General features: G+C 51.2%; 56 protein-coding genes, 1 tRNA gene and 1 pseudogene (1 of these 58 cut by a window edge). 27 read left to right on the top strand and 31 right to left on the bottom strand.

What is annotated here, in order from left to right:
* Nucleotides 1-419, bottom strand: the 5' end (the start) of a protein-coding gene (gene pyrC, locus BLV87_RS07585; protein ID WP_217629958.1) for a dihydroorotase. 616 nt of this gene lie to the left of the window's left edge; the window shows 419 of its 1,035 coding nt (coding positions 1-419); its start codon is at nucleotides 417-419; the stop codon falls past the left edge of the window.
* Nucleotides 420-593: 174 nt separating this feature from the next.
* Here pyrC and BLV87_RS07580 point away from each other — a divergent pair, with 174 nt between their 5' ends.
* Nucleotides 594-845, top strand: a complete 252-nt coding sequence (locus tag BLV87_RS07580) for a DUF6290 family protein (protein ID WP_093067044.1) — start codon at nucleotides 594-596, stop codon at nucleotides 843-845.
* Nucleotides 826-1,239, top strand: a complete 414-nt coding sequence (locus BLV87_RS07575; RefSeq protein WP_093067042.1) for a type II toxin-antitoxin system VapC family toxin — start codon at nucleotides 826-828, stop codon at nucleotides 1,237-1,239. The genes BLV87_RS07580 and BLV87_RS07575 overlap by 20 nt, the downstream gene beginning before the upstream one ends.
* Here BLV87_RS07575 and BLV87_RS07570 read toward each other — a convergent pair.
* The 3 genes from BLV87_RS07570 to hslV are packed head-to-tail and all read right to left on the bottom strand — an operon-like array spanning nucleotide 1,236 to nucleotide 3,514.
* Nucleotides 1,236-1,601: a gamma-butyrobetaine hydroxylase family protein gene (locus tag BLV87_RS07570; protein WP_093067040.1), complete on the bottom strand. Its 366-nt coding sequence runs from the start codon at nucleotides 1,599-1,601 to the stop codon at nucleotides 1,236-1,238. The two genes, BLV87_RS07575 and BLV87_RS07570, sit on opposite strands and share 4 nt — an antisense overlap.
* Before the next feature lie 12 nt (nucleotides 1,602-1,613).
* Nucleotides 1,614-2,981 (bottom strand): ATP-dependent protease ATPase subunit HslU, encoded by a 1,368-nt coding sequence (gene hslU / locus BLV87_RS07565; RefSeq protein WP_093067038.1) that lies wholly within the window; start codon nucleotides 2,979-2,981, stop codon nucleotides 1,614-1,616.
* Nucleotides 2,981-3,514, bottom strand: coding sequence for an ATP-dependent protease subunit HslV (hslV, locus tag BLV87_RS07560; RefSeq protein WP_093067036.1), 534 nt, complete (start codon nucleotides 3,512-3,514; stop codon nucleotides 2,981-2,983). Before hslV ends, hslU begins: the two co-directional genes overlap by 1 nt.
* Nucleotides 3,515-3,752: 238 nt before the next feature.
* On the opposite strand from hslV, the gene BLV87_RS19950 reads away from it, so the two are divergent.
* The 3 genes and pseudogenes from BLV87_RS19950 to BLV87_RS07550 all read left to right on the top strand — a co-directional run.
* Complete coding sequence (locus BLV87_RS19950; RefSeq protein WP_281241309.1) at nucleotides 3,753-3,875, top strand: hypothetical protein; 123 nt, start codon at nucleotides 3,753-3,755, stop codon at nucleotides 3,873-3,875.
* Nucleotides 3,876-4,117: 242 nt separating this feature from the next.
* Nucleotides 4,118-4,597 (top strand): RNA-guided endonuclease InsQ/TnpB family protein, encoded by a 480-nt coding sequence (locus BLV87_RS07555; RefSeq protein ID WP_425441541.1) that lies wholly within the window; start codon nucleotides 4,118-4,120, stop codon nucleotides 4,595-4,597.
* Between the two features lie 34 nt (nucleotides 4,598-4,631).
* Nucleotides 4,632-4,772 (top strand): annotated as a pseudogene (locus BLV87_RS07550) (response regulator); the annotation flags it as partial.
* Here BLV87_RS07550 and BLV87_RS07545 read toward each other — a convergent pair.
* Nucleotides 4,759-5,298, bottom strand: coding sequence for a methylglyoxal synthase (locus BLV87_RS07545; RefSeq protein ID WP_093067032.1), 540 nt, complete (start codon nucleotides 5,296-5,298; stop codon nucleotides 4,759-4,761). The pseudogene BLV87_RS07550 and the gene BLV87_RS07545 sit on opposite strands and share 14 nt — an antisense overlap.
* A gap of 171 nt (nucleotides 5,299-5,469) precedes the next feature.
* On the opposite strand from BLV87_RS07545, the gene glnE reads away from it, so the two are divergent.
* Complete coding sequence (glnE, locus tag BLV87_RS07540; RefSeq protein ID WP_245706949.1) at nucleotides 5,470-8,136, top strand: bifunctional [glutamate--ammonia ligase]-adenylyl-L-tyrosine phosphorylase/[glutamate--ammonia-ligase] adenylyltransferase; 2,667 nt, start codon at nucleotides 5,470-5,472, stop codon at nucleotides 8,134-8,136.
* Nucleotides 8,133-10,244 (top strand): response regulator, encoded by a 2,112-nt coding sequence (locus BLV87_RS07535; RefSeq protein ID WP_175517875.1) that lies wholly within the window; start codon nucleotides 8,133-8,135, stop codon nucleotides 10,242-10,244. Before glnE ends, BLV87_RS07535 begins: the two co-directional genes overlap by 4 nt.
* On the opposite strand, the gene BLV87_RS07530 is transcribed toward BLV87_RS07535, so the two are convergent.
* From BLV87_RS07530 to BLV87_RS07520, 4 genes are all read right to left on the bottom strand, one after another.
* Entirely contained in the window at nucleotides 10,235-10,924 is a 690-nt protein-coding gene (locus tag BLV87_RS07530) for an ATP-binding protein (protein WP_245706948.1), read from the bottom strand. The genes BLV87_RS07535 and BLV87_RS07530 overlap by 10 nt on opposite strands.
* On the bottom strand, nucleotides 10,911-11,168 hold the full coding sequence (locus tag BLV87_RS19800; RefSeq protein WP_245706947.1) for an AAA family ATPase: 258 nt from the start codon (nucleotides 11,166-11,168) through the stop codon (nucleotides 10,911-10,913). Before BLV87_RS19800 ends, BLV87_RS07530 begins: the two co-directional genes overlap by 14 nt.
* Nucleotides 11,169-11,208: 40 nt before the next feature.
* The gene (locus tag BLV87_RS07525) at nucleotides 11,209-11,760 is read right to left on the bottom strand and encodes a Uma2 family endonuclease (protein WP_245706955.1); all 552 of its coding nucleotides are present in this window, start codon (nucleotides 11,758-11,760) and stop codon (nucleotides 11,209-11,211) included.
* Between the two features lie 138 nt (nucleotides 11,761-11,898).
* Nucleotides 11,899-12,390, bottom strand: a complete 492-nt coding sequence (locus BLV87_RS07520; RefSeq protein ID WP_093067024.1) for a CBS domain-containing protein — start codon at nucleotides 12,388-12,390, stop codon at nucleotides 11,899-11,901.
* An 85-nt stretch (nucleotides 12,391-12,475) separates the two neighbouring features.
* Between BLV87_RS07520 and BLV87_RS07515 the strand changes: the two genes are divergently transcribed.
* Nucleotides 12,476-13,078, top strand: a complete 603-nt coding sequence (locus BLV87_RS07515) for an EndoU domain-containing protein (RefSeq protein ID WP_093067022.1) — start codon at nucleotides 12,476-12,478, stop codon at nucleotides 13,076-13,078.
* Between the two features lie 24 nt (nucleotides 13,079-13,102).
* The gene (locus tag BLV87_RS07510; protein ID WP_093067020.1) at nucleotides 13,103-13,411 is read left to right on the top strand and encodes a hypothetical protein; all 309 of its coding nucleotides are present in this window, start codon (nucleotides 13,103-13,105) and stop codon (nucleotides 13,409-13,411) included.
* Here the strand turns inward: BLV87_RS07510 and BLV87_RS07505 are convergent.
* From BLV87_RS07505 to BLV87_RS07490, 4 genes are all read right to left on the bottom strand, one after another.
* Complete coding sequence (locus tag BLV87_RS07505) at nucleotides 13,408-13,899, bottom strand: universal stress protein (protein WP_093067018.1); 492 nt, start codon at nucleotides 13,897-13,899, stop codon at nucleotides 13,408-13,410. The genes BLV87_RS07510 and BLV87_RS07505 overlap by 4 nt on opposite strands.
* A gap of 12 nt (nucleotides 13,900-13,911) precedes the next feature.
* Nucleotides 13,912-15,195 carry a TRAP transporter large permease gene (locus BLV87_RS07500; RefSeq protein WP_093067016.1) on the bottom strand — a complete coding sequence of 428 codons (1,284 nt, stop codon included), beginning with the start codon at nucleotides 15,193-15,195 and terminating at the stop codon, nucleotides 13,912-13,914.
* Complete coding sequence (locus tag BLV87_RS07495) at nucleotides 15,192-15,812, bottom strand: TRAP transporter small permease (RefSeq protein WP_093067014.1); 621 nt, start codon at nucleotides 15,810-15,812, stop codon at nucleotides 15,192-15,194. Before BLV87_RS07495 ends, BLV87_RS07500 begins: the two co-directional genes overlap by 4 nt.
* A 142-nt stretch (nucleotides 15,813-15,954) precedes the next feature.
* A complete protein-coding gene (locus BLV87_RS07490) occupies nucleotides 15,955-16,962 on the bottom strand; it encodes a TRAP transporter substrate-binding protein (protein WP_093067012.1) in 1,008 nt (335 codons plus the stop codon).
* 368 nt (nucleotides 16,963-17,330) lie between these two features.
* Here BLV87_RS07490 and BLV87_RS07485 point away from each other — a divergent pair, with 368 nt between their 5' ends.
* Both BLV87_RS07485 and BLV87_RS07480 read left to right on the top strand, forming a co-directional pair.
* Nucleotides 17,331-19,604 (top strand): NADP-dependent malic enzyme, encoded by a 2,274-nt coding sequence (locus BLV87_RS07485; protein ID WP_093067010.1) that lies wholly within the window; start codon nucleotides 17,331-17,333, stop codon nucleotides 19,602-19,604.
* 67 nt (nucleotides 19,605-19,671) lie between these two features.
* On the top strand, nucleotides 19,672-19,932 hold the full coding sequence (locus tag BLV87_RS07480; protein WP_093067008.1) for a hypothetical protein: 261 nt from the start codon (nucleotides 19,672-19,674) through the stop codon (nucleotides 19,930-19,932).
* 2 nt (nucleotides 19,933-19,934) lie between these two features.
* Here the strand turns inward: BLV87_RS07480 and rtcR are convergent, their stop codons facing one another.
* A complete protein-coding gene (gene rtcR, locus BLV87_RS07475) occupies nucleotides 19,935-21,527 on the bottom strand; it encodes an RNA repair transcriptional activator RtcR (protein ID WP_093067006.1) in 1,593 nt (530 codons plus the stop codon).
* A complete protein-coding gene (locus tag BLV87_RS07470) occupies nucleotides 21,524-22,927 on the bottom strand; it encodes an ATP-binding protein (protein WP_093067003.1) in 1,404 nt (467 codons plus the stop codon). The genes rtcR and BLV87_RS07470 overlap by 4 nt, the downstream gene beginning before the upstream one ends.
* 154 nt (nucleotides 22,928-23,081) lie before the next feature.
* On the opposite strand from BLV87_RS07470, the gene BLV87_RS07465 reads away from it, so the two are divergent.
* The gene (locus tag BLV87_RS07465; RefSeq protein WP_093067001.1) at nucleotides 23,082-24,272 is read left to right on the top strand and encodes an AAA family ATPase; all 1,191 of its coding nucleotides are present in this window, start codon (nucleotides 23,082-23,084) and stop codon (nucleotides 24,270-24,272) included.
* 50 nt (nucleotides 24,273-24,322) lie between these two features.
* On the opposite strand, the gene BLV87_RS07460 is transcribed toward BLV87_RS07465, so the two are convergent.
* Both BLV87_RS07460 and BLV87_RS07455 read right to left on the bottom strand, forming a co-directional pair.
* A complete protein-coding gene (locus tag BLV87_RS07460; RefSeq protein ID WP_093066999.1) occupies nucleotides 24,323-24,553 on the bottom strand; it encodes a FitA-like ribbon-helix-helix domain-containing protein in 231 nt (76 codons plus the stop codon).
* Nucleotides 24,553-24,987 carry a putative toxin-antitoxin system toxin component, PIN family gene (locus tag BLV87_RS07455; protein WP_093066997.1) on the bottom strand — a complete coding sequence of 145 codons (435 nt, stop codon included), beginning with the start codon at nucleotides 24,985-24,987 and terminating at the stop codon, nucleotides 24,553-24,555. Before BLV87_RS07455 ends, BLV87_RS07460 begins: the two co-directional genes overlap by 1 nt.
* 112 nt (nucleotides 24,988-25,099) lie before the next feature.
* Here BLV87_RS07455 and BLV87_RS07450 point away from each other — a divergent pair, with 112 nt between their 5' ends.
* On the top strand, nucleotides 25,100-27,673 hold the full coding sequence (locus tag BLV87_RS07450) for a COR domain-containing protein (RefSeq protein WP_093066994.1): 2,574 nt from the start codon (nucleotides 25,100-25,102) through the stop codon (nucleotides 27,671-27,673).
* 16 nt (nucleotides 27,674-27,689) lie between these two features.
* Nucleotides 27,690-28,382, top strand: a complete 693-nt coding sequence (locus tag BLV87_RS07445; protein WP_093066992.1) for a Fic family protein — start codon at nucleotides 27,690-27,692, stop codon at nucleotides 28,380-28,382.
* Here the strand turns inward: BLV87_RS07445 and BLV87_RS07440 are convergent.
* The gene (locus BLV87_RS07440; RefSeq protein WP_093066990.1) at nucleotides 28,366-28,863 is read right to left on the bottom strand and encodes an Lrp/AsnC family transcriptional regulator; all 498 of its coding nucleotides are present in this window, start codon (nucleotides 28,861-28,863) and stop codon (nucleotides 28,366-28,368) included. The two genes, BLV87_RS07445 and BLV87_RS07440, sit on opposite strands and share 17 nt — an antisense overlap.
* A 129-nt stretch (nucleotides 28,864-28,992) precedes the next feature.
* On the opposite strand from BLV87_RS07440, the gene leuA reads away from it, so the two are divergent.
* On the top strand, nucleotides 28,993-30,666 hold the full coding sequence (gene leuA, locus BLV87_RS07435) for a 2-isopropylmalate synthase (RefSeq protein ID WP_093066988.1): 1,674 nt from the start codon (nucleotides 28,993-28,995) through the stop codon (nucleotides 30,664-30,666).
* 5 nt (nucleotides 30,667-30,671) lie between these two features.
* Here the strand turns inward: leuA and BLV87_RS07430 are convergent, their stop codons facing one another.
* The gene (locus BLV87_RS07430) at nucleotides 30,672-31,148 is read right to left on the bottom strand and encodes a septal ring lytic transglycosylase RlpA family protein (RefSeq protein ID WP_175517874.1); all 477 of its coding nucleotides are present in this window, start codon (nucleotides 31,146-31,148) and stop codon (nucleotides 30,672-30,674) included.
* Between the two features lie 327 nt (nucleotides 31,149-31,475).
* Between BLV87_RS07430 and BLV87_RS07425 the strand changes: the two genes are divergently transcribed.
* On the top strand, nucleotides 31,476-32,099 hold the full coding sequence (locus BLV87_RS07425) for a LysM peptidoglycan-binding domain-containing protein (RefSeq protein ID WP_093066984.1): 624 nt from the start codon (nucleotides 31,476-31,478) through the stop codon (nucleotides 32,097-32,099).
* 19 nt (nucleotides 32,100-32,118) lie between these two features.
* Here BLV87_RS07425 and BLV87_RS07420 read toward each other — a convergent pair whose 3' ends face one another.
* Nucleotides 32,119-32,829: a TIGR00266 family protein gene (locus tag BLV87_RS07420; RefSeq protein ID WP_093066982.1), complete on the bottom strand. Its 711-nt coding sequence runs from the start codon at nucleotides 32,827-32,829 to the stop codon at nucleotides 32,119-32,121.
* Nucleotides 32,830-32,856: 27 nt separating this feature from the next.
* A complete protein-coding gene (locus tag BLV87_RS07415) occupies nucleotides 32,857-33,579 on the bottom strand; it encodes a MipA/OmpV family protein (protein ID WP_093066980.1) in 723 nt (240 codons plus the stop codon).
* A gap of 24 nt (nucleotides 33,580-33,603) precedes the next feature.
* Here BLV87_RS07415 and BLV87_RS07410 point away from each other — a divergent pair, with 24 nt between their 5' ends.
* Together BLV87_RS07410 and BLV87_RS07405 are read left to right on the top strand one after the other, a co-directional pair.
* Entirely contained in the window at nucleotides 33,604-34,491 is an 888-nt protein-coding gene (locus BLV87_RS07410; protein ID WP_093066978.1) for a fructosamine kinase family protein, read from the top strand.
* A gap of 57 nt (nucleotides 34,492-34,548) precedes the next feature.
* A complete protein-coding gene (locus BLV87_RS07405) occupies nucleotides 34,549-35,793 on the top strand; it encodes an ATP-binding protein (protein WP_093066976.1) in 1,245 nt (414 codons plus the stop codon).
* 5 nt (nucleotides 35,794-35,798) lie between these two features.
* Here the strand turns inward: BLV87_RS07405 and BLV87_RS07400 are convergent, their stop codons facing one another.
* Nucleotides 35,799-37,094: a HipA domain-containing protein gene (locus tag BLV87_RS07400; protein ID WP_093066974.1), complete on the bottom strand. Its 1,296-nt coding sequence runs from the start codon at nucleotides 37,092-37,094 to the stop codon at nucleotides 35,799-35,801.
* On the bottom strand, nucleotides 37,081-37,356 hold the full coding sequence (locus tag BLV87_RS07395; protein ID WP_093066972.1) for a helix-turn-helix domain-containing protein: 276 nt from the start codon (nucleotides 37,354-37,356) through the stop codon (nucleotides 37,081-37,083). The genes BLV87_RS07400 and BLV87_RS07395 overlap by 14 nt, the downstream gene beginning before the upstream one ends.
* A 263-nt stretch (nucleotides 37,357-37,619) precedes the next feature.
* Between BLV87_RS07395 and BLV87_RS07390 the strand changes: the two genes are divergently transcribed.
* Nucleotides 37,620-38,852 (top strand): RtcB family protein, encoded by a 1,233-nt coding sequence (locus tag BLV87_RS07390; protein WP_093066970.1) that lies wholly within the window; start codon nucleotides 37,620-37,622, stop codon nucleotides 38,850-38,852.
* Nucleotides 38,853-38,956: 104 nt separating this feature from the next.
* The gene (locus tag BLV87_RS07385; protein WP_217629955.1) at nucleotides 38,957-39,688 is read left to right on the top strand and encodes a DUF4145 domain-containing protein; all 732 of its coding nucleotides are present in this window, start codon (nucleotides 38,957-38,959) and stop codon (nucleotides 39,686-39,688) included.
* Between the two features lie 338 nt (nucleotides 39,689-40,026).
* Here the strand turns inward: BLV87_RS07385 and BLV87_RS07380 are convergent, their stop codons facing one another.
* The gene (locus tag BLV87_RS07380; protein ID WP_093066968.1) at nucleotides 40,027-40,275 is read right to left on the bottom strand and encodes a UPF0175 family protein; all 249 of its coding nucleotides are present in this window, start codon (nucleotides 40,273-40,275) and stop codon (nucleotides 40,027-40,029) included.
* A gap of 183 nt (nucleotides 40,276-40,458) precedes the next feature.
* Here BLV87_RS07380 and BLV87_RS07375 point away from each other — a divergent pair, with 183 nt between their 5' ends.
* Nucleotides 40,459-40,725, top strand: coding sequence for a type II toxin-antitoxin system RelB/DinJ family antitoxin (locus BLV87_RS07375; protein ID WP_093066966.1), 267 nt, complete (start codon nucleotides 40,459-40,461; stop codon nucleotides 40,723-40,725).
* Nucleotides 40,726-40,829: 104 nt separating this feature from the next.
* On the top strand, nucleotides 40,830-41,006 hold the full coding sequence (locus tag BLV87_RS19290; protein ID WP_175517873.1) for a hypothetical protein: 177 nt from the start codon (nucleotides 40,830-40,832) through the stop codon (nucleotides 41,004-41,006).
* A 291-nt stretch (nucleotides 41,007-41,297) separates the two neighbouring features.
* Here the strand turns inward: BLV87_RS19290 and BLV87_RS07370 are convergent, their stop codons facing one another.
* Nucleotides 41,298-41,828, bottom strand: coding sequence for an META domain-containing protein (locus BLV87_RS07370; protein ID WP_093066964.1), 531 nt, complete (start codon nucleotides 41,826-41,828; stop codon nucleotides 41,298-41,300).
* 43 nt (nucleotides 41,829-41,871) lie between these two features.
* Nucleotides 41,872-43,143: a hypothetical protein gene (locus BLV87_RS07365; protein ID WP_093066962.1), complete on the bottom strand. Its 1,272-nt coding sequence runs from the start codon at nucleotides 43,141-43,143 to the stop codon at nucleotides 41,872-41,874.
* A gap of 406 nt (nucleotides 43,144-43,549) precedes the next feature.
* On the opposite strand from BLV87_RS07365, the gene BLV87_RS07360 reads away from it, so the two are divergent.
* Entirely contained in the window at nucleotides 43,550-45,133 is a 1,584-nt protein-coding gene (locus tag BLV87_RS07360; protein ID WP_139282136.1) for a tetratricopeptide repeat protein, read from the top strand.
* A 79-nt stretch (nucleotides 45,134-45,212) separates the two neighbouring features.
* Nucleotides 45,213-46,325 (top strand): glycine oxidase ThiO, encoded by a 1,113-nt coding sequence (thiO, locus tag BLV87_RS07355; protein WP_093066958.1) that lies wholly within the window; start codon nucleotides 45,213-45,215, stop codon nucleotides 46,323-46,325.
* Between the two features lie 103 nt (nucleotides 46,326-46,428).
* On the opposite strand, the gene glyS is transcribed toward thiO, so the two are convergent.
* Both glyS and glyQ read right to left on the bottom strand, forming a co-directional pair.
* Nucleotides 46,429-48,489, bottom strand: coding sequence for a glycine--tRNA ligase subunit beta (glyS, locus tag BLV87_RS07350; RefSeq protein WP_093066956.1), 2,061 nt, complete (start codon nucleotides 48,487-48,489; stop codon nucleotides 46,429-46,431).
* Nucleotides 48,489-49,397 (bottom strand): glycine--tRNA ligase subunit alpha, encoded by a 909-nt coding sequence (gene glyQ, locus BLV87_RS07345; RefSeq protein WP_093066954.1) that lies wholly within the window; start codon nucleotides 49,395-49,397, stop codon nucleotides 48,489-48,491. The genes glyS and glyQ overlap by 1 nt, the downstream gene beginning before the upstream one ends.
* A 141-nt stretch (nucleotides 49,398-49,538) precedes the next feature.
* Here glyQ and BLV87_RS07340 point away from each other — a divergent pair, with 141 nt between their 5' ends.
* A complete protein-coding gene (locus BLV87_RS07340; protein ID WP_093066952.1) occupies nucleotides 49,539-50,582 on the top strand; it encodes a tRNA (5-methylaminomethyl-2-thiouridylate)-methyltransferase in 1,044 nt (347 codons plus the stop codon).
* Nucleotides 50,583-50,602: 20 nt separating this feature from the next.
* On the opposite strand, the gene BLV87_RS07335 is transcribed toward BLV87_RS07340, so the two are convergent.
* Both BLV87_RS07335 and BLV87_RS07330 read right to left on the bottom strand, forming a co-directional pair.
* On the bottom strand, nucleotides 50,603-52,387 hold the full coding sequence (locus BLV87_RS07335; RefSeq protein WP_093066950.1) for an ABC transporter ATP-binding protein: 1,785 nt from the start codon (nucleotides 52,385-52,387) through the stop codon (nucleotides 50,603-50,605).
* A gap of 89 nt (nucleotides 52,388-52,476) precedes the next feature.
* Nucleotides 52,477-53,433, bottom strand: a complete 957-nt coding sequence (locus BLV87_RS07330; RefSeq protein ID WP_245706946.1) for a c-type cytochrome — start codon at nucleotides 53,431-53,433, stop codon at nucleotides 52,477-52,479.
* Between the two features lie 217 nt (nucleotides 53,434-53,650).
* Here BLV87_RS07330 and BLV87_RS07325 point away from each other — a divergent pair.
* Nucleotides 53,651-53,726: transfer RNA gene (locus BLV87_RS07325), tRNA-Arg, on the top strand.
* A gap of 87 nt (nucleotides 53,727-53,813) precedes the next feature.
* On the opposite strand, the gene BLV87_RS07320 is transcribed toward BLV87_RS07325, so the two are convergent.
* Complete coding sequence (locus BLV87_RS07320; RefSeq protein ID WP_093066946.1) at nucleotides 53,814-54,194, bottom strand: hypothetical protein; 381 nt, start codon at nucleotides 54,192-54,194, stop codon at nucleotides 53,814-53,816.
* A gap of 241 nt (nucleotides 54,195-54,435) precedes the next feature.
* Here BLV87_RS07320 and BLV87_RS07315 point away from each other — a divergent pair, with 241 nt between their 5' ends.
* Nucleotides 54,436-55,944: a YifB family Mg chelatase-like AAA ATPase gene (locus BLV87_RS07315; RefSeq protein WP_093066944.1), complete on the top strand. Its 1,509-nt coding sequence runs from the start codon at nucleotides 54,436-54,438 to the stop codon at nucleotides 55,942-55,944.
* Nucleotides 55,945-56,177 lie beyond the last annotated feature (233 nt).

Here is a 56,177-nt window from a genome sequence, read left to right as displayed (position 1 = left end):
ACTTCACCGTGTATGAGCAGCGGCAAATCGACTTCCTGCATGGTTTCCAGAACTGCGGCTACCTGGCGAATATCGGTGACACCGGAATCAGAATGGGTGGTTGCCCCCGCAGGGTAATACTTCACCGCGTGGATGAAGCCGCTAGACTTAGCCTGACGGATGTCTTCCGGCGACGTATTGTCGGTCAGGTACAAGGTCATCAGTGGCTCAAAGCGCATGTTGGCAGGCAATGCCGACAGAATGCGCTCTCGGTAAGCGCCTGCATCTGCCACCGTGCGCACGGGCGGTTTTAGGTTGGGCATGACAATAGCGCGGGCAAAACGCTGGGCGGTATCCGGTAGCACTGTCGCTAACATGTCGCCATCACGCAGGTGTACGTGCCAATCATCCGGCCGTGTCATAGTCAATTGCATTGTCATGTTTCCAGACGGTCAGTGGGATCACGATATTCACGTTTTCCTTGCTAGTTTGCAACTTGTCCTGCCCGTTCAGCTCCTCGCGTCTCCCGTAACGGCGGCATATCACTTTTACTTGATTGTCGGTGTTTCAGCGCACTACACTTGTAGTACATCTGTATTACAGGAGTTGTTGCCATGAGCATTTCGATTCGTCTGGATAAATCGTTAGAAGAAAGCCTGCGGCAGCGTTTGCAGTCTGAAGGCATTTCGTTGTCGAATTTTATCCGTGAAGCTGTCTGCGAGAAACTTTCCCGTTACGAAAACCGCCCGACACCCTACGAACTGGGTGAGCATGTGTTCGGGCGTTATAGCAGTGGGCGTGACGATCTCAGCATCAATCGCAAAGCCCTATTACGGGAGAAGCTGAATGCTAAACATCGTCGTTGATAGTGGGGTCTTTATTGCGTTGTTTGACGGTAGCGACCGTTACCATGCACAGGCAAAGCACTTCATTAAGCATGTTCGAGGCAGATTGCACACCAATTTGCCGGTCATTACGGAAGTTGTCCACATGCTGGATTTTTCGCAGCAAGCACAACAGGATTTTCTGCTGTGGGTGAATCAAGCCGTGCAAATCGACGCAAGCACGGTAGGCGATTGGGAGCGCATTCTGGCGTTACTGAAGAAATACGCTGATTTGCCTGCTGACTTTGCCGATGCTTCCCTGATTGGCTTGTGTGAGCGTATCAACACCCGCACGGTGGCAAGTGTTGACAGCGATTTTACGGTTTACCGCGACTATGCACGCAACCACTTTACCAATGTGTTTTGGGAAGCTTAAATTACCTGACCCGGCAATTTGCGCGTATACCCCGCAGCATCCAGCTTTGCCAGATACTCCGCCCAGTTTTGCTCCATGTTCTTGCCAAGCTCGTACAGCAAGTTCCAGTCGTAAATCCCGCTGTCGTGGTTGTCATCGAAGGTTAACTGAATAGCGTAATGTCCCACTGGTTCAATGCCTTTGATATTCACGTTTTCCTTGCCGATTTGCAGCTTTTCCTGCCCTGGGCCATGCCCGCGCACTTCGGCTGACGGCGAATTCACCCGCAAGTATTCGCAACTCAGCGCGTGGACTTCATCGCCCGGCCAAGTAATCAGCAGTTCGCGGGTTTTCTGGTTTAAGGTAATATCCAGTGGTGTCATGTTCGGTTCTCTTTACAAAATATAACGGCTAAGGTCTTCGTCTTTGACCAATTCGCCCAAAATCTGGTTAACGTAAGCTGCGTCTACCGTCATTTGGTCGTCGCAATCGGGCGCTTCAAACAGCACGTTTTCCAGCAAACGCTCGACCACCGTGTGCAGGCGGCGTGCGCCGATGTTTTCGGTGCGCTCGTTGACTTCAAAGGCAATTTCGGCAATCCGGCGAATCGCATCGGGGGCAAACGTCAGCGCAACACCTTCGGTTGCCAGCAACCCTTGGTACTGTTCGGTGAGGGATGCATTCGGTTCGGTGAGGATGCGTTCAAAGTCATTCGCGCTCAAGGCATCCATTTCTACACGAATTGGCAGCCGACCCTGTAATTCCGGTATTAAGTCGGAGGGTTTAGCCACGTGGAATGCGCCGGACGCAATGAACAAAATATGGTCGGTTTTCACCATGCCGTATTTGGTATTGACGGTACAACCTTCGATCAATGGCAGCAAATCGCGTTGCACGCCTTCGCGGGACACATCTGCGCCGCTGGTTTGCCCACTGCGTGCCACTTTGTCGATTTCATCAAGGAACACAATGCCGGTTTGTTCAACCGCAAACAACGCACGTTGCTTTAGCTCTTCCTCATTGACCATTTTATGGGCTTCTTCTTCGGTCAACACTTTGAGCGCGTCTTTGATCTTCATCTTGCGCTTGCGCTTTTTGTTGCTGCCGATGTTTTGGAACATGCTTTGCAACTGGCTTGCCATTTCTTCCATGCCCGGTGGGGTCATGATTTCCACGCTTGCGCCACTGACAGCCACATCCAGCTCGATTTCTTTGGCATCGAGTTCGCCTTCGCGCAATTTTTTGCGGAATTTTTGGCGGGTGGCATTATCTTCACGCACGGGTTTGCCTAATTCGTCATCGCTGATTGAAGACCATTCACTAACCGGTGTTTCTTTGCGTGGCGCAGGTAACAGGATGTCGAGGATGCGTTCTTCGGCGGCTTCCTGAGCGCGGTAGTTGACCTTAGCAACTTCTTGCTCGCGCATCATTTTCATCGCCATGTCAGCAAGGTCGCGGATGATGGAATCGACTTCCTTGCCCACGTAACCGACTTCGGTGAATTTGGTGGCTTCGACCTTAATGAACGGTGCATTGGCTAATTTGGCTAAGCGGCGGGCAATTTCGGTTTTACCGACACCCGTGGGGCCAATCATTAGAATGTTTTTCGGGGTCACTTCGGGGCGCAGCGCGTCATCAAGCTGCTGCCGCCGCCAGCGGTTACGCAGTGCAATGGCGACGGAACGCTTGGCCTTGTCCTGACCAATAACGTGTTTGTCGAGTTCTTGGACAATTTCGCGGGGGGTCATCGTGCCGACGCTCATTAAAGTTCCTCAATGGTCAGGTTGTGGTTGCTGTAAATGCAAATGTCGGCGGCAATGTGCAGCCCTTTTTCGACAATTTCGCGGGCGGAAAGCTCGGTGTTTTCCAGTAAGGCACGGGCGGCGGATTGCGCAAATGCACCACCGGAACCAATGGCGATTAAATCATTTTCTTGCTCTACCACGTCGCCGTTGCCGGTAATCAGCAGGGATGCGGTGGCATCAGCAACAATCAGCAGCGCTTCAAGGCGGCGTAACATGCGGTCGGTACGCCAGTCTTTGGCGAGTTCCACGGCGGCACGGGTGAGGTTGCCATTGTGCGCTTGCAGCTTGCTTTCAAAGCGTTCAAACAGGGTGAAGGCATCGGCTGTCCCACCGGCAAAGCCTGCAATGACTTTATCGTTGTACAAGCGGCGTACCTTGCGGGCATTGCCTTTCATGACGGTATTGCCCAGCGTGACTTGACCATCGCCGCCGACAACGACTTTGCCGTCGCGACGCACGCTCAGGATGGTGGTTCCTCGGTATTGTTCCAAAATGCGCTCCAGATGCTTTTGTGTAGGCTATAGCGTGTGGGTGTTGTGAGTAAATTTCAAGGGCTAGGGCGAACCCGTATGCGCATAAAAAAATATTGTTTAAGAAACAATCGTGAAGCATGTATTATGCTGGCTGATTCGTGGTGTTTTTCCTTTAAACTTCAATGAGTTGTTCTTGCAACATTGTTGTTTTGACACCACAGTAGTTTCTGCTCTTTTGGCCTTAAGGAGGTGCATCATGAGTATTCTTGGTTTAGTTGTTTTCGCCGCCATTGTTCTGGCTGCTTGTTACACGAGTCGTTGTTTACAACGTGGTGCACGGCGTGAAAATTTGCCCCGTGAAATTGAGAAACTATTGTAACATAAGCGTTATTATAATTAATTCCATAAGAACCATCCACCTACCTATATATGACCTGCCCGCTTATTGCGGGCAGTGTTTTATTACACAGTTTTAAATATACCATTTATGTAGCACTGTGCTTAATTACGCTATGCGAATCGGTTTGCCTACAACTGGGCATTGGCAGAATGGCAAACCCAATACGCGGCGTGGAAAGACGATAACAGCCAGTCCAAACCCAACCAAATGAGCTTGCTGCACTGGCAACCCTGTCAACGGGGGGAAAAGTGGTCGGGGCGAAACCGCATAAAGCCTTGCTTTCGCGCCTAAAACGGCTATCCCGCAGCTTGTCACGCAAGGTCAAAGGCAGTGCTAACCGCCACAAGGCGAAGCAGAAGCTGGCAAAACTTCACGCACGTATTGCCAACATCCGCCAAAACAGTTTGCACCAACTCACCACGGATTTGATCCGCCGTTTCCACACCATCGGCATTGAAGATTTGAACGTGTCGGGTATGGTGAAAAACCGCCATTTATCCCGCGCGATCAGTGACATGGGTTTCTTCGAGTTCCGCCGTCAGTTGGAATACAAGGCAGGAATGCGGGGTGCGGTGGTCGTAGTGGCTGATCGGTTTTTTGCCTCCAGCAAGACCTGTTCTGCCCCCGGTTGTGGGCATAAACCGAAGGTGAAACCAGCCCCAATGAAGCAGGAATTTAACCGCAAACTTGACCTTGGTTAAGTTTGTATAAGTTTAAAAGAACGGTACACACACGCCGATTATTGCCTTGACCGCGAATACCTTGGCAAGTGACCGCGCACAGTGCCTGCAAGCGGGGATGAATGATTTCCTCAGCAAGCCATTTGACACACAAGTGTTATTGGATGTGCTGGAGCGGGTTGCTAAGCTAAATTGACAGGCATTGTGGGAGTGTACCGATACTTCATGCGTGTGGTTAGTGGCAACTGATTCCCACGGTTAGGTAATTGTTTGAGTGTGCCGGAGTAATTGAAGGGTTGCGGCGCTTTGAAATTGACAACCCAAGGTTGGGTTTCGGCTTTACTCAGCCGCAACATTGCTAACACACAATCGGCAGTACTTTGATTATTGGCTACGGGAATGTTTAAAAGTGTTGCGATGCGTAATAAGGCTTTAACATCTGCATCGTGTGGTACCTGCGCCATCGGATCCCAAAAGAAAATCAAAATGTCGATTAACCCTTCTGAGATACGTGCACCAATTTGCTGGTCGCCACCGAGCGGACCGCTCAAGAGACAGGTTATTTCCAAACCGGTTTGCTCCGCCAAGAGTCGCCCCGTGGTTCCTGTGGCAAACAAATCACATTCGGCTAAAATAGGGTAATTGGCTTTTGACCAATGGATCAGCGCTTGTTTTAAGTTGTCATGTGCAACTAATGCGATTTTACGTTTATGCATGTTCATGAAGCCCCCGCTGATGAAACGCTACAGTCATTATAAATTTTGATGGATGATTAATCATACAGCACTATCAGGTTTCGATGCAATGCATCATCTAAGGCTGCGTTGGTCATTCCCCGTGTATCATGAGGGGGCGTATAATGGTGAAATTTGCTCAGCAACGTGAGAACAATCATGTCAATGACTTCAATGAATGATGCCATCTTTGTTCATAGCCCTTATTTGCAGCACCAACTTACCCGCCACCCCGAATGGCTATCCGAATTCACAGCTAGCCAGCCCTATAGTGACGGTGAATTGGTACAAAAAATTGTAGCAGGCATTGTTCCGCTCCCTGATTATGACAGTGTGTTGCGCACGGTACGGATTATCCGCAATCGTGAAATGGTGCGGATTGCTTACCGCGATTTGCAGGGCATGGCAGAGTTGAGTGAAACGTTGCAAACCACCTCTGATCTTGCCGATGGTTTGGTGGAAGCAGCCTATCAGTGGTGTTACGCCGAATTGTGCAACAAGCATGGCATTCCACGCAGCCGCAGCGGTGAACCCCAGCAGATGGTGATTATCGGTATGGGCAAACTCGGCGGGCAGGAACTTAACTTTTCCTCCGACATTGACATGATTTTCGCCTTCCCAGAAGCCGGTACAACCGATGGCAAGCGTGATCTCGATAACCAGACATTTTTCACCCGTGTGGGGCAGCGCTTGATTGGGGTGTTGGGGCAAACCACGGCGGAGGGCATTGCCTACCGCGTCGATATGCGCTTACGCCCCTTCGGTGAAGTCGGCGCACTCGCCTTGTCGTTCGATGCGATGGAGCATTATTACGAAACCCACGGGCGCGAATGGGAACGTTATGCCCTGATCAAAGCGCGGGTGATGGCAGGCGACAAAACCAACGGCGCGGAATTGATGGCACGCTTGCGCCCGTTCGTGTTCCGCCGCTACCTCGATTACGGCGCGATTGAGCAATTGCGCGATATGAAAGCCATGATTAACCGCGAAGCCGAACGCCGTGGCAAATACCTTGACGTGAAACTCGGCACGGGCGGTATCCGCGAAATCGAATTTACCGCGCAAGTGTTCCAACTGATGCGCGGCGGGCGGATTCCCGAATTGCGGGGGCGTAGTTTGCTGCCTACGCTGGATGCCTTGCTGGCACAACAATTGCTGACGGCGGAAGAGTTTGGCGTGTTGCAACGGGCTTACCATTTCCTGCGACGCACGGAAAACCGCCTGCAAATGTGGAACGACGAACAGACGCATTCGCTGCCGACCACGCCGGAACGCCAAGCTTGCCTTGCCAGCTCGATGGGCTTTGCGGATTGGGTGAATTTTGAGGCGGAATTGAATCGTCATCAGCGTGCGGTTTCGCAGATTTTCCAGCGCGTATTTGCGCTCGAAACCCAAGAAAGTCAGCCGATGCCGGAACATCCCGCGATTCAGGCACTGTTGCACAGCCGTTTGTACAACACCTTGACTGATACGGGGCGCAGTCGTTTGAACCGCTTGCTGCCTGCGTTGCTGGATGCGTGTAATGCTTTGGCTGACCCCGAACAGGCGTTGGAACGCTGTTTACGGATTGTGCAAAAGATTGCGCCGCGTTCCGGCTACATTGCCATGCTCGCCGATCACCCGAATGCACTGGAGCAGTTCGTCCGGCTGGTTAGTGATAGCTTGTGGATTACCAGCCAATTGACCGATCACCCGATTTTGCTGGATCAATTGCTGGATTCGCGCCAGTTGTATACGCCGCTGGATCGTGAGCAATTGGGTGCGGCATTGCGGCTGGAATTGGAGCGCATTGATCAGGGCGACACCGAACAGGTGATGGAGCGTTTGCGCCAATTCAAGCAAGCGCAAGTGTTGCGGGTGGCAGCGGCGGACATTACCGGCGTATTGCCGTTAATGAAGGTGTCGGATCAGTTGACTTGGATTGCCGAGTCGGTGCTGGAAGAAACCCAGCGGCATGTGTGGGAAACAATGACGGCGCAAACGGGCGTACCGTGTTACCAAGATGAAGCGGGGGAAACACAACAAGCGGGGTTTGCGATTATTGCTTACGGCAAACTCGGCGGGCTGGAACTGGGTTACGGTTCGGATCTCGACATTATTTTCTTGCACGACAGTCACGGTACGGCGCAGCAAACCAACGGTAAGAAGACGCTGGAAAATGCCGTGTTCTATGCCCGTTTCGCCCAAAAAATTATTCACACGCTGACGACGTTTACGCCAGCGGGACGCTTGTACGAAACCGATACTCGCTTGCGTCCCAGTGGTGCATCCGGTTTGCTTGTCAGTAGTTTGAATGCGTTCCGCCTTTACCAACAGGAAAAAGCGTGGGTGTGGGAGCATCAAGCCTTGCTGCGGGCGCGAGCGCTCACAGGTTCTGCCAGCTTACGGGCGCAATTTGAGCAAGTACGCCATGACATCCTCTGCCAACCCCGCGATAAAGAAGCGTTACGCAAGGAGGTTATCACCATGCGTAAGAAGATGTGGGAAAGCCTAGGCAGCAAAGACTCCAACGTATTTAACCTGAAAAAAGACTTCGGCGGCGTGACAGATATTGAATTTATTGTACAATTCCTGATTCTTGCTCATGCACATGAACACCCCGAACTGGTACGCTGGAGCGACAATATCCGCCAGATTGAGTCACTGCAACAGGTAGGGATTTTGCCTGCAGATACGGCGGAAATGTTGGCGGATGCTTACCGAACGTTGCGTGACCGCATTCACGCATTGTCATTGCAAGAGCAGGAGACAACAGTGGATGGGGGGCAATTCGCACGGGAGCGTGAAGCAGTACAAGCGGCTTGGATAGCACTGGTGGAAGCTTGAAACGGTTTGTATTCAGTCTGTTCTACAGCATTTTACTGCTATTAGTAGCGAGTAGCGTTGCCGTAGAAAAATCTAGCAAGCCATTGGCGGAACCCGCTAAAGACCTCACACAAGGCACGCCGTTTTCCCTAACCGATGTGGAACAAGCATGGTTGGAGCCGTATAAAAACACCGGTTTGCGCTATTGCTTTAGCCCTGTATGGATTCCCTACGATTTCTTGGCGGATGGCAAACATCAGGGCATTTTTGCTGACTACCTCCAACTTATTTCAAGCCGCTTGGGTATTGCGCTGCATCCCGTCACGAGTCGTAGCTGGGGCGAAGCTTTGCAATTTGCTCGCGAAAGAAAATGTGATCTCGTCTCTGGTTTGGTTAGAACACCAGAACGCGAAGCTTTTCTGAGCTTTACCTCACCCTATTTTGAAACCTCGAATGTGCTGCTGGCTAAGTCTGACCAGACATTCGTTCAGTCACTGATGGAAATCGCTGACCAGAAAATTGCCGTACCCAGCAATAGCGCTATTGAAAAAGAACTGCGGCAAACCTATCCCACGATTGACTTCAGGGGGGTGGAATCACCGGAGTTGTTGTTCCAGATGGTCGAAAACGGCGATGCCTATGCGGGTGTTGCCTCCTTTGAACACGCTCTGCAAATCATCCAGCAGGGTATGTATAACCTAAAAATTATCGGTAAACTCGATTACACCTATCCTATTTCCTTTGGTGTTCGCAATGACTCACCGCAACTGCTCAGCATTATGCAAAAAGTCGTCGATTCACTGAACTATACCGATCATAATGCCATCAAGCGTAACTGGCGTTCCATCAACGTTGTGGAAACCACCGACTATTCCTTGCTCTGGAAATTAGTGATAGCAGCCAGTCTGCTGTTGCTGGGCAGTGTCTATTGGAACCGCAAACTGACCCGCCTCAATACCGCTCTTCAGCAAGCCAAAGAAGAAGCCGTCAAAGCTAATCAGGCCAAAAGTGAGTTTTTGGCAAATATGAGTCATGAAATCCGTACTCCGTTGAATGCCATGATCGGTTTGGGATTTCTCATGCAACATACGGCACTTTCTGCCACACAGGCTGATTACCTGAACAAAATGCAGTCTTCTTCCCATCTGTTATTGGGCATTCTTGATGACATACTGGATGTGGCGAAAATCGAAGCGGGTAAACTCGAACTGAACCGTATCGCCTTCCGCCTTAATGACGTGTTGCAACAAGTCTCATACCTTCTGGAAGAACAAGCGCGACAAAAAGGTTTGGTGTTTGCGATCCAGATTGCCAATGATGCTCCGGCCTGTTTGTTGGGAGACCCCCAACGTCTGACTCAGGTTCTCTTGAACTTGGCCAATAATGCAATCAAGTTCACGGAGAAAGGTGAAGTCCGTCTCACTGTTGAATGCTTAAACCAAACGGATGGCAACGTCCGGTTACAATTCAATGTTACCGATACCGGTATGGGTATCGACATCCTGCAACAGACAAAACTGTTTCAACCGTTTTCCCAAGCAGACAGTTCATTTTCCCGCCGTTACGGTGGCAGTGGTTTGGGGCTGGTGATTAGTCAATCATTGGCACGTCTCATGGGGGGGCAGATTACCGTGAAAAGCGAAACAGGGCGCGGTAGTACGTTCCTTTTCAGCGCAACATTTACGCTTTGTAATGAAAACATCCCCCCTCATACAGCCGTAGCAACCACCAGCGTAAAGCTCCATGGCATTCGCGTGTTGCTCGTGGAGGATGATGTGCTGAATCAGATGGTTGCCACTGAACTACTGAAAAAATTAGGGGTGATAGTCACGGTGGCGGCTAATGGCATTGAAGCGCTTAACATACTCAGGGAAACCACCTTCCAGTTAATTTTCATGGATATTCAAATGCCTGAAATGGATGGTTATGAGGCTGTCAAATTGATCCGTCAACAAACCGAATGGCAGCATGTGCCTATTATTGCGATGACGGCACATGCCATTTCCACTGAGCGTAACAAATGCCTTGCCGCAGGTATGAATGATTACCTCGCTAAACCTATTGATCTCACTGGCTTGGCGAATATGCTGTCAAAGTGGGCAGTGGTTTCTGAACGGTTCTATAAGTAGCCCGCCGGAATAGCATCCACTTCCCGCGACAGCGGCACATCGGTTTCGCGCAGGCAGATGACCGCGCCATGCCCTGCTTGCCTGTCCAGTTTTTCCAGTACCGTAAAGTGCTTTGCTGCACTTAGGTTTGGGCTGGCGGTTTTCTTGAATTCCACCGGATACAAGGTGTTGTCACGCTCAATTAGCAGGTCGATTTCACGTTGTTCTTTGTCACGGTAAAAATACACCGCTGGCGTTTGTCCGTTGTGCCACCAGCTTTTGAGGATTTCTACCAACAGCCAGTTTTCGAGGATTGCGCCGGACATAGCACCTGCTTCCAGCGTTTCCGGCGATGACCATTGGGTGAGGTAGGCGCACAAACCGGTGTCGAGGAAATACAGCTTGGGGGTTTTTAGCAGACGTTTCGTCACGTTGTTGTGATAGGGCTGTAACAGGTAGACGATGCCGGAAGTCTCCAGTATCGACAGCCATGCTTTGGCGGTTTTCTGGTCGATGTCTACGTCCCGTGCAAGATCGGCGTAGTTGAGCAATTGCCCGGTGCGGGCGGCGGCGGCTCGCAGGAACAGCAGGAAAGCGCGTTCGTCGCCTACACGGGTGAGGTCACGCACGTCGCGCTGCAAATAGGTTTGCAGGTAGGCGTTGTAAAACAGGTCACGCGGCAAGGTGTCATCCAGTGCCATGCGCGGGTACGAGCCGCGCCAGATACGGCGGTAAACACCGGTGGCGTTGGAAGAAGAGCGCGGGGTCGGTGCGGGCGAGTGCTGCCTGTTCGGGGTCGTCGAGGGTGACGTAGCGGCGGGTGGGTTCGGCGCAGGCTTCCAATAGGGTGGTTTTGCCTACCTGACGTGCGCCTGTTAGCAGCAATACGGGGAAAGATTGGGAGGCGAGTTGGATGGTTTTTTGCAAAGTTCTGTGTATATACATGGGGTTGACTAATCTGGAATGTTATTCCATTTTAGTCTAATTAAGTCTGTAACATCACGTCTTCATAAAAAACCGCCAGTGTGAGTGTCAGTCCCAACGATTCCAAGTGTAAGGTATCGTCCAGTTTGCGATATTCATGCAGCAACCACTCATCCCGCTGTTGACGGTGGTGATGTTCAACGTGGATAGTTTCTGAATCAATCAGTACGTAATCCTGCAAACCCGCGATGGAGCGGTAATGCCAGAATTTGTCGCCCCGATCATAACTGCGGGTAGACGGGGATAGCACTTCGATAATCACCACCGGGTTGAGTAGGGTGCGGTCGTTATCCATCAACTCCGGCGCGTTGCAGAACACCGAAATGTCCGGGTAGGTATCGAGTCCAGAAGGCGTATGGATACGCATATCGCTGTTCATCGGCTGGCAGGGTTTGCCGCGTAGCAAGTTACGCAATGTGGTGGCAACGTTCAGCCCAATAGCGGAATGGTTGAATGTTCCACCAGCCATAGCGAATATTTGCCCGTCGAAAAACTGGTGTTTTTCAGGGGAAGATGCATCGAATTCGAGGTATTCGGTGCGGGTGGTTTGGATTTTCAGGGCTTGCGCTTGGGCTTATGTAGCCAGTGATTCAAATCTTTTAATAACAGACGTTTGAACATGCTTCACCTCAAAGTAAGGGTTATTTTTGTCAGTTTTCGTCACAAAGTAAGGGATAAACCAGCTTGTTTTTTACCTTGCCCGCAATTCCTTGAACTGTTCCAGCAGCAGATGGTATTCCTCCGGTATGTCATCCAGCGCCAACAAGCCAATAAGCTGACCATCTTTTGTCACCGGGAGATGGTGGAAACCACCCGATTGCATGACTTCCAGTGCGTTTGCCAGACTGCTACCTGCATCAATGGTGATTGGCGTTTGGGTCATGATCGCCGCAACATCGGTTTCGTCCACAAAGCGGTCTGTACCCAGACAGCGGCGGATCACGTCCCGTTCGCTTAAAATACCCACCAGTAGCTGCTGATCGAATACCGCTAATGCGCCAACATCCAGTTCACACATGCGCTTGCAGGCTTCACGGATAGTGATGTCGGACTGAACTTGCCCTGGTGATTTGCCATCAATAAGTTTTTCTACGCTGGAAATGATCATATAAGCCTTTGAACTACCGTATGCTTTATAAAAAACGCCTGCCAATAAGGAAATCGGCAGGCGCAAGTATTGCAAAGCCCGCGCCCGTCCACAACTCCCACAGGAATTTTCCAGCCGAATGCGTTAGGATGCAGCCTTTTAGCATTTGGGAGCAGACGGCATGGGTTATCAGCGTCGACCAGCGCTTGGAGTCTTACTGGCTATCGCCACTGTTGGGTTAGTGGCCTGTAAACCCGCACCAGACAGCAATAAGCCAACCACTGACACCAGCAGCATGGGCAAGCAGGAAACCGTTACCTGCCCCTCACACCAGTGGGTCAAGGCGAGCAATGGTGTTGAGGTCAATTACGCCCATATCTTTTGCGGTGAGTTGAACAATAAAGGGCGGGTGGTTGGTTTCCATTCGCGCCCGCAAGGCAGCGACCCCAGCACGGTAGCCAAGGTGCGCATTACCCAAAAACCCAATAAGCAAGGGATTTACGCCGGGCAATGGGAATGGGGCGGCAAGCAGGGCGAGAACAAATTTTCCACCTTCTACCCTGACCATTGCACCCCAAGCCAAGTGATGAATACCATTGGGTATGCCGCCCGCAACCAGCAAGATTGCCCGAAAAGTGCGCCCAATTGGGCATGGTGTGGTTTCAATGCGCCCAAACAGGATGATGCGGCAGCTTACTGCCACAGTGCCGACGGCACACCGTTTCTGATTGCCGGTGCATCGTCGTCACGCGGCGGTGTTAATACCGCTTTCCCCCTACGCTAACCTGCTGCTTGAGGAACAATACCGATGATACATGAACACGAATGGCAGCAATGGCAACAGCAAAGCGCTAACCACGCCGCCACTGCCGCTTTTTTGTTGCTGGACGTACAAACCAACCTGACCATGCTGGAAACCTTGCAGGCAGCGCTGGATAAGATCAGGGCAAACCCTGCTGCTGAGCCTTACTCCCTCAGTGGCAATAGCTATTTCATCCAGCTACAGCCACATCGGGTTTTGATTGAGGAGCTGTATGGCGATGATTACGCCGAACCTGTGACCCTCAGCCTTGATGATTTTGGTGATGCATTGGCGTATTGGCATACCCAAATCTAGCCATTCGGAATAATCAACACCGGCACTTTGCTATGCTGCGTCACCGTCCGTGCCGTTGACCCCAGCATGGTATGCCCGCCCGCTTGCCGGGTGTGGCTGCCAATCACGATCAAATCCACCCCGTGCGTATCGGCGTAATGGTTAATCACATCTGCCGGGTTGCCCGCGCTGACCACGATTTTATCCAGCAATTCATCCTTGTCCTTGCAGATGTCATCCTCCTCGGCGCAGTAGTTTTTCAGGCGTTCGCGCATGGTTTCAATCACTTGATTCATGCTTTCCTGCTCAATGTCGTGGATTTCCTTACCCGGCATGTACATCGACAAAATCGCTGACCCGGTCGTGCCAATCGGCGCAACCGCGTGCAGCATAATGATCTTTGCCTTGTGGAGTCGTGCCAGATTGATCGCCTGCCGGAACACCGGGCGCATATGCGTGCCCAGATTGGTGGCGTACAAAATGGTTTGGAACGGTTTCATTTCACTCATGCTCATAGCTCCTTACAGCATCCCCATTACCCGTGGCAGCCACAGGCTGATTTCAGGCACGTACGTAATCAGCATCAGGAAGGCCAGCATGGTAAACAGCCAGGGCAATACCGCCACGGTGAGTGCTGACAAGCCCATTTTGGTAATTCCCGACGCGACGTACAAGTTCAAACCCACCGGCGGGGTGATCATCCCGATTTCCATATTCACCACCATAATAATGCCGAAATGCACCGGGTGAATGCCCAACGCTATCGCCATCGGGAACAGGATCGGTGCGAAAATCAGCATAATGCTGGACGGTTCCATAAAGTTACCCGCCATCAGCAGCAGGATATTCACCGCAATCAGGAACACAATAATGCCCATGCCTTGTTCCGTCATCCATGAAGCCAATGATTGCGGAATGTTTTCATTGGTCAGCAGGAAAGAGAACAGCACTGCGTTGGTGATGATGTACAGCAACATTGCCGACATGCTGGCGGAATTCAGCAGCACGCGCGGTATGTCTTTCAGGCTCAAATCCTTATAGACAAATACCGCAATCACAAAGGCATATACCGCACTCATGGCTGCCGCTTCGGTTGGGGTGAATATGCCGGTGTAAATCCCGCCCATCACCACAATGATCAGCAATAAGCCCCATACAGAATCGTTGAAGGCTTTCAGGCGTTGCGTCCAGCTTGCTTTCGGCTGGCGTGGGAAATTGCCTTTTCTCGCCCGATACCAGGTAATACCACCGAGGAATACCGTCAGTAACAACCCCGGAACCACCCCGGCAATAAACAATGCACCGATGGAGGAGTTGGTTGCCACCGCATACATCACCATGACGATAGAGGGCGGAATTAAAATCCCCAAACCACCGGAGGAGGCAATCACCCCTGCACCAAATTCCTTGGGGAAACCCGCCCGCACCATGGCCGGTAATAAAATTGAGCCAATCGCCACCACGGTCGCGGGGCTGGAACCGGAAACTGCCGCAAACAATGCGCAAGCCACCACACCCGCCAAGCCCAGGCCGCCGAACCAATGCCCGACCATTGACGTGGCAAAGTTGACCATACGTTTCGCCACCCCGCCGTGAGTGAGGAAATTCCCGGCAAGGATGAAAAACGGAATTGCCATGATCTCGAATTTTTCAATCCCGGTGAACAGCTTCAAGGCCACCGATTCCACTGGCACATTGGTCATGGTAAACAGGAAGGTCATCACCGTCAGCCCCAGCGCAATCGACACGGGCATCCCGGTGAGCATCAATAACATCAATAAGGTGAAAATGATTAATGCAGTCATGGCTTTTGCTCCACTACCGGGAAGGGTTCAGCATCATGCAAGCCTTCCACATGCCCGTGATCATGGTGAGGCAACTCGCCCGTTTGCCAGTATTTCACCAGCACTTGCAGAAAACGGAAACACATCAACGCCGAGCCGAGTGGTACGGCGAGATAGACCACCCAGGTACGCCATTCCAGATCTGGCGTGGTGGGGCCTTCGTAATACGGGGCAGTTTCCATCCCCAACGTGCTTAACACTGCGTAAGCCATGCCGTTGTGCCAGACCAGATTGGAACCCAGCACGGCGACTAATGCGGTAAAGAATGCGCCTGCACACAAGGCGATGATGGTGGTTATGCGGCGATTGTCAGGTGACAGGCTGTTTACCACCACATCCACGCCGACGTGAATGCCTTGACGCACCCCGTAAGCCGCGCCAAATTTCGCCATCCACACGAACAAAATAATGCACAGTTCTTGCGCCCAGCTCAGGTGAATGCTTAATAAAAAATCCTGGAACGCACCTAGCGGCAAGCCGGAAGCGTAACGGTGTACCACTGCCACAAAAATCACGATGGTGGCAGCCGCCAGCAAAGCACTAATCAATACTTCTTCGAGATGATCGAGCCACTTCATACATTTCTCCTCCAAAATGTATTAGAAGAATACCCCCCATCCTAACCTTCCCCCGCAAGGGGGGAAGGAACAAGAGGCACTCCCTTCTTCTCTCTTACTCCCTTCACCCCTTGCGGGGGAAGGGCTGGGGATGGGGGTCTTCTTACTTGGAAGGATCAAACCCGGTAGCACTGTAAACGGAGTCGATCACGTCTTTGCCAATCCGCTCAGCCATTTCGGTATGGACAGGAGCAAGGGCTTTTTGCATGGCTTTGGTTTCGTCTTCGGTCGGGGTATAGATTTCAGTTTTGCCAGAGGCTTTGACAGCTTCCAGTGCCTTGTCATTTTCTTCCTTGGCAATTTGGTTGGCGAAATCGGTGGATTCTTTCATCGCTTCATCCAGACCTTTGCGCACGTCTTCTGGCAGTTTTTCCCAGAAATCCTTGTTCGCAATCACTGCGTAACCTAGGTAGCCGTGGTTGGTGACGGTCGCATTTTTTTGCACTTCATGCATTTTTTGGGTGAACAGGTTGGATGGCGGGTTTTCAGTGCCGTCTACCACCCCGGTTTGCAGGGCTTGGTAGGTTTCGGAGAACGGCATGACTTGTGGGTTTGCGCCCAATGCCCGCATTTGCGCTTCCAACACTTTGGAAGACTGGATGCGCATTTTCAGACCTTTGTAATCTTCCGGCGCTTTCAGCGGTTTGCCTGCGCTCATGACTTTGAAACCGTTATCCCAATATGCCAAACCTTTCACGCCTTTGGGTTCGAGTTTCGCCAACAGGCTGGCACCGACTTCGCCTTGGGTGACTTTGTGCAGGTCGTCGTAGCCACGAAAAATGTACGGGAGGTCGAATACTTCAAACTCTTTCACGCCCAATGGGCCGAATTTTGCCAGTGATGGCGCGAGCATTTGCACAGCACCCATTTGCAGGGCTTCCATTTCTTCCTTGTCTTTGTAGAGGGTGCTGTTGGGGTAAACTTCAACCTTGACCGCACCTTTGGTCTTTTCTTCTGCCAAGGCTTTGAATTTGTCAGCCGCTTTGCCTTTTGGGGTATCCGGTGCAACCACGTGGCTGAACTTGATCACAATCGGGTCAGCGGCGTAGGCGTACATACTGGACAGGCCAAGCACAACGGCGGTAGTCAGGGTTAACAGTGTCTTTTTCATCTCTCTCTCCAAACGAATTGCGGTTAAACACGGGTTCAGTATTGGAAGAAACGTGCCAAACGTAAGCACTTTGCCAATAAAGATTAAAAAACTTTTAAAAACAGCAAGTTAATAAAAATTTCCGCATTGCACCAAACTCAGGTAATATCAGACAGACGGCGGTATTCCGCCAGAATGCCATGGGTCGGGCGGCGGATTTCCGCCACCTATCAGCATTTCTGGTCATGCTCACCGTTTTTCCTAGAAATACAAAACACTTACGCATCATTCAGTTAGCAAGAAAATGACGAGTTAGCCCGGTATCGGCACGATTCTTCCATAGGTGTCGGGGCTACGTTTCGATAACTGCTTTAGGACGACATACCGCTATGAAAGACGAATTAGACCAAGCTGCACTCGACTACCACCGCTTCCCGCAACCGGGCAAACTCGAAGTCACCCCCACCAAAAACATGGCGAACCAGCGCGATTTGGCACTGGCATACTCCCCCGGCGTGGCGGCAGCAAGCCTGGCGATTGCGGCTGACCCCGCGTGTGCGGCGGATTACACCAGCCGGGGCAATCTGGTGGCGGTCATTTCCAACGGCACTGCGGTGCTGGGCTTGGGTGCAATTGGCGCACTCGCCTCCAAACCCGTGATGGAAGGCAAGGCGGTATTGTTCAAGAAATTCGCGGGCGTGAATGCCTTCGACATTGAAATGGACACGCTCGACGTAGACCGATTGGTGGATGCAATCAGCCTGCTCGAACCGACCTTCGGCGGCATTAATCTCGAAGATATTAAAGCCCCGGAATGTTTTGAGGTGGAAAAACGCCTTAAAGCGATGATGAAAATCCCAGTGTTCCACGACGACCAGCACGGCACGGCGATTTGCGTGGCAGCGGCAATCCGTAACGGTTTGCGTGTCGCTGGCAAGCAGATTGAAGACGTGAAGCTGGTGTGTTCCGGTGCGGGTGCGGCGGCGATTGCCTGCATGAATTTGCTGGTCGAAATGGGTTTAAAGAAAGAGAATATCGTTGTTAACGACCGTTTCGGCATTATCTATAAAGGCCGGGTTGAGGAAATGAACCCGTACAACGCGGCTTATGCCATCGACACTGACGCACGCACGCTGGATGATGTGATGGACGGCGTGGACGTTTTCCTCGGTTTATCCGCTCCCCGCGTGCTGAAACAGCATCACGTTAAAGTGATGGCGGAAAACCCCCTTATCCTCGCGCTCGCTAACCCTGAGCCAGAAATCCGCCCTGAACTGATTTACGAAGTGCGTTCCGACGCGATTGTGGCTACCGGGCGCAGCGATTATCCCAACCAAGTGAATAACGTGCTGTGCTTCCCGTTCCTGTTCCGAGGCGCGTTGGATGTGGGCGCAACCGAAATCAACGAAGCGATGAAAATTGCCGTGGTCGAAGCGATTGGCGATTTGGCGATGCGCGAAGCCTCCGACGCAGTGGTGTCTGCGTATGGCGGGGCGGAATTCCACTTCGGGCGCGACTACCTGATTCCTAAGCCATTTGACCCGCGTTTGATGACCATCATCCCGCCGCGTGTTGCCAGAGCAGCGATGGAAACCGGGGTGGCGACGCGCCCGATTACCGATTTCGAGGCGTATGAACGCCAACTGGAAAGTTTCGTGTTCCGCTCCGGCATGACCATGAAGCCGGTGTTTGAAAAAGCCAAACGTAACCCGCAGCGCATTGTGTTTGCGGAAGGCGAATCCCAGCGCGTGATCAATGCGGCGCAGCAATTGGTGGATGATGGCATTTGCAAGCCAATTTTGCTGGGCAATCCTGAGCTGATTCAGCGCAATATCGAAGCCTACGATTTGCGCCTGAAAATCGGTGAAAACATTACCGTGGTTGACCCGCGCAATAACCCCGATTATGAACGCCATGTGGAAGAACATTACGCCGTGATGTGCCGCAAGGGTGTAACGCCAATGTATAGTCGTCGGGTGATGACGGCGCGTACCACGCAAATTGCAGCGGTGATGGTGCGTTGCGGCGATGCCGACGCGATGATTTGCGGGGTGGAAGGCAACTTCATTTCGCATCTGCATTACGTGCGCGACATGATTGGGGCGCGTCCCGGTTTGACTGATGTGGCGGCTGTCACCATGCTGATTTTGAAGCAGGGGACGTATTTCCTCACCGATACGCACGTCAGCGAAGATCCTACGGCGGAACAGCTTGCGGACAATACGGCACTCGCGGCGGAACTGGTGGCAGGCTTTGGGTTTGAACCGAAAGCCGCGTTGTTGTCGCATTCCAACTTTGGCAGCCGCATGAATGTGCATTCCGCCAAGCTGCGCAAGACGCTGGAAATCTTGCGCGAGAAACACCCCGATTTGTTGGTGGAAGGTGAAATGCACGCGGATGCAGCGTTGTCGCAAGACGTGCGTGACCGTTTGTTCAAAGGCGCGGCGTTTGAGGGTGAGGCGAATTTGCTGGTTTGCCCGGATTTGAATTCGGCGAATATTGCTTACAACATGACCAAGATGTTGGCGGATGGCTTGCCAGTGGGGCCGATGCTGGTGGGGACGAATTACCCTGTGCATATCCTGACTGAAAGTACTACTGTGCGTGGGATTGTGAACATGGCAGCATTTGCGAGTGTGGAGGGGATGAACCGCAAAGTATAAGGTTTGACAACGCCACCGTAGAGACGCAAGATTTTGCGTCTCTACTCCCCCCCAACAAGGAATGGTCATGAAAACTCTCAGCCTATTGGTGTTCTGCCTTGCTACCCTAGGTGCTTGCACCCCACCGACTGACACTGCTGCGACTGTTCGCGCTACTGTTCACGGTACGACTGCACAACCTGATCCAGTTGAAACGAAAATTCGTAGCCTTGAAAGAGCGGGGCAATTGAATGTGTTAAGTGTGCGCGAATCCTTTCCGCCACAATTTGAACTCGAAGGTGCAGCACCCGCGATTGCGGAAGTGCAAGCATTGAGTGGCACAAAATAGCCTTACTGCAATTCACCAAACGTTAGCCCGTATTTTTGCAAATACACCCGCAGCCGGTGCGAATCATTCGCACTGGAGCGTTGGGTTCGGCTGATATTGAATAGGGTACGCCCTGCATCCGCCAGACTTTTGGCGGTACGGCATACGCGAATGACTTCCGCCAATTGCACGCGATCAAAGTGGTCGATATTGGCAAGTACCTCCTCTGCCAATACTTCGCGCAACATCGCATTAGGATCGTTATTGCCCGTCACGCTTTGGAAGCTACCCCAATCGTAGCGCAAGCGGCGGATTTCCTCCGTCACGCTTTCCTCCGTAATGCGCCCGCCATTCGCCAGCGTTGCCATGCGCGTGATGCTGGAGTTGAGGTCGCGGAAATTCGCCCGCCAGGTTGCTGCCGGGGTTTGGGCAAACGCGAGGTATTGTTCGCGAGCCGCTTTGTTGAAGCTGACTTTATGCCCGACTTTGCGGGTGAATTGCTGCAATTCGTATTCGATATTCGCCTCCAAATCTTCGAGGCGGTGGCGTAAACCGGGTAATTCATACGTCCACAAATTGATGCGAGCCAGCAAGTCTTCGCGGAATTTACCGTCACGCACCCGCTGGAACAGGTCGCGATTCGTGCCTGCAATCAGTTGGAAATCGCTGCTGGTTTCTTTGTCGCTGCCGAAGGGGGTGAATACTTTGTCTTCGATGGCGCGTAACAGCATCGCTTGTTCATCCAGCCCCAGTTCGCCGATTTCATCCAGAAACAGCAAGCCCTTGTCGGCTTCACGCAGCAAGCCGCTGCGGGCAGTGAGTGCGCCCGTGAATGCGCCTTTTACATGCCCGAACAGCGCGGACATGGCATTGTCGCCGCGCAAAGTGGCGCAGTTGACTTCCACCAGTTTGCCGCTGACTTGCCCGCGCTGCTTTTTGAGTGCGTAAATGCGTTTGGCGAGACGTGATTTGCCGACACCCGTTGCACCTGTTAGCAGGATGGGGGCGGCGGAGCGGATGGAGACTTGTTCGAGTTGTGCAATCAGGGCGTTGAAAGCAGGGTTGCGGGTGTCGATGCCGCCTTTGAGGTAGGCCATGCCTTCTTGGGCTTCGCGCTCGAAACGGCTGGCAATCTGGTCGTAGCGCGACAGGTCGAGGTCGATGATTTGTAGCGTGCCTTGTGTACCCTCCTTGCTGGGTGAGGTTTGCAAGAGTTTGCCGGGGATGTAATTGGCTTCTGTCAGCAGAAACAAACAGATTTGCGCGACGTGCGTACCCGTGGTGATGTGGACGTAGTAGTGGTTTTGTTCCGGGTCGAAACGGTAGTGGCGGGTGAAATCATGGAGCTGGCTGTAAACTTCGCCGAAATCCCACGGGTTACTGTAATTCACTACATGCGCGGTAAAGTGGGTTGTGGGTGAGATTGTGCGCATATCGCGTAGGGTGATGCCCGCCAGTTCTGCTTCGTCTGCGTGGTGAATCAGCACGAATTCATCCACCGGAAAATCGGGATGCATGAGGATGCCGAGGGAAGGCCGCCAGCGCGAATGGCGGCGTTTGCCTAAGCCTTGGTGGTCAAGGCGTGAGCCGAGGATGCCGATGACGGTGGTTTTCATGGCGCGTTTCCTGTTGTTGAGCCGAGCAAAGCATCCAAGCGATTCACCAGATAAAACGGGATATTCAACAATTGGAACGGGCGGCCTTGCCCATTGGATTTGGCTTCCAATTTATCGACCGAGGGTTTGGCGGAACTGATGCGTACCGCACGTTTGGCTTGCTTTTTGAACACAAAGGATTGCAGCGATTTGATCGTGCCACTGCTGCCTGCCTTCACTTCCACCGGAATAATTTCATTGCCGTGGGTGTAGAGGAAATCGACTTCTGCCTGACCTTCGGCTTTGGGCGGTTGCCAGTAATACAGTTCCGGGTTGATGTAAGCGGGTTTGGCATACAGTAATTGCTGCCCGACAAATTGTTCTGCCAGCGTGCCACGCCCTGCCATTTCCAGCGGGGCTTGCAGGATACTTTGGGCAGGAATGCCTTGTGCTGCCAGCAGTAAGCCAATGTCAATAAACAGGAATTTGCTGATGCGGATTTTGGTTTCAGCCCCCAAGGGTACGGCATCCGCTTGGCTGTGTAGTACGCGGTAAAACAGGCGAGCGGCAAGGAAATGTTCAATGGCGGTATTCAACTGGCGGTTGTCGCCGCTGCTGGTGATGGCGAGTTCATTGGCTTGTTTGTGGGAAAACTGTTGCCCGACTTGTCCCAGAATGCCGTTGAAAAAAGCGTTCAAGGTCAGCGCGGTTTGTGAACCCCGGTATTTGGCAAAATCATCCCGATAAGTTTGCAGCAATGAAGTTTGGTATTTGAGGATGTCGGCATGGCTGAAACCCGTATCCAGCCCCAATTGCACGCAATGCGGCATTCCACCTGTCAGGGTGTAACGGCGCACCAGCCCCAGCAGTTTTTCGTGCAGGCTGTCGGGAATCAAATGCATATTGCTGGCGGTGAGCATGTCCAGCGCCCGCAATTCCTTGTCTGCACCGATGGCTTGCAGAAACTCGTCGAAACGCAATGCGCCCATGAAATACGGCTCAATCCGCCCCACCGGGCTGGGTAGCTTGTAGTCATTCAACACTTGATCGAGTAATGAGCCGGTGAGGATGACCGCAAGATTGGGCATGTCTTCCCAGAAATAGCGCAGGCAGGCGTAGGCTGCGGGGGTGGCTTGCGCTTCGTCCAGAAACAGGATCAGGGGTTTGTTGGGGGTTATTTGTTCCCCGGTGATCAGGGCGAAATTGAACAGCAGCTCGTCGATTTGGTAGCGGCGAAACAGGGTTTCGAGCTCGGCGTGGCGTTCGAGGTTGATTTCAATGACCGGAATGCCGAGTTGTGCGCCTGCCAGACGCACGGCGGTGGTTTTCCCCACTTGGCGTGCGCCACGGATGACCAGCGGCTTGCGTTGGGGTTGCTGATACCAGCGGATAATGTCGGTGACGGCTTGACGATGGAACATGATAATGCACTCCTTGCATTAAAGTGTAACATCTTAATGTAGAAAGTGTATTAAAGTGGTTGAAAGAGGCAAATTCTCTACAGCTCGACAAGACACTGGTAATTTTTAGCATTATAATACTAAAAAATCACATGAAAGCAGGTATCACAGTAAGATGATTGAGCCACTACAGCACCTTTCCAGTCAAATCAGGACGCAAAAGCTGCCGGATTACCAGCGTTTCCTGTTCCGGCAAATCGACTTTTCGCAACGCTTGATCGGTATCATGGGCGCACGCGGGGCGGGTAAAACCACCTTGCTGCTGCAATACCTCAAGTCCGTGGCGCGTGAAACCAAGGTGCTGTATGTGATTGCTGATCACCCTTTGGTCGGGCAGCACGGGCTGTTTACCATTGCCGATGAATTCCAGAAAATTGGCGGTGAGTTACTCATCATCGACGAAATCCACAAGTGCCAACATTTCGAGCGTGACCTTAAGCTGATTTTCGACAGCTATTTCAACCTCAAGGTTATCTTCACGGGTTCATCAGCAACCGCCATTGACAATGCCAAGGCGGATTTGAGCCGTCGGGCGATGTTGTACCGTTTGCCGGTGTTGTCATTCAGCGAATTTCTGGAATTGGAAACGGGTGAAACCTTTGAGGCGGTGACGCTGGATACCCTGCTCCAACATCACCCGCAACTGGCACAGGAAACCGTCAGCCGCATCAAACCCTTGGCGTATTTACCCGCGTATCTGGAACACGGTGCTTACCCGTTTTACCGCGAGGCGGGTTCAACCTATTTGCTACGCTTGCTGAATGCGTCGATGCAGGTGATCGAGACGGACATCCCCGCGCTTTACCCGATTGACTACGACAAGGTGAATGCGCTGAAAAAACTGATGGTGATGTTGTGCCAAAGCGAGCCTTACGACATCAATGTGTCCAAGCTGTGCGGCGCGGTGGAGCTGAACCAGAAAACCCTCTACAAATACCTTGGTTTGTTGCAGGCGGCGGGGTTGTTGCGCTTGTTGGGGGCGAAGTCCAGCGGGGTCAGCATTATTTCCAAGCCGGAAAAGCTGTATCTGGATAATACCAATCTGTTTGCCGTGTTTTGCAACCAGCCCAAAGCGTGGACGCTGCGCGAGACGTTTTTTGCTTCGATGCTGTCTTACCACCATACGTTGAATTATCCCAAAAGTGGGGATTTTCTGGTCGATGGGCAGTATGTGTTTGAGTTTGGTGGCAAATCCAAAACGAAGAAGCAGATTAAGGATGAAACGGCGGCGTGGGTGGTGGCGGATGGGCTGGAAGTTGGGGGGGAGGGGAAGATTCCGCTGTGGTTGTTTGGGTTTTTGTATTGAGCCTCACGCTGCTTTTTGCTGTGGCAGATGCACATCCACCACGAACAGGATTATTTCTCTGTTTGAGCGAAGTGCTTGTCCAATTTATCGAGGATAGCCAAGCCTGCCGCGACATTGCCACGCGCTGCGCGTAGGCGGAAACGGGTTTCGGCATCCGTTTCGGTGAGGATGCGGATGGCGAATTCTTCCATCAGCTTGTTCAGGCTCACGCCGCGACGGGTTGCCAATATTTTTAGGCGGTTGTGTTGTTCGTCAGGTAGACGGATTGTCATGGTTGCCATTAGTTTGCCTCCTGTAGTGTTTGCAGAAATTCCGTCACGGTTGTTATCCGAATGTCAGGAAATTGCAGTTCATGTTGCCGAAAATCGCGGGTGTTGCCTGTAATCAGCCATTGGGCATTGCCTGCGATGGCAAGTTCCATGAGGTGATTGTCTGCCTCATCCTGAAGGTTTGGTCGCCACCGATAATAGATATTGACCCACTGGCATCGAGAAACGAAAGCGTCAAACAGTGTTTCGCGCTCATCCGCTGTTACGGCACTGGTGGTGAACACATGCTCCCGCGCCATGATGTCTTCGTATTCCGAATACAGGGCGTTACCGATCAATGGCTGTACTTGCCCCAACAGGCAGCGGCGCAACAATGCGCGTGGCGCGGTGTCAGCCTTCATCAGGGCGGAAATGAAAACATTGGTGTCGATAACGGCGGTAATCATGATGTTATGATAGCTGATATGCTGTCAGTTGTCGCTATGGGATTGATGCTGAATTCTTTCCCCATCCGTGCCAAAATCTCTCCATCTTCCCTAACTAAAACAACGGGCATGTATGGTATCCCCCCTCCCAACAAAAGAGGAACTTGAGGCGCTCTATCATGAAAAAGGGCACAATGCACTGATATGGTATGCGTGGCGAAATATGCTGCGCACATTGCCTGCATTAGGAAGTATATCTTTGCAGAAAATATGGCCTACAGATACAGTCCGTCATGTTTATGCAACTTGCCGTACCCCTTTTATTTTGATAGATAATAAATCAACTTTTAATCACAACAATAGCCAACAAAGTTATATTCCAGCATATATAGATATATCTGCTTCAGATGTCGCCATTGCTTTTCGAGCGGTGCATATAGATATAAATATTATTAGTAGTGCAGTGAGAGCAAGTGTAGCCGCTTATGCCGTTTCACAAATTGCCTGTGCTGATGCTAAGGCAGCAGCGAGAGCTGCTGCTGAAACTGCACGTACAGCCATGATTTCTTTTGGAACGGTAGCAAGTGAATCTGCTTACTCAGACTATCTATTTCTTTGTCGTCAAAATAAAAAAACTATAAACAACCAACACTTCACAGAACCATTATGGAGAGTAAACACTGAATGCGAAAAAATTCAAGAATGGATTTCAAATCTAACCATAGATTTACAAAAACTAGGTTTGGGGTTTTTAGCAAATGACTTAAACCTTCTCTGGAAGGGCCACTTAGTAGGTTCGCACATAAAAAACTACTCCGCTAATTTATCTGAAACAATCGCCAGTAATTCTGAATTACTTTATCGTGTGATTATAGACGGAGAAAGTATCGAAAAAGTTCATGCCGTTCGCGTTTTATTACTCGGTTCTGGTGGAGCAGGAAAAAGTTTTTTAGCTGATCGTTTGCAAGGACTTGTGAGTGATTACGGACAACTCAGAAATATTGCTGGAACACTGGGAATTAACTATTTACAAAATCATTCATTAAACTTACAGAAGACATTTCCATCATTAAAAATAGACGACAACAAACTAGACTTATTTATATGGGACTTTGGTGGTCAAACTATTTTTCATGGATTACATAGTGCGTTTTTACATGAAAACTGTGTCTATATATTAGTTGTTGATAGCAGACATGAGCAAGCACCAGATGAATGGCTGTATCAAATACGTCATTTGGCAGGATCACAAGCAAATGTATTATTGGTTACCAATTGGTATGAACACTGTGACATTTACCAGAATAAGGTTCGGTTGCTTCGTGAGTTTCCTGACTTACTTCAACCAGATAGTTTTTTCCATTTCTCTTTTCTTGATACAGATACAACAGAGTTTAATAAATTGGTTAATACCTTAGCAAAGAGATGCTTAGACAGCCAAAAGATGATCATGAAGGAAACACTGAATGTACAGCAAGCATTGACAATGTTGCATGAGGAACAGATATTTATTCGAGAAAAAGCACTGTACAATCTGATTATAGATAAAAGCAAGAATACAAAGCACATGAAAAGCACTACCAATCAATTAGAACAATTAGGATTTTTATTTAAACTATCTAACACCAATAATCGTTACTGCTTAAAACCAGCATGGGCAATAGATACCACCTATCAGCTATTATATTTACAAAAGCTACGTAGAGCTAATGGCGTTTTATGCTGGAGTGAATTAGTCGATGCAGTTGATGGAGAACTTTCCGAAGACTATTTGGAGTATTTACTTGATTTCATGCAAGAACGAGACTTATGCCACAAAATAACAATAAATAAAGATAGTTATTATTTTTTTCCTGATGCAAGCACAGCAGATGAACCATCAAAAGCGGTAAAACTATTATCCAAGCAGAAACGTATAATTATACGTTTCGACTTGCCTTATTTACCTATTGGCTTACATGCTCGTTTAGTTAGTTGCTTATTTAACTCTCAAAATGAGATTGGCATTATTAGTACAAATGACATTTGGCGACATGGATTCATACTTCATACCTATGATAGTCAAGCTGTAGTGCAATATTTTATGAGGAAAAACATAATTGAACTAACACTCACCGGAAATTTACAAAATTTCTCTAAATTGCTTGGTGTATTTTATACGCATTTAAAATCCATCGTTGTTAGTGCCAATGGCATAAGAATCGAACAAATCAATCCATCAGTTTTATATAATAAACAAATGTTTTCAGTACATTCTAGCGAAGGCTTAATTGATGTATTAAGTCAAATTGACAGTTATCGTGATTTTTTTATTAAGGTTAGAGAAATGGCAAGTAAAATCAACATCCAAGTAGGTGATGGCTCACAATTAATCATCGGCGACCATAACACCCAAAAATCCCATTCGGACAATACCATCATCACGGTAACAGCCGACCAACGCCAAATCATCAGCACCGTGCTAGATGAAATGCTCGAACACAAGCTCCCCAAAGACATCACCAAAGCCGTCGTCAAAATGCAAGATGTGGTCGAAGCCGATGCAGAACAACCCACAGAAAAAACCCAGTCGCTGCTAAGCCGTTTTATCGGAGGAGTCAAACAAATTGCAGGTTTCACCGACGATGCCAGCAAAATTGGCGAGTTCGTAGCCAAACACCAAGACGACATCGGTGCTGTGCTAACCTCTATTCAGGGCAGCCTTTAACGTCATGAGAACACCCATGCAAGACACCCACTGGCAAATTCCCCCCAACCCCGCCACCGCACTAATGCTGGCAAAACGCCAACTCAGCGAATTCGTCTGCGATGCGGTCAATCTGGAAGGCATCAACATGACCTTGCCAGAAGTCCAAACCCTGCTGGACGGCATCACCGTGGGCGGACACAAACTTTCCGACCAGCAAATCACCGTCAACCAAGGCAACGCATGGCGACTATTGTTTAGCTGGCTCGAACGCGGCGAATTCGTGGTTTCTGCCGAAAAAGCCTGCGCACTCCATGCTGCTGCGGGCAAAGAAGAAGCTTTGGAATGGGGACGCTTCCGCTCCGGTGGTGTTTTCATCGCGGGAACAGATTACATGCCGCCCCCCGTCGCCGAATTGCCCGCCCGTTTCGAGGCAATGATTGCCGACCTTACCCACATCGACGACATTTACGACCAAGCCATTCACATTTTCCTGACGATGGCACGTTGCCAGTTTTTCTACGATGTGAACAAGCGCATGGGGCGTTTCATGATGAACGGGCATTTGCTCCAACACGGCTACCCCGCGATCAATCTGCCCGCCAAACGCCAATTGGAATTCAACACCTTGATGCTGGCGTTTTATGGTTCAGGGGATGAAACCGCGATGAATGCGTTTATGCGTTCGTGCATGGATGAGCGGGTACTGAGGATTATGCGCGGGACGTAATGACGGCGGTTAACGCGGTAGCAATAGGCAACGCGGTCTTATCAACCACCCGCCGCAACACAAAGCTGGAATGCACCCCACTCACCCCCGGTATGCGCGTAATGCGGTTGAGCAACAATTCCTGATAGGCATCCATATCCTTCACCACCACCTTGAGCTGGTAATCAGCGGATTGCCCCGTGATCAGCAGGCATTCGAGTATTTCTGGAATGTCGGCGATACGTGCCTCGAAAGTGTCGAAACGTTCTGGCGTATGCTGATCCATCGAAATGTGGATTAACGCCATCAGCGACAGACCGAGCTTTTTCGCATCCAGCAACGCCCGATAGCCGGTGATGAAACCTGCCTCTTGCAACAGCCGTACCCGCCGCAAACAGGGTGAGGGCGAAAGCCCAATGCGGTCAGCCAAGTCCTGATTACTGATGCAGCCGTTGTCTTGCAACACTTGCAGGATGTGCCAGTCGTAGCGGTCAAGTTGCATGGTTATTCCATTAGTGAGTTGATCTAAGCAATTTACTGCTAATACGATAGGTTTTTACCCCGCAAAACGCAATCGCCTGCCACGCCGTTTCTTTTAAGCTATCTGCATTACTTACCGGAGCAGATTGCCATGTTGACGAATCCCGCCACCAAATATAAGCCATTCCCGCCCGTCGCCTTGGTTGACCGCCAATGGCCGAGCCGTACCATTACCCAACCGCCGATCTGGATGAGTACCGATTTGCGCGACGGCAATCAATCGTTGTTCGAGCCGATGAATGTTGAACGCAAAATGCGCATGTTCCGCACCCTCTGCGACATCGGTTTCAAGGAAATCGAGGTGGCGTTCCCTTCCGCGTCGCAAACCGATTTTGATTTTGTGCGCGAGCTGATCGAAGGCAAACACATTCCCGCCGATGTCACCATCGAAGTGTTGACGCAGGCACGGGAACACTTGATTCGGCGCACAATGGAATCTTTGCGCGGCGCACGGCGGGCGATTGTGCATGTCTACAACGCCACTTCCCAGCCGTTCCGCGATACCGTGTTTGGCATGAGCAAGGCGGATGTGTTGGGCATGGCAGTGTCGGCAGTGGAATTGATCAAGCACTTGGCAACCGACCAGCCGGAAACCGAGTGGGTGTTGGAATACAGCCCCGAAACCTTTAGCGCCACCGAACTGGACTTTGCCCGCGACGTGTGTGATGCCGTAACCGCCACGTGGGGCGCGACACCCGACAGACAGGTGATCCTCAACTTGCCCGCGACGGTCGAAATGGCAACGCCGAATGTGTACGCCGACCAGATTGAATGGATGCACCGCCAGCTTGCCCGCCGCGACAGCGTGATCCTCAGCGTGCATCCGCACAATGACCGAGGCACAGCGGTTGCCGCCGCCGAATTGGCATTGTTGGCGGGCGCGGATCGGGTCGAAGGTTGCTTGTTCGGCAGCGGCGAACGTACCGGCAACGTTGACATCGTGACCTTGGCATTAAACCTCTACACCCAAGGCATTGCCCCCGGTTTGGACTTTGCCGACATCAATGCGGTGGCGCGGACGGCGGAATATTGCACGCAATTGCCGATTCATCCGCGTCACCCGTATGTAGGTGATCTGGTGTTTACCGCATTTTCCGGCTCGCATCAGGATGCGATCAAGAAAGGCTTGGCGGTGCAAACGGCGGATTCGTTCTGGAACGTGCCGTATTTGCCGATTGATCCGGCGGACGTGGGGCGCAGTTACGATTCAGTGATTCGCGTTAACAGCCAGTCGGGCAAGGGCGGCATTGCCTATTTGCTGGAAAGTGCTTACGGCATTGTGATGCCGCGCCGCTTGCAGGTCGAGTTTTCCAGCGTGGTGAAAGACCACACCGACCAGCACGGTTGCGAAGTGAATGCTAGCGACATCTGGGGCATGTTTGCCGCGACGTATTTGGGAACCGCTACGCCAGTACGTTATTGCGAACACCACTTGTTTGAACAGGGTAATGCGCAAGGGGTTCGTTTGGTGATTGAGCGGGAGGGCATCCAGCACGAACTTACCGGTACGGGCAATGGGCCGATTGATGCGGCAGTTCATGCCTTGCAGGGGGCGGGCATTCGGGTGCAAGTACGCAGTTACGAGGAACGCTCCATCGGCGCAAGCAATGAGGCGGGTGGTGATGCGCAAGCCTGCGCGTTCATCGAGTTGCGGCAGGCAGGCGCGGGCAGCAGTGCCGAATGTTACGGCGTGGGTATTGACGGCAATATCATTACTGCGTCGATCAAAGCGTTGGTCAGCGGGGTGAATCGCTTGTTGGCTTAATGGTATTAACCAACGATGTCTATTTGTACGTCAGCAGTACCATTCAGGAGCAACCCTAAATGTTCTGCTGCGGCTTGCGAAACATCCACGATACGCCCCGGTTTGGATGGGCCACGATCATTGACGCGCACAATGACGGATTGTCCGCTTTGCAGGTTGGTAACACGAATGTGTGTACCGAAAGGCAGGTTAGGGTGTGCAGCAGTCATGGCATACATATCGTAGGTTTCACCACTAGAGGTTGGGCGACCATGGTATTGAATGCCGTAATAAGAGGCTTTGCCAATATTCGATGAGTGGTTGGTTTGTTCTGGGGCTGGCTGATAAACGGCTTGCGGTTTTTCATAGAGGTCGTAGTGCTGCACGTTACTCACTTGGTAAACAAGGTAATCGGCACTGGCGACACTGCCAAACAATTGAAAGAAAACAAAAATGCATCCAATGAAATATGCTAAATGACTGATTGATTTATTGTTTTTCATGGGTTTTTCTCTTCTCGTGTGTTTGTTATTTGATGGATCAATATTTCCATAAGACGAGATAATAGAAACGCCCCCCATAGACAGGCGCAAAAATGCGAGTGATGACCGTAACTGACGGGTGTTATTAGCAGACAAGCGGTATAAAAAAAGCCGAAAATGACGGACGAACGGCGCTATCGAGCTACCTATAATTCAAATGGGCATTCCTGACGTATGATGATATATTTGTCTTATAGATAATACGATTAATGGCTGAAGAGGGTTGCTGTCAATGGCTTTAACATTGCAGTATGTGTATAAATATATAATAACAATGGGGTTTAGATAATGTTCGCCGATACTTTTCTCATTGAGAAGGTACGACTAGGGCTGTCGTGCTTATTGATCTGTGCAATGGCTGGTGAGGTAACACTGGCTGCTGAGAATACCTATAACTGCATTCCCATGAAGGGAGGTGCTAGTTCAATAAGTTCTATGTATCTTGATCAGTTTCATTCCAATCAGTTGATGGTTTCTCCACCAACTGCCGCTGCTGTCAATGCGCCAAGCGCTGCCGACAATTTTTACATCGTGCAAAAGGGGGATACCTTGTATGCAATCATGCGTAAATCCGGCGTTCCCATCGAGAACCTGATTGTCCTTAACCAACTTCCCTCCAGCCATGAGCTAAAAGTAGGTCAAACCTTGAAGCTACCTGAGTTAGCAAATACAGCATTGCCTCGAAAACCGCCTGAAATAAGTTCTACCCAATCTTGGTTGTTGCCTAGGGAGGTGACGTCAACCGCTACTAGTAGCTCTTCAGAAGCGGTGGATCGTTACGTGGTGAGGGTTGGCGATACGCTGTATGCCATTTCCCGCCAAACAGGTGTTAGCATCGAGCGGCTGGTTTCCCTTAATCAGTTGACAGCTTCTAATAGCATTAATGCGGGGCAGCAGTTGAGGTTACGTTAGCCTGCCGTCAGTTGCCGATTCAAGCGGGCGCATACTTGCGCACCAATGCGGCAAAGGAGCTGGGGTTGCGTGAGCAAATATGCACTTTGCCGCGCCCGCTAAAACGCAACACCACGCCTTCGCCACTGGTAACGCTATTGACCAGATTGCCGAACATACCGCCCAGCCCACCACCAGAACTGCTGGTGGTGACGGAAATTTCGTAGTGCAAGGTGCTGTCCCAACACACGACGTGAGCATTATCAATGGTGAGGTCTTTACCCGGCTCAACGTCGAGCGAGAACATCGAGCCGAAACCGGAGACGACTACTTGACCTGTTCCAGACGTTTCCATGACGAAAAAGCCGCCGGATTGCGCGAACAAGGCATTGCCGATACTTTGGGTACGCACTTTCATTTCTGTGCCGGAGGTGGCGGCGACGAATGCGCCATCATTCAGCAAGTATTGGCGTGCGCCTACGTCGATGATTTCCATGCCACCGGGTAGCGCAGGGGAAAGCAGGCAGTCGCCATCCCCGCCTATCGCTTCGATGTGTTGCTGAAACAGGGATTCGCCGTTGGTGAAACGCCGCATCAAGGCACTGCCTAGCCCGCCGGTCATGCGCCCTTTCAGCTCAAGATTGGCCTCCATCATCACCATTGCGCCGGATTCGCAGTAAATCTTGTCGCCTTTCTGCATGGCAACGTGCAAAAACGGGTCAACGTCGCCGGTTATGGTAAAAACTGTCATTGTAAGCTCTCCAATTATTTTAATAGGTTACCAACGATAAGCCGCGCCCGCATACCCGCCCCACACCGTATTGCTATCAACAATGGGGCTGTCAGCAATCGCACTGCCATAGCCAGTTGCACTCACGCTGCCCACCAAGGTCAGGCGGCGGCTGAGTGGTTTTTCCAGTTTAACGCCAACTTTTAGGGCAAGTGAATCATCAGCCTGATAGACGGGGCGACCCGCTTTGGCTTCTGCGGCATCCACGCCCACGTAGTAGTCGGTCAGGTCGGCGGAAAGCCATTGCAATTCGGCATACGGGCGCAAGTTGAGCGGCGTGTCGGGGTGATGGGTGTAGCGCAGTTTAGCTTGTGCGCCTTCATGGGCGGCGACATCCTGGGCAAGGTCGGCGGAAACTGTGCCGGTGGCGAGTTTCCACGCGCCGCCAACCCGCAGGTTGATGGCCTGATCCAGTTCTGCCATGTCTTGCAACACCGGGCTATCGCCACGTTCGTGATCCCATTCGTCCAGCCCTGCACCGACATAAAATTCGCGTTCGGGGGTGGTGTTGAATGACCAGGCAGGGCCTGCAATGTCAAAGCCATTCTCTTTAATGAACACGGGTTTGACACCGCTTTGTGTATCACCACCCACGAAGGGGGATTGGTGGGCGGTAGCGGCAAGACCGACATTCCACTGGCGCGGCTCAGCGTTGACGGGCGCTTGAGCGGTTGCTAAGAGAGCGAGTGCGGCACACAATGCGTTCTTCATGTCATATCCCCCGGTTTACATTCAATGAAATCCAGCAGCACCGACCTGATCTTACCGATACTTCAGCAACACCTTGGTACGGACATTACGATTGCGCGAGTCGATGCTACCAGCGGTGGCTGTATCAACCAAACCAGTACGGTAACACTTGCCGATGGCAGCCGCTATTTCCTCAAGGTGAATCAGGGTGGTTTGCTGGAAATGTTCGCAGCGGAAGTGGATGGGTTGAATGCAATCCGTGCGAGCGCCAGCCTGCGTGCGCCTGAGCCGCTGGGCTATGGGGTGCAAGGGCAACAGGCGTATCTATTGCTGGAATATTTGCCGCTGCAAAATCACGGTGATCAGCCACAGGCGGGTACGCAATTGGCTACGCTGCACCGTCATACTGCTGCACAACACGGCTGGTTTCGCAACAATACCATCGGCGCAAGCCCGCAACGTAATCCTCAAACGCACGATTGGGTGCAGTTCTGGCAGCAGGAACGGCTGGGGTTTCAGCTTGAACGGGCGCGGCACAATGGCTATCCGCACCGTTCTTATGAGCAAGGGTTGCGCTTGAAAGAAAGCATTGGCGCATTGTTTAACGATTATCAGCCCGTAGCTTCGTTGTTGCACGGCGATTTGTGGGGTGGGAATCTGGCGTATTTGCCGGATGGCAGCCCGGTGATATACGACCCAGCCGTGTATTACGGCGATCGTGAAACTGACCTTGCGATGACGGAGCTGTTTGGCGGGTTTGGGGCGGATTTTTACGCGGCGTATAACGCGGCTTGGGCGTTGGATTCGGGCTATGCGGTACGCAAGACGTTGTATAACTTGTACCACATCCTCAATCACTTCAACCTGTTTGGGGGCGGGTATGGGGAGCAGGCGGCGCGGATGACGGAGAAGATTTTGGCAGAGATCGGCTAATATTGGCGTAATATTCTATACTCTACTTACTAATTTTACGCCCATATTATAACTTGTATGCACAATCGAACCATCACCCAACGCTTGCAACACAAAGCCGCCTCCCGTTTTGGGCGCATTACGGTGTTAACCGGCGCACGCCAAACAGGTAAAACCACGCTGGTACGCGCCTTGTTTCCTGATTACACCTACCTAACCCTGGATGACCCGATCACGCGCCCGGATTACGCCCGTCTGTCGGCGGCGCAATGGCAAGAACGTTACCCGCTGGCGATTCTGGATGAGGTGCAAAAGTTGCCCACACTGCTGGATTCCGTGAAAGCGACCTATGACCAATATCCAGATACCCGCTACATCCTGCTGGGGTCTAGCCAGATATTGTTGCTGGAAAAGGTGCAGGAAAGTTTGGCAGGACGCGCCGCGTTGATTGAGCTTTACCCGTTGACGTTACCGGAACGGCAAACCGCGACTGCCGACGAAGCCATTAGCCCTTCGCGGCTGGTGCGTTTGCTCATGGGTGAACCTGCCAGTATTTTGCAGGGCATCCCGCTTACCGATACCCGTTATGCCAAGGCTGAAAATGCGTGGGCAGATTATTTGGAATACGGCGCAATGCCTGCGATTGTGGATAGCAGCGTGGAAAAGTCAGAAAAACGCGAATGGTTGCAGGATTACATTCGGGCGTACTTGCAGCGCGATGTGCGTGATTTGGGCAATTTGCGTGAACTTGAGCCGTTTGTACGGGCGCAAAAAGCCCTCGCGGCATTGAGCGGTCAGTTGCTGAATGTCAGCGAGCTGGCAAAACAGGCGGGTATTTCGGCGGTGACAGCGAAACGTTTCATCAGCTATCTGGAAATCAGTTATCAAGCGATTCAGCTTGCGCCCTGGTTTCGTAACCTCAATAAGCGTTTGACTAAATCGCCCAAGGTGCATTTCCTTGACCCCGGCATTCAGCGCATTTTGCTCAATCGCACGGGGACATTCACGGGACATGAGTTTGAAAGTGCGGTGGTGGCGGAGGTGTACAAGCAAATCAAAACGCACGCGCTGGCAGTGGATTGTTACCATTTGCGCACAGTGGATGGGCGTGAGGTTGACCTGTTGCTGGAGCTGGAAAACGGTTATATCGCCATCGAAGTCAAAATGTCCGCCCATGTCAGTGCTGCGGATGCACGGCATTTGCACGACTTGGCGGAATTGCTGGATAAGCCATTGCTGCACGCGCTGGTGGTGTCGAATGATCCGCAGGTGCAACAGTGGGGGAATGTGATGGCTGTACCTGTGGCGTGGTTATTGGGTTGAGGTGTTTACAATGTTACCTCATGCATCATGTCCGCCTGTTCCAACAGTCGTGCTACCTGTTGCCGGATACTGTGTTGTAAAGCCGCTGCGAATTGCTGTTCTGCCGTGGTGTGCCATGTTTCTTTTGTCCACACGGCTGGCAATTGTTCCACGACCTGTTTGCACAGAGCGGTAAGGGTTGCTTGCACCAAAGGACGCGACAAGCCACAGCTTTCTGCAAAATCGGCCAATTGGAATGCCGAGATGTGGGTATCGAAATCATCCCCCAGTGCCATCGCTAATTCCTGTTGGTAGTCGGGGTAGACGGCGATATTCACCAAGTCGTAGTAGGGCGCAGGCTCGATACCCTGTTTACCGACGAAAAAGCTGATATTTTTGCCGTGAGCATCCCAGTTGCTGATGATGAGGTTGAACAATACCCAGTCCAGCAAGGTTTTACGCGCTAGGGCAGGTGAACGGCATTGGTCACAGAAGACGAATAAGCGCGGCAGGCTTGCGCCCTCGCGGATATTGGCTACGTCGCGGCTGTTGCCGAAATTGCGTTCGTATTTGTATTCGGGCAGCAAATCGAGTACTTGGCAACCGTCAAGCAAATGGCGGCGCAATACCGTATCGCCTTGGCGTTTACGGTCGAAGCGTGTCACCAGCAATGCACGATGTTGCCCAAAACGCCGCAATTCCACTTCAGCAACGTTTAAGCCAACGGCTTTGGCAAGCTGCATCAACAAGTATTCATTCAGCACTACATGGTTTTGGTTAGCGGGTTCAAACTTTAGAATATGGGTCGAGCATAGCTTACCTTCACCAAAGGCTAACTCGCCTTGCGTATCGGCTAACACGTTGATTTTGTGTTGTACGCCTGCGACGGATAGGCGGGGTTTGCCATCCCAGACAATCAGGTTGCGGGTAGGCAAGTTGTTGAGGCGTTCCTGCAATTCGGTGGGGGCAATGTGGCGCAGGCTGGTCGGTGTCGATGGGGTATTTTCGGGCAGAAATTGTAATGCGCCGGGGGTATCTGCACCTAATGCGCGGATGATGCCAAAGGTGTTGGCTCGGCTTAGTTGCTGATGTTCCAGCAGGATGTCGAAGCCTTGACCTTCTGGCAGCAAGTTGCGTAAGAAACGTTGCACCGTCGGATGGTTGGCGGCTGAGGTGAGCGGCAAGTGTGGCGAAATCGCAAAGCCGTTTGCCTGCCATGCGGCGGTGTATGCTAGTGTTAATTGCCCCTGTGCGTCGGTTTGCAGAAAACCGATGGGCTGTTCCCCAAGGCAAATCTTTAGGCGGTGTTCATACCCAGTCATCGCTCTCGCCCTCCGCCCACGCTTCCACGGTTAGCGTGATGCCTAGACCGTTTAACACTTGCAGTAATGTGCCGAGTTGTGCGCCGTGGTGTCCGCGTTCCAGCTTGCTTAGGGTGTCTTTGGCAACGCCGAGTAAGGCGGCGGCATCGTCAATGCGTAAGCCGGATTGGGTGCGTTTGGCACGGATGAATTGCCCTAGCAGTTCGGGGGTGAGTGCGCCGGATTGCTGCGGCGTGGGAAGCGGTGTGAGTGGTCTTGCCATTGTGCGTTACCATTGTTCCTGCTATCCAAGGAATAATAGCGTATCGCGGGCAATATGCAAGGTTGTTCCTGCTCACGCAGGAATAAATAGAAAGATAGGTGTTTTATCTTTTTAGATAGTAAGTTGAGTTTGGTTGTTTGGATAGCAAGACTAGATAAAGCATTTTAGTGATTTATTTTCAATAACTTGATTGATTTTTCTTTTAGCTGGCATATCCTTTGCAATACCGATAAGCGTAACTAACGACAAGCAAGGAACACACCATGAGCACTACCGCCACTCCCTACGAAGTCCTCCACGAAGCAGGTCACGCGCCCGTTAAGGCGTGGACTAAAGGCGTGCCTTTCGACGACAACTCCAAAAAGCAATTGCTGAACATTGCGCAGATGCCGTTTATTCATCAGTGGGTGGCGGCGATGCCGGATGTGCATCTGGGGAAAGGCGCAACCATTGGCAGCGTGATTCCGACCGTGGGGGCGATTATTCCGGCGGCGGTGGGCGTGGATTTGGGTTGCGGGATGATGGCGGCGAAAACCACCTTGACCGCAGCCGATTTGCCCGATTCGTTGGAGGCGGTGCGTAGCAAGATTGAGCAAGTTGTTCCGCATGGGCGCGTGGCGACTCGCGGTAAACGCGATACCGGCAGTTGGGGTGATCCGCCGGATGATGTGCTGGAAAAATGGTTGGGGTTGAGCGCAGGTTTCCAGCGTTTGTGTGAGAAGCATCCGTTCCTGAAAAACACCAATAACTTGAAGCATTTGGGGACGCTGGGTACGGGCAACCATTTCATCGAGGTGTGTTTGGATGAAACGCAAACCGTGTGGGTGATGTTGCACAGCGGGTCACGCGGGGTGGGGAATGCCATCGGTACACACTTTATCGAGCAGGCGAAAAAGGACATGGAACGCTATTTCATTCACCTGCCGGATAAGGATTTGGCGTACATCCCCGAAGGTAGCCCGCATTTCCGTAACTACGTGGAGGCGGTAGCGTGGGCACAGGATTTCGCGCAAGCCAACCGCGAGCTGATGATGGCGCGTACTTTGCAGGCGATCCGCGAGGTGTTGCCGATCCCGTTCACGGCGGACGTGGAGGCGGTGAATTGCCACCACAACTACATCAGCCGCGAACACCATTACGGCAAGGATGTGTGGGTGACGCGCAAAGGGGCGGTGAGTGCGCAACAAGGCCAGCTTGGGATTATTCCGGGCAGCATGGGGGCGAAATCGTTCATCGTGCGCGGCTTGGGTAATGCCGAAAGTTTTTGCAGTTGCAGCCACGGCGCAGGGCGCGTGATGTCGCGAACTGAGGCCAAACGCCGCGTGTCGCTGGATGAGCATAAACGCGCCGTCGCCGGGGTGGAATGCCGTGTGGATGAGGCGGTGATTGATGAAACGCCGTCGGCTTATAAGCCGATTGATAAGGTGATGGCAGCGCAGAGCGATTTGGTGGAAGTGCTGCATACGTTGAAGCAGGTGGTGTGTGTGAAGGGTTAGGTTCGTCAGGGTGAACCTTTGTGTTTGCCCTGTTCTATAGCAAAATACAAAATAGTTTGATGGTTTCTGTATAGCCACCTTACCTAAGTTCATTGAGGATATATATGCGTTGCCCAACTTGTAAGAAAGAGTTCCATCCACAGCCTGATCATTTTGCTACTTATTCACCACATGAGAAAGCTTTGAAAAAAAGCAAGAAAGCCAGCCATGGAGCACTAGACTCTATTCAAGACACTCTATCAAACATGATGGTATCCCGTTGTCGCTTTTCGATACAAGAATGCCCTGCTTGCAAAGAAATCATTGTTATACGAGAAGCTGGGAGAGGTTTGGTTTCTGATAAATCACAGATATTAACAACATCAACAGAAATAATTTACCCACAAAATAAGAGTATTAAGATAAATCAAGAAGTTCCTGATGATTATCGTGATGATTTCCTTGAGGCTCATGCTGCTTCTGATTACAGTGCTAAAGCTAGTGCCGCATTGTCACGACGACTTCTTCAGAAAATTTTTCGTGAAAAATTAGGAATCAAGAAGCGTGATTTGTCGCAGGAAATAGAAGAGTTTGTGTCTAATGCACATGCTCCAAGCTATTTAACTGATGCAGTTGATGCTATTCGTCAAATTGGTAATTTTGCTGCACACCCCATTAAGTATGAAAACTCCGGTGAAATTGTTGAGGTCGAGTCTGGTGAGGCAGAATGGTTACTTGAGGTACTTGAATCATTATTTGACTTCGTATTTGTGCAGCCTACAAAACTTGCCCAACGTAGAATAACACTAAATCAAAAGCTTAAAGCCCTCGGTAAGCCTGAACTGAAAGGAAGTTGATTCCTCACATGCAAAGAGAAGGCAAGATCGACGAGGGTTGCGCACATGCTGATACAGGGGCTACTGTGTATGGATGAAGAAGGATACAATCAAGAGTAAATCCATTACCCGCAGTATTTCAATGGCAGATATTCCAGCAACCAGCGAACCCCGCATGAGATCAGGAAGGTGGTGCGTGTTACCACCAACCTAGATCAACCATCCGACTTCAGTATTGGATTACCCGCCCCATTGCGGAACGTCTGGATGTTGTTGAAATGCTTCATTAACCCTACCTGAGTGTCTGCACCGATGTTCCAGCGCGACTTCAAAGAGTTTATCGAGTTACTCAACAATCATCATAAACCCCGCAAATAGCCCAACTCCGCTTCGAGTTCGCCAGGGTCGTAGTTAACCACCGGAATATCGCGTTTAGCGCATTCTTCGTAAAAGCGGTAGCGGTCTACGCCTGCAAACTCACAGGCGCGTCCAGAAGATATTTTCCCTGCATGAAACAGTGCAATACCCGCCTCCAGCTTGATTTGTTTTTCCAGTTCGGGAAGTGTGTCACGCCCGAAGTCTTCGGGTATCTCCAGTGTGATTTGCATATCCAACACCTCGGTTAATCTTCGTGTGATTCATCATAATCGTTGCGCTATGCGTTCAGCAATGAATTACATCACGCCTATTCGATGGGTTCGAGCGGTAATCAGTGTTCAATGAAGTGATTGTAAAATGCAGTCAAATGTATAACATATGAATACATTCATGCGTTATTGGGAGACTTCACCATGAGCCGAACCGCTGTCATTACCACCCGCATCGACCCCACACTAAAAGCCAATGCTGAACAGGTATTGGCGCAACTGGGTATGACCACTGCGCAAGCCATTACCATGTTCCTGAAACAGGTCGAGTTAAACCGTGGTCTGCCATTTACGCCTCGCTTGCCACCACAAGCCACGCACGTTTACAAACCGTTCAAGGCGGAAACCTTCAGCTTGGGCAGCGATGTGATGCCTGAACGGGATGAACTGTATGTAGAACGGGGTTTGTAAACCGTATCGTATGTTCGCACTGGATACCAACCTGCTGGTGTACGCACACAATGTTGATGCACCCTTTCACAAAGCCGCGAAAGCCTTTGTCGAAAAAGTCCTGAATGAGCGTGATAGTGCGGGCAATCTCACTAATCTGCATTCCCGCGCAAGTCTTGGTCGAGTTTTTGAACGTGATTACTTGGGCAAAACTGGAATCGCCATTGCCGCTACCTGCTGCCTTGCGGGTAGTGCAGCAATACATGGATACGGGCGTGACGATCGTGCATCCGCTACCCTGATGAGTGATGCGGAAGTTATTTACATCATGGAGCAATTGCGTGCCTACTCCCAGCAGTCTTCCGTGCTGCAAGTAGCGCTGTTTGCGTGTGCCGATGAGCAGGGTTTGGTCGATGCAAAATACGAGGAAATGAGTGGCGCAAATGGCTGCGGAAAATCCACGCTGAACGCGATGGGCAACTCATCATTACCTCCCGCGCTCCCGATGTGTGGAGCCGTTATGAAGCCATTGGTCAGCAGGTCTTGCTGGGTATGGGAAGCTGAGCATGAGCGGTGTCCCACCGCGTTACCCTTTACAAACTGCCGTATTTCTTCACAAACACCACCGATGACTCACCGCTGCGGTTATAGAAATGCAGGGTGTTGCCTTCTTGCTGTACGCTGCCTGCCCGTTTTAGGATACGCAGGTAATTACCCTCCCAATCGCCCACGTTAATCGTTGGCCCCCCGGGAGTGGTAGGCAGTACACGGCAAACCTCGTTGCCTTTTTCAATGTCTGTCATCATAAAACCGCTGTGACCAACCCGCGCGAAGGTGGCACTGTATTGATTGCACCCTGAAAAGCCCGTTAAGGAATTTTCACCCACGGTTAAGTTGATTTCTAATCGCTCCGGCACGGACGTACCATACAGCGATGCTAAACGCCATTGCGTCCCCAATAAGGAAGAACCGCCGCTGTTCAGTGGGCAAGCATCTGCGGGTAAGGGCGGCGTTTCCGCAGCCGGTTCCGCTGCTAAGCTTACACCGACCAGTGATAAAGCGATAAACAGGAATACCTGTTTGGTGTAACGGTTAACATCAACAAGAGTATCAAAGTGTTTCATCGTGTTTGGTCTTTCCTAAAATCATCATGAATGGGGGCAGTGTTTACAAATGGGTACGCAACTCCAGTGTTTTGTCTTCCAATACCTGTTGCGCAGCCTGCAAATGGTTCAAATAAAACTCTCGGATCAATTGGCGACTTATGGGTAACAAACGCTCTGCTTGCTCAAGATTTTGAGTTTTTAACGCTACACGTACTTGGCGTAGGGTTGCTGCCGCCATTTCCTGTCCCAAACGCGCCACTTGGGGATGATTAGGGGATTGTTCCCGCAGTTTTCGGGTGAAATACAGCGCACTGTTACTACCACCGCCTAAGTTTCCGGCATTCATCGCGGCGTATGCCTGTTGGATCAGGCTATCAATACTGTCATCAGTTTGAAGCACACTATCTGTGCTTGGTGTCTGCTCAGTGGGCATAGCCTTCTTTTTTACCGGAACGGCGGTGGATGTCGGCGTTGAGGGTAATGAGTGGTGCTGTGCTACGGATTTAGTCGCCACTGACTGCTTAATTTTTGGCGCAGTTTTGTTAGCCGACGGTGGGATGATCGCCATAGAGGGAGTATCTTTATAGACCTTCTGCCCTTGGTTCATCGGCAGAACACTCACGACTTCCAACGGCGAAAGCGCCGCCAGTTGCAGCGACTCACTGGGTTCAGGCACAACTGCGACCGCAGGGGTGGGGGATACAACTGTTTCCAAGACGGCATTACCGGCTACTGCTGTAAAAATGGCAAATAAGGTGAGTAAGGAGCCTGTCATTAACGCATGACCGACATGTTTACGGGGCATTATGCGGTGCGAGCCACGTTTTTCCAAGCGTTGCACCATGGGTGATAAGGCGGTTGCCAACAAGTGCACCTCTTCACCAAACACACACAGCAATAAGGCTGGATCAATTTGTGCATCCAGATAACGCTCTTTTATCAATGGGTTGATCCGTTTGGCAGTGCTCCGCTGGCAAGACAGTTGCTGGTCTGTTTGATTCAGTAGGCTTTGCACCTCCCATGTATCGGGACTTTCCAACACGACATAAGCTTGCCCATTATCTTGGCCATAGGCTAATGGAGCGAGAATCCAAGACAAGGCAAGGCGTTGGCGGGTAGCAGTAATGTGTTGGAATAGCTCATCCAAAACCCAATGGGATGCATTGCCCGGTAACACATGGATCAAAATGCGTGATTCCAAGCCTTGGTGCTTGACTTGTTCTAAGTCACGTCCTCGGTAGATCTTACCAGCCCCTGATACGGCAATACACCCTAATAATGCATAGCGATTATTCAGGACAAGATGTTTGCCTGAACCACTTACAGCCCCCATACCGACACTCCATTTCTTCCATAAAACACTGAAAAATAGAAAACAAGCGAATAATGAAACAGTAACTATTGTATTACTTGCCCTGAAAAAATCGCCCATCAAACCCTATCTGTAGGGCGCATGTTAACGATAAATTCACAGAAACAAAGTAAAAACTTCATGTTACCCGTAACAGCAAGAGACTTTTCAAATGGCCATCTTATCATAAAAAAAATTAATTATTTTTCATAAGAAACAATAAGTTGCTTAAAAACAAGGAAAAAATCCTATTTTTTCTTGAAAATGGTCGGGTTTCATGATTAACAACTTGTTGGGGTATCACTTTCATGTAACCATTGCTAACTTATGGTTCAGTAATACAATCAACAAAATTGACTGGTTTTTTTATCAAGAAAAAAGAGATTTTATGGAGAGCAAAGAGTCGATTAAAAAGGAGCTTGGTCAAATATTAGCTAGCCGATTATTCGAGGGGAAAAAACAGGCCAGCAATTTTCTTGCTTATATTATTGAGGAAACCTTAATTGGACGCGGTGACAAAATAACGCAGTACGGCATCGCCATTGAAGCATTGGGTAAACCGGCAGAGTTTTGCCCCACCGAAAATCCTGCGGTGCGTGTAGAAGCCGGACGGGTACGCAAACTACTGGAAGAATATTATGCCAGTGAAGGTAGCAGTAGTAAGTTGAGGATCATTTTACCTAGCGGCAGCTACCAACCCGTTTTTGAAACATCCTCGTCTACAACGTCAGTACAGCATTTTTCACCTAAGAGTATCCAGTCATTAGGACCCAAAGTGCATATCAGTTACCCTGATACCGCACTGATTCGAGACGATGCGTTACGCAGCCTAATCTATAATATGCGTTCACTGTTACCCATGACCTTGGGCAATTTTCGTGAAGTCCGCATCGCGCTTGCGCGAGTCAGTCAACCCAAAGGTCATAAAGTGGATGAACTGGAAATCGCTTGGCGTCACCATCAAGCAGAATTTCTCTTACAATGTCATTCAGAAGCCGCAGATGCGGGATTTGCCATCAAATTTGTGTTGTTTCATACCCTGACCCGTGAGCAACTATGGTCGGATAGTGCTTGGGTGCCAATCCATTACACTCAAACAATCCTAGAAACGGTGTTTAGCCAGTTTATACTTGAAACATTCAGTTTGCATCGGGGTATCGCCATGGCTTATTGGAGCCGTTATTGGAAAATGCAACGTGATATTCCTTGCCATTATCGCGTGCTCGTCGAACATATCCATTTTCTTCAGGACAAAGCAGGAGATACGAATCTCCAAGCATTTTTAGATGCTTGCCAAGCACGAACTCAACGTTATCATGATGATGCCTTAGCACATTTGCACTATGCAGTAGGGTGTCTGTACGCCTACATGTTGCGTACTGAACCGACAGCGACACTAGAAATTCCTTGGAATCGTCTTGCACTTCGCGCTCTGGAACTCAATCCCGGCAATGCATTGGCACACAGCATTTTTGCACTGGAATGTTTTCATCGTGGCGATTATGAAATGGGCAAAGTAGAAATTGAAACTGCCCGCCAAGTGAATCCATTCGACCATACTGGTGGGCATTTGATGGCTGTAGGGCTATGCGCCCTACGACACTGGGAACTGGCATTCACGTTATTACGGGATGTGGCGGGGCTAGATTCACGTTACCCTGATCCGCTGCGAGTTGTGCCCTGCTTGTTCTATTTTCGGCAGGGCGAATTTGCTAAAGCGGCACGCTCCAGCACACAGTATGCAACCCTTGGAGGGTGGGAAACCTTCGGCACATTAGTCAACCATTGCCGGGCGGGTGATTGCAATGGCTGCATCCAAACCCTCAGTCGGGCAGTAGATATGTTGCCCCCAAACCCTAGCCATCACCGACTGCCAGCCAGTAATTTCTGGGAAAATATTCAGCAAAACTGGGCAGAACAGAGTACATCTAACCCGTTAATATTAACTAATACCCTGACTTCTTCGCAATGAATGGCTAAAGCGCATTCATCGCTAGATGACCGAGCTGCGTCTCCCGTATACTTTAAGCCCCCTGTTGTTGAGATGACGCATGAAAGACGCAATTATTGTCGGTGGTGGCATTTTAGGTATGTTAACAGCCCGTTCCCTACACGAAGCGGGCTTGAAAGTCATGATCATCGACCAAGGTGAGTTGGGCAAAGAATCGACATGGGCAGGTGGTGGTATACTCTCCCCCCTGTACCCTTGGCGTTACCCTGACCCGATTTCACACTTGGTGCAATATGGCCAACAACATTACCCAACACTCTGCGACACCTTGCGCGAAGAAACCGGCATTGACCCGCAATGGATACGCTCCGGTCTAGTGTTTATGGGCGATCAAGAATATGCTGAAGCACACGTATGGGCAAAGCAATGGGGCTATGCTTTACAACACCTTACCTCTGCTACTGCGCTGCACACTTGCGAATCACAATTGGCAGATACTTTTCAAACCGGCATGTTTATGCCAGCAATAGCACAAGTACGTAACCCGCGCATTGCTGATGCGCTACGCACCAGCTTACGCTTGCTTCCCATTGAAATTGCCGAACATTACCCCGTGTCAGGACTAGAAGTCACCAATGGGCGTGTCACTGGTGTATCAATGGGCAATGAAGTCTTCCATGCTAACAACGTTATCCTCACTGCCGGTGCATGGACGGGGTTATTCCCCGAAATGCAGGCGTTAAACGTGACTATCCGCCCGGTATTGGGGCAAATGATTTTATTCCGGGGCGCACGCGGTCTGCTGAATCGCATTGTACTGCATGAAGGTACTTACCTGATTCCGCGCCAAGATGGGCGGATTCTGTGCGGTTCAACCTTGGAAATGCGCGGCTTTGACAAACAGACCACCACCGAAGCGTATGAGGCATTGCGGGAAAAGGCATACCAAATCATGCCTACGTTACGTGACTTGCCGATCAATAACCATTGGGCGGGCTTGCGCCCCGGTTCGCCGGACGGTGTACCGTATATCGACGAACACCCTGAGATTGGTGGCTTGTACGTGAATGCAGGGCATTACCGCTACGGGGTCACAATGGGGCTGGCTTCGGTACACATGATGACGGATATGCTATTAGGCAATACTCCCCGTATTGATCCAACGCCCTACCGTTTGGATGCAGTGCGTGTGCCCACCGCAGAATTTAAATAGTCTGAACTGGGATTTCTAGGATTGAAGGATTAGCAGGATGAAGAGTTCTCCCTCTTACATCCTATTAATCTTTTAATCCTGAAAATCCCAGTTCAAGACGGAATTACAATACCGACAAATCAGCCACCCGCAGGAACAGCCCACGCAAGCGATTCAGCAAGGCTAAACGGTTGTTTTTCAAGTCCTCATCGTCCGCCATCACCATGACATCATCAAAGAACTTGTCCACTGGTTCACGCAACTCCGCCAATGATAGTAACGCCGCCTCGTATTGACCGGCTGCAAACAATGGCACGACCTTGTTTTCCTGATATTGTACCGCACTGGCTAAGGCTTGTTCTGCCTCAAGCTGCAATAACGCTGGATTGATGCTTTCCGGCAAACTGCCTTCGACCTTTTTCAAGATATTGCCAATGCGTTTATTGGCAGCAGCAAGGCTTCCAGAAGCCGTCAATTGGCGGAACGCGGCAACCGCCTTCACACGGCGGTCAAAATCCAACGGCTGGGTGGGCTTGAGAGAGGCAACCGCTTCCACCAATTCCGCACCAATGCCTTGCTCCTGATAGTAAGCACGCAAGCGTTCGAGGATGTAATCCAGTGCTTCCTGCGTATCCGGCTTGCTGCCCAGTTGCGGGGTTAAACCGTCAGCAGCTTTATCCAACAGCTCTGCCAAATCCAGCGGCAATTGCAGCTCGATCAGGATACGCAATACGCCCAAGGCGGCACGGCGCAATCCGAACGGGTCTTTTGCACCTGTCGGTTTTTGCCCGATACCGAAAATGCCGGTGAGGGTATCCAGGCGTTCTGCCAATGCCAGAATGCGTCCGGTAGCCGTGGAGGGCAGTTCATCACCCGCGAAGCGCGGCATGTATTGCTCTTCCATCGCGCTGGCAACTTCTGTCGCTTCACCGTCGTGGTTGGCGTAGTAGCGTCCCATCGTGCCTTGCAGTTCGGTGAATTCAAACACCATGCTGGTCACGAGGTCGCACTTGCCGAGTTGTGCCGCGCGGATGGCTAAGGCTTCATCGTTGCCCATGCCTTTAGCAATGTCTGCTGCCAGCAGTGCGACGCGCTCGGACTTTTCGTAGAGCGTGCCGAGTTTTTGCTGGAACACCATTTTCTTAAGCTGTTCGCGGCGACTTTCCAACGTTTGCTTTTTGTCTTGCGTCCAGAAGAATTCGGCATCGCTGAAACGTGGGCGGATTACGCGCTCGTTACCCGTCGAAATTTGCGTCACATCGCGGCTTTCGATATTGGCGACGGTGATGAAGTTCGGCATCAGTTTGCCCGCAGCATCCACCAGCGCGAAATATTTCTGGTTATCCTGCATGGTGGAAATCAGCGCTTCCTGCGGTACATCGAGGAAACGTTCCTCAAAACGCCCTGCCACGGGGACAGGCCATTCGACCAAGCCGGTGACTTCATCCAGCAATTCGTCGGGCATGATGGCTGTGCCGCCAAGTTCGGTAGCGAGGGCTTCGACTTTAGCCCTGATCATGTCACGACGTGCTTCAAACCGAGCGACTACATACGCATCACCCAATTGCACCGCGTAATCGGCAGGCGTGGTAATCGCCACCGCATCCGGTGCGTGGAAACGGTGTCCACGGGTTTCGCGCCCGGTTTTGATACTGAGAATTTCGGCATCAATCACCGCATCATCTGCCAGCATCACAATCCAATGGATGGGACGCACGAATTCTGCCGTGCCGCTACCCCAACGCATCCGCTTGGGGATAGGCAATGCCGCGAGGGACTTTTCGACAATCGCAGGGAACAGCGCAGTGGTTTGCTGCCCGACTTTCTGCTGGCGGAAAATCAGCCAGCCGCCTTTGTCAGTGTCAATCTGTTGCAAGTCCGCAAACGCCACGCCACAGGAGCGTGCGAAGCCTTCCGCCGCTTTGCTGGGGTTGCCTTCCTTGTCAAACGCTGCTGCCAATGCGGGGCCTTTGCGCTCAATGATTTGGTCAGCTTGCTGTACCGGTACGCTTTTCAACCATACCGCCAAACGGCGTGGTGCGGCGTAAGCATGTACTTCGGCAGCCGCTAAACCCGTTTCGGTAAGACCTGCCACGATACCCGCTGTAAAAGCGTCGGAGAGTTTTTTCAGGGCTTTGGGTGGCAACTCTTCCGTGCCAATTTCCACCAATAAATCGTGTAACATTATTTTTCTCCTGCGGACAGCATCGGGAAGCCCAAGGCTTCACGGACGTTGTAATAGGCTTCGGCAATCGCCCGCGATAAAGTACGCACCCGCAAAATAAAGCGCTGGCGTTCGGTCACGGAAATGGCTTTCCGCGCATCCAACAAGTTGAAAGTGTGCGAGGCTTTGAGCATTTGTTCGTAAGCAGGCAAGGGTAATCCGGCTTCGATCAGGCGTTGGCTTTCGCGTTCGCACACATCAAAGGTGTGGAACAGCTCTTCAACATTCGCGTGTTCAAAGTTGTAGGTGGATTGCTCAACTTCGTTTTGGTGGTAAACGTTGCCGTAGGTGACAACCCCTTGCGGGCCTTTTGTCCACACCAGATCGTAGACGCTTTGCACGTTTTGCATGTACATCGCGAGGCGTTCCAGACCGTAGGTGATTTCACCGCTGACGGGCTTGCAATCCAAGCCGCCGACTTGCTGGAAGTAGGTGAACTGGGTAACTTCCATGCCGTTCAACCATACTTCCCAACCCAAGCCCCATGCGCCCAGCGTTGGCGATTCCCAGTTGTCCTCGACGAAGCGGATGTCATGCACCAGCGGGTCGAAACCGAGCATTTGCAGCGAACCGAGGTAGAGTTCCTGAATATTATCCGGCGACGGCTTTAGCAAGACCTGAAACTGGTAATAGTGTTGCAGACGGTTAGGGTTTTCGCCGTAGCGCCCGTCTGTGGGGCGGCGTGACGGTTGCACGTATGCCGCACGCCAGGGTTCAGGGCCGATGGAACGCAGAAATGTTGCTGGGTGGAATGTTCCCGCGCCCATTTCCATGTCATACGGTTGCATAATGACGCAGCCCTGTTGCGCCCAGTAATCTTGCAGAGCCAGAATCAGCCCTTGAAAGGTGGAAAGGTCATAGTTAGCCATAACTTACTTGCTTTACGTTTATGCCTGAAAGGGGGCAAGTATACTGCAAGCTGCTGTTGCATTCAGCACCCCGACCGAATACACGGTATCAAAACGAGGTTTTCTGGCATAATAGCGCCATCCCATTGAGCAGTGACCACCATGACCCGACAATACCGCGCTGTTTCGCTGATTTCCGGCGGACTTGATTCGATGCTTGCCACCAAAGCGGTGCTGGAACAAGGCATCCACGTCGAAGGTATCAATTTTTACACCGGCTTTTGCGTGGAAGGCCATACCCACGCCATCCGCAAGCAGCACAGCGATAAGCCCAAGCGCAACAACTCGCTGTGGGTCGCCGAACAGCTCGGCATCAAGCTACACATTGTCGATATTGTTGAAGAATACAAAGATGTAGTCCTGAATCCCAAATACGGTTACGGCGCGAACATGAACCCCTGTCTCGACTGCAAGATTTTCATGGTCAAAAAAGCGCACGAATGGATTCAGCACAAAGGCTTCGACTTCATCATCACTGGCGAAGTCGTCGGGCAACGCCCGATGTCGCAACGTGCCAAAACCATGCCGATCATTGCCGCTGAATCGGGTGCAGATGAGTTGTTATTACGCCCACTTTCCGCCCGTAATCTACCCCCCAGCAAACCAGAACGCGAAGGTTGGATCGACCGTGAAAAGCTATTCGGTTTCAGCGGGCGCAGCCGCAAGCCACAAATGGCACTGGCGGCTCAATGGGGAATTGAGGAATACGCCCAACCTGCGGGTGGCTGTTGCTTCCTCACCGATGCGAATTACACGGACAAGCTTAAAGATTTATGGGCGCATCGCCCCTGCCGTGACTACGAACTCGACGATATTATGCTGCTAAAAATTGGGCGGCACGTGCGTCCACGCCCCCATTTCAAAATGATTATTTCCCGCGAAGAAGGTGAAACTAATTTTCTCGAAGGCTACAAAAACCAGTTTACCTGGATTAAAACCGCCAGCCATTCGGGGCCATTAACACTGCTGGACGGTGACAATATCACAGGCGAAGACTTGCTGCTTGCGGCACAAATTTCAGCACGTTACAGCCAGGGCAAGCACGCGCCTGAAGTGGTCTGCAAACTCGCCCGACCGGGGGAAACGCCCATTGAGCTGAGCGTTACGCCTTTTGCAGGCACTATTCCTGCTGAGTGGCTGTTGTAAGTATCTGCTGTTAGCGGTATTTATCCGTATAATTTGCGGTACAAACCGTCCTGTTCCAATAATTCCTGATGGCTGCCCTGTTCGCTGATACCGCCATCATCAAAGACGAAAATATGGTCAGCCTGACGGACTGCACTCAAGCGATGCGCCACAATCAGGGTAGTGCGCCCTTGCAGGAATTCACTCATCGCTGCGTGTAGCTTTTGCTCAGTCGCGGTATCCAGTGCCGAGGTTGCCTCATCCAAAATCACCACGCTGGGATTCGATAAAATCATGCGGGCAATCGCCAAACGCTGGCGCTGCCCCCCCGAAAGCCGCATTCCCTGCCGCCCCACCACCGTATCCAACCCTTGAGCTTGCTCACGAATCGTGTCATCCAGTTGGGCAATGCGTAAGGCTTCCCAGAGCTGCACATCCGCAATAGTGCGCCCTAACGTCAGATTGGCACGTACTGTGTCGTTGAACAATGCCGGTTGTTGTAAAACCGTGGCAACGTGTTCACGCACCACATCCAAACCGATTTCGGTGACAGGAATACCATCAAAATACAATTGCCCTTGCTGCGGCTGGTAAAGCCCTAACAGTACTTGCACAAAGGTGGATTTCCCGCCGCCGCTTGCCCCTACTAAGGCGATTTTCTGCCCTGCGTTGATAGTTAGATTCACATTGCACAATACCGGCGGCTTGTTTCCATAGGCAAAGGTAATATTGTCAGCCCGCACACTGACCGTGGTTTTGCCTGCGAACGGGTTGTGGATATGGGGATAACGGGGTTCAGGTTGCAGTGCCAGCAAGGTGTTAATGCGTTGTAAAGCGGCTTTCGCGCTGTACCAGCCGTATTGAATCGCCAGCACTTCTTGTACCGGCCCCATCATGAACCACAAATAGCTGAACACCGCAAACATTTCGCCAATACTGAGATCGGAAAACACTACCATTAACATGCTGACCGCACGGAATAGGTCAAATCCCGCGATGAATACCGTGAAGGATAAACGGCTGGCAGCATCGCTGCGCCAGGCAAATTGCCCTGCGTGTTGCTTCACCTGTTGCGCGTGTTCGGTCACGCGCCCGAAAAAACTACTGGCGCGGTTGCTGGCACGAATTTGCTGGATGGTATCGAGGGTTTCGGTCAAGGCTTGCTGGAATAACTCGAATGCACTGTTTTCCTGCTTTTTCAGCTCTTTGACGTAAGAACCCAGTTTGGTGGTCAGCAAAATTACCAGCGGATTCAGCAGCAAAATGAACAGCGCCAATTGCCAATGTAACCACAGCAACACCCCTGTTACCCCAATCAGGGTGAGAACCGCGACAATCGACTTGCTGATACTGATGCCGAGGAAATTGTCGATGGTTTCGACATCCACCACCAGCCGCGAACTGACCGTGCCACTGCCAAGGGTTTCGTATTCGGTCATGGCCACCGTTTCGATATGCCCCAACAAACGGCGACGGATGCTATAGGTGAGTTCCTTGCTAATCAGGGTAAATTCGCGGTTTTGCCAAACGCCTGCTGCTAGCCCAATAAGGCGCATGATGACGGTTAACACGCTGATGAAGGTGATGTATAGCACTGGCCCGTGCCAGGCGGTAGGGAATAAGCCACTCATCCATGCTACTAACCAACCGGGTTTATCGAGTAGCACTTCATCAACTAATAGCGGAATCAATAAAGGGATCGGCACACTAATGAGTACCGCGACAATGGCAATAAGGTTGGCAATGATTAATTCCTTACGATGCCGCAGCATCTGCTGGAACAATTCTCGCCATGTGTAAGTGTATTGAGTGCTAGGTGTTTTCATGCGGGCATACTACCCGCAATTGCCAGAGCTGCAAAAAAGAAAGGCGCTACACAGCGCCTTTCTTTTTTGCTTAGGGTATCAACAGCACATTATTTGGCGTGAGAAACCATGTAATCAACGGCAGCTTTGACTTCAGCATCAGATAAGGCTGGATTGCCACCTTTGGCTGGCATTGCACCTTTACCATTCAATGAGGAGCCATACAATGTTTCCATTCCTGTCGCAATACGTGGATCCCACGCTGCTTTATCGCCGAATTTAGGTGAACCCGCAACACCTACGTCGTGGCAAGAGAAACAGATACCTTTATAGATTTTTTCACCATCAATGGCCGCAGCTTGTGCAGCAGGGGCGGCTTCAGTGGCTGCCGGAGCAGCAGCTTGTGCTGCGGTAGGGGCTTGCTCAGTTGCAGGGACGACTTCAGGAGTCGGAGCAGCAGCTTGTGCAGCAGGGGCAGCGTCAGTGGTTGCTGGAGCAGCAGGGGCAGCGTCAGTGGTTGCTGGAGCAGCAGGGGCAGCGTCAGTGGTTGCTGGAGCAGCTTGTGCAGCAGCAGGGGCTTTCACCTGAGAAGAGAGGTCATGGCCTGCTTTACCCGTCATGTAAACAATGGCATTGCTCAGTTCTTCGTCAGTAATGCTCGGATCACCGCCGCGTGCTGGCATCGAGTTAAGGCCATTGATGGCGTTTTTCATCAAACCGTCTAAGCCATTCGCCACACGCGGAGCCCATGCCGCTTTGTCATCAAGTTTAGGAGCGCCCAGTACACCAGCCGCGTGACAGGAAGTACAAACGGCGGTGTAGACCGCTTCACCGGAACGCGCTTCCTTCACAATGGATTTATCCACTGCGTTAACCTTACCAATGGGAGCGAGATTGGCATCAGCCGCAGCGACTTGTGCTGTCGTGTCAATTTCGCCCTTAATGGAATTCTTTTCAATGGTACTGAATAAGTTGGAAACCAATACGGCGACTGTTGCGCCGATCAAAACGAGACCACCAATCAGCATTGGCTTAGCCATAGGGTCTTTAGGTGTATAATGAGCCACTTGTGTCCTCCTGTAGACTGGGCGCTATGCGCCAAACAATCTGTGAATTTTGAGCATCAGAAAATCATAAACCGACGGATTATATTCATATTCCCTAATATTCGCTATGTGTCGGCAACGAAAACTTGACCTGAATCATACTAAAAAATGCAATTTTCCGCATTAACGCCATGATAGACGTGGCGGCGTGCGTTGGGTATGATGCACTTTCTGCAAAGCACCCGTAGCTCAGGGGATAGAGTATCGGCCTCCGAAGCCGAGGGTCGCTGGTTCGATTCCAGCCGGGTGCGCCAATACGGGTGCGCCAATATTTTCAAAGATTTGTCGCAAAAAACAATGCTAAACACATTTCGAGTTAGCATTGAGTCACCACCAGCAAGTTACCCCGCTTGACTGCCAGAGGTCACCACACGGTAAGATTTGATCAAGGTTTGCCCCTGTTCTTGTGATTTAAGCTGATCCGATTGCGAAGGGGCTTCCACGGTTAATTCCACCAAAATATGTTGATTGCCATTTTGGGTTTCTTGCTGCCAGTAAACTGCGCCTGCTTGCTCACGGGGTTGCCCGAATTGTTCGCTGTAATATTGCAGCACTTTGTCGTGCGGGTCACGGGTGATAAAGGTATGGCGTGCATACACTTTGCGTTGCCCCTGTTCAGTGGTTGCCGTGCCGTGGCGCGTGCAAATGTGGCTGGCTTGCGGGTAAGGGGTAGTGCTAGAAATACTTTGAGGCTGCCCGGTAGTCTCGTTTGTGTTGCTCATGTTGTTATGCCTTGTGTCTTGTTAAAATGTTGCGGATTTACCACGTTATAAAACGTTTCGACTGCAAAAACCGTGATTGATTTCACAATCGTGCCGAAAAAAGCGATAGTCGTGTCCTGTCATGTTTAAGCAACTTGTGTGCCAGTTCCGCTATTCACCTTTTGTCGACTTTGTTTGAGCAAATCGCGTAAAAAACGCAGAATTAATGCCATTTCCGCACCAATAGTCAGCAATAATAATTATGAGCTTAGCCATCGTTTACAGCCGCACCAATAACGGGCTGGATGCCCCCTTAGTGAGCGTCGAAGTACACCTCGCCAATGGCCTGCCCGGTGTTTCCATCGTCGGCTTGCCCGAAACCGCCGTGAAAGAAAGCCGGGATCGCGTCAAAGCCGCCATGACCAACTCCGAATTCAACTTTCCGGTGCGGCGCGTCACCATTAATCTGGCACCGGCGGATATTCCTAAAGATGGCGGACGTTTCGATTTACCGATTGCGATTGGAATGTTGGCGGCGAGTGAGCAATTGCCCCACGAGGTATTGCAAGGTTACGAATTCATCGGCGAATTGTCCTTAGGCGGGCAATTGCGTCCGGTACGCGGGGTCTTGCCTACCGCGTTTGCCGCCTTGCAAGCCGGACGTGCGTTGATCGTACCGCAAGACAATGCTGCCGAAGCCAGCTTGATCAAAGGCTTGAAGGTTTTTGCTGCCAACACCCTCAGCGAAGTGGTGGAACACCTGCACGGTAGTGAGCCGTTGGTGCGTTGGGAACAACACATTGAAACCGCCGAGACCACTTACCCTTTCGATCTTAGCGATGTGAAAGGGCAATTCATGGCACGTCGGGCGTTGGAAATCGCCGCTGCGGGCGGTCACAACCTGCTAATGGTCGGGCCACCAGGAACCGGCAAAACCATGCTCGCCAACCGCCTTGCCACGATTTTGCCGCCACTCTCCGAAGACGAAGCACTGGAATCCGCCGCGATTGCCTCGATCAGCCATCACGGTTTTGAAGCCAGCCGCTGGGGGCAACGCCAAGTGCGCGAACCGCATCATACCTCCTCCGGTGTGGCTTTAGTGGGCGGTGGTTCGCAAGTCAAACCGGGGGAAATTTCCCTCGCGCATCACGGTATTTTGTTTCTCGACGAACTCACTGAATTCGACCGCACCGTACTCGACGTGCTGCGCGAACCGTTGGAAACCGGCAAGATCACGCTTTCCCGCGCCGCCCGCCAAGCCACTTACCCTGCCAAATTCCAGCTCGTCGCCGCCATGAATCCATGTCCGCAAGGGCGTGCTTGTGACTTGCGTGAAAACTGCGAATGCAGCCCGGAACGTCAACGCAAACACCGCAGCCGCATTTCTGCACCGTTTTTAGATCGCATCGACCTGCAAATCGAAGTGCCACGGGTGAAACAAGACGACCTGCAATCCTTAAAACAGGGCGAAACCAGCGCGATGGTGCGCCAACGGGTCGAAGCGGCACGTTCCCGCCAACACGCCCGCCAAGGCAAAATCAACAATGCCCTGAGTGGGCGCGATGTCGATCAGCATTGCGTCTTGAGTGATAAAGACCAAAAATTGCTGAATGCCGCGATGGAACGTTTCAAGCTGTCCGCACGGGCGTATCACCGCATCCTCAAAGTGGCGCGTACCATTGCCGATCTTGCCGACAGTGCCGAGATTCGCACCGCGCATTTGACCGAAGCCCTCAGTTATCGGGCGTTGGATCGCCTCGCTGCGCTGTAAAAACAGCAAGCCATTTATCTGATGCTGGTTGATAGAGTCAACAGTAAAAACTAAACTACAACCTACTTAATAACATAATCATAATGAGGCTTAAAATGGACGAAAATAATCAAAATATTGACTTTAATGAATTCAATATCGACAGCTATCTCCATGAAGTAATGGAAAATAATCAATCTGCATTGGATGATAGTCCAGTCCAGTCCAGTCCAGTCCAGTCCAGTCCAGTCCAG

The organism is Thiothrix caldifontis (genome assembly GCF_900107695.1).
GTDB classification, from domain to species: domain Bacteria; phylum Pseudomonadota; class Gammaproteobacteria; order Thiotrichales; family Thiotrichaceae; genus Thiothrix; species Thiothrix caldifontis.
This window is presented reverse-complemented; position numbering and strand designations above follow the sequence as displayed.

Excerpts from the sequence above, each read along its gene's own strand:
- BLV87_RS07440 (WP_093066990.1), bottom strand. The coding sequence starts at position 28,863 with ATGCAACTTGACCGCTACGACTGGCACATCCTGCAAGTGTTGCAAGAC.
- BLV87_RS07335 (WP_093066950.1), bottom strand. The coding sequence starts at position 52,387 with ATGAAAACACCTAGCACTCAATACACTTACACATGGCGAGAATTGTTC.
- BLV87_RS07465 (WP_093067001.1), top strand. The coding sequence starts at position 23,082 with ATGATTGAGCCACTACAGCACCTTTCCAGTCAAATCAGGACGCAAAAG.
- BLV87_RS07495 (WP_093067014.1), bottom strand. The coding sequence starts at position 15,812 with ATGAAGTGGCTCGATCATCTCGAAGAAGTATTGATTAGTGCTTTGCTG.
- BLV87_RS19290 (WP_175517873.1), top strand. The coding sequence starts at position 40,830 with ATGAGCGTGATAGTGCGGGCAATCTCACTAATCTGCATTCCCGCGCAA.
- BLV87_RS07420 (WP_093066982.1), bottom strand. The coding sequence starts at position 32,829 with ATGACAGTTTTTACCATAACCGGCGACGTTGACCCGTTTTTGCACGTT.
- BLV87_RS07380 (WP_093066968.1), bottom strand. The coding sequence starts at position 40,275 with ATGCAAATCACACTGGAGATACCCGAAGACTTCGGGCGTGACACACTT.
- BLV87_RS07405 (WP_093066976.1), top strand. The coding sequence starts at position 34,549 with ATGCACAATCGAACCATCACCCAACGCTTGCAACACAAAGCCGCCTCC.
- BLV87_RS07545 (WP_093067032.1), bottom strand. The coding sequence starts at position 5,298 with ATGAACATGCATAAACGTAAAATCGCATTAGTTGCACATGACAACTTA.
- BLV87_RS07460 (WP_093066999.1), bottom strand. The coding sequence starts at position 24,553 with ATGGCAACCATGACAATCCGTCTACCTGACGAACAACACAACCGCCTA.
- rtcR (WP_093067006.1), bottom strand. The coding sequence starts at position 21,527 with ATGAAAACCACCGTCATCGGCATCCTCGGCTCACGCCTTGACCACCAA.
- BLV87_RS07410 (WP_093066978.1), top strand. The coding sequence starts at position 33,604 with ATGAAATCCAGCAGCACCGACCTGATCTTACCGATACTTCAGCAACAC.
- BLV87_RS07390 (WP_093066970.1), top strand. The coding sequence starts at position 37,620 with ATGAGCACTACCGCCACTCCCTACGAAGTCCTCCACGAAGCAGGTCAC.
- BLV87_RS07360 (WP_139282136.1), top strand. The coding sequence starts at position 43,550 with ATGGAGAGCAAAGAGTCGATTAAAAAGGAGCTTGGTCAAATATTAGCT.
- BLV87_RS07510 (WP_093067020.1), top strand. The coding sequence starts at position 13,103 with ATGATACATGAACACGAATGGCAGCAATGGCAACAGCAAAGCGCTAAC.
- BLV87_RS07455 (WP_093066997.1), bottom strand. The coding sequence starts at position 24,987 with ATGATTACCGCCGTTATCGACACCAATGTTTTCATTTCCGCCCTGATG.
- BLV87_RS07375 (WP_093066966.1), top strand. The coding sequence starts at position 40,459 with ATGAGCCGAACCGCTGTCATTACCACCCGCATCGACCCCACACTAAAA.
- BLV87_RS07515 (WP_093067022.1), top strand. The coding sequence starts at position 12,476 with ATGGGTTATCAGCGTCGACCAGCGCTTGGAGTCTTACTGGCTATCGCC.
- BLV87_RS19800 (WP_245706947.1), bottom strand. The coding sequence starts at position 11,168 with ATGTATATACACAGAACTTTGCAAAAAACCATCCAACTCGCCTCCCAA.
- BLV87_RS07320 (WP_093066946.1), bottom strand. The coding sequence starts at position 54,194 with ATGAGCAACACAAACGAGACTACCGGGCAGCCTCAAAGTATTTCTAGC.
- glnE (WP_245706949.1), top strand. The coding sequence starts at position 5,470 with ATGTCAATGACTTCAATGAATGATGCCATCTTTGTTCATAGCCCTTAT.
- BLV87_RS07485 (WP_093067010.1), top strand. The coding sequence starts at position 17,331 with ATGAAAGACGAATTAGACCAAGCTGCACTCGACTACCACCGCTTCCCG.
- BLV87_RS07315 (WP_093066944.1), top strand. The coding sequence starts at position 54,436 with ATGAGCTTAGCCATCGTTTACAGCCGCACCAATAACGGGCTGGATGCC.
- BLV87_RS07400 (WP_093066974.1), bottom strand. The coding sequence starts at position 37,094 with ATGACTGGGTATGAACACCGCCTAAAGATTTGCCTTGGGGAACAGCCC.
- BLV87_RS07450 (WP_093066994.1), top strand. The coding sequence starts at position 25,100 with ATGGTATCCCCCCTCCCAACAAAAGAGGAACTTGAGGCGCTCTATCAT.
- BLV87_RS07480 (WP_093067008.1), top strand. The coding sequence starts at position 19,672 with ATGAAAACTCTCAGCCTATTGGTGTTCTGCCTTGCTACCCTAGGTGCT.
- BLV87_RS07365 (WP_093066962.1), bottom strand. The coding sequence starts at position 43,143 with ATGGGGGCTGTAAGTGGTTCAGGCAAACATCTTGTCCTGAATAATCGC.
- BLV87_RS07575 (WP_093067042.1), top strand. The coding sequence starts at position 826 with ATGCTAAACATCGTCGTTGATAGTGGGGTCTTTATTGCGTTGTTTGAC.
- BLV87_RS07470 (WP_093067003.1), bottom strand. The coding sequence starts at position 22,927 with ATGTTCCATCGTCAAGCCGTCACCGACATTATCCGCTGGTATCAGCAA.
- BLV87_RS19950 (WP_281241309.1), top strand. The coding sequence starts at position 3,753 with ATGAGTATTCTTGGTTTAGTTGTTTTCGCCGCCATTGTTCTGGCTGCT.
- hslU (WP_093067038.1), bottom strand. The coding sequence starts at position 2,981 with ATGAGCGTCGGCACGATGACCCCCCGCGAAATTGTCCAAGAACTCGAC.
- BLV87_RS07505 (WP_093067018.1), bottom strand. The coding sequence starts at position 13,899 with ATGAGTGAAATGAAACCGTTCCAAACCATTTTGTACGCCACCAATCTG.
- BLV87_RS07340 (WP_093066952.1), top strand. The coding sequence starts at position 49,539 with ATGACCCGACAATACCGCGCTGTTTCGCTGATTTCCGGCGGACTTGAT.
- BLV87_RS07385 (WP_217629955.1), top strand. The coding sequence starts at position 38,957 with ATGCGTTGCCCAACTTGTAAGAAAGAGTTCCATCCACAGCCTGATCAT.
- glyS (WP_093066956.1), bottom strand. The coding sequence starts at position 48,489 with ATGTTACACGATTTATTGGTGGAAATTGGCACGGAAGAGTTGCCACCC.
- leuA (WP_093066988.1), top strand. The coding sequence starts at position 28,993 with ATGTTGACGAATCCCGCCACCAAATATAAGCCATTCCCGCCCGTCGCC.
- BLV87_RS07415 (WP_093066980.1), bottom strand. The coding sequence starts at position 33,579 with ATGAAGAACGCATTGTGTGCCGCACTCGCTCTCTTAGCAACCGCTCAA.
- BLV87_RS07580 (WP_093067044.1), top strand. The coding sequence starts at position 594 with ATGAGCATTTCGATTCGTCTGGATAAATCGTTAGAAGAAAGCCTGCGG.
- BLV87_RS07530 (WP_245706948.1), bottom strand. The coding sequence starts at position 10,924 with ATGGCACTGGATGACACCTTGCCGCGTGACCTGTTTTACAACGCCTAC.
- BLV87_RS07370 (WP_093066964.1), bottom strand. The coding sequence starts at position 41,828 with ATGAAACACTTTGATACTCTTGTTGATGTTAACCGTTACACCAAACAG.
- BLV87_RS07425 (WP_093066984.1), top strand. The coding sequence starts at position 31,476 with ATGTTCGCCGATACTTTTCTCATTGAGAAGGTACGACTAGGGCTGTCG.
- BLV87_RS07500 (WP_093067016.1), bottom strand. The coding sequence starts at position 15,195 with ATGACTGCATTAATCATTTTCACCTTATTGATGTTATTGATGCTCACC.
- glyQ (WP_093066954.1), bottom strand. The coding sequence starts at position 49,397 with ATGGCTAACTATGACCTTTCCACCTTTCAAGGGCTGATTCTGGCTCTG.
- BLV87_RS07445 (WP_093066992.1), top strand. The coding sequence starts at position 27,690 with ATGCAAGACACCCACTGGCAAATTCCCCCCAACCCCGCCACCGCACTA.
- BLV87_RS07395 (WP_093066972.1), bottom strand. The coding sequence starts at position 37,356 with ATGGCAAGACCACTCACACCGCTTCCCACGCCGCAGCAATCCGGCGCA.
- thiO (WP_093066958.1), top strand. The coding sequence starts at position 45,213 with ATGAAAGACGCAATTATTGTCGGTGGTGGCATTTTAGGTATGTTAACA.
- BLV87_RS07430 (WP_175517874.1), bottom strand. The coding sequence starts at position 31,148 with ATGAAAAACAATAAATCAATCAGTCATTTAGCATATTTCATTGGATGC.
- BLV87_RS07570 (WP_093067040.1), bottom strand. The coding sequence starts at position 1,601 with ATGACACCACTGGATATTACCTTAAACCAGAAAACCCGCGAACTGCTG.
- BLV87_RS07490 (WP_093067012.1), bottom strand. The coding sequence starts at position 16,962 with ATGAAAAAGACACTGTTAACCCTGACTACCGCCGTTGTGCTTGGCCTG.